45 protein-coding genes and 1 pseudogene are annotated in these 51,055 nt (G+C 42.5%); 39 read left to right on the forward strand and 7 right to left on the reverse strand.

The window, feature by feature from the left end; translation table 11 throughout:
- Nucleotides 1-994 (reverse strand): cation diffusion facilitator family transporter (locus QZ158_RS01235; RefSeq protein ID WP_293873518.1); only part of this gene is annotated, 994 nt, incomplete at its 3' end.
- A 198-nt stretch (nt 995-1,192) separates the two neighbouring features.
- Here QZ158_RS01235 and pcrA point away from each other — a divergent pair.
- The 3 genes from pcrA to QZ158_RS01250 all read left to right on the forward strand — a co-directional run bounded on the left by pcrA (nt 1,193) and on the right by QZ158_RS01250 (nt 8,296).
- Nucleotides 1,193-3,478 (forward strand): DNA helicase PcrA, encoded by a 2,286-nt coding sequence (gene pcrA, locus QZ158_RS01240; RefSeq protein ID WP_293873520.1) that lies wholly within the window; start codon nt 1,193-1,195, stop codon nt 3,476-3,478.
- 337 nt (nt 3,479-3,815) lie between these two features.
- Entirely contained in the window at nt 3,816-5,090 is a 1,275-nt protein-coding gene (locus QZ158_RS01245) for a DUF2130 domain-containing protein (RefSeq protein ID WP_023917750.1), read from the forward strand.
- An 11-nt stretch (nt 5,091-5,101) separates the two neighbouring features.
- Nucleotides 5,102-8,296 carry an SIR2 family protein gene (locus QZ158_RS01250; protein WP_293873526.1) on the forward strand — a complete coding sequence of 1,065 codons (3,195 nt, stop codon included), beginning with the start codon at nt 5,102-5,104 and terminating at the stop codon, nt 8,294-8,296.
- A gap of 192 nt (nt 8,297-8,488) precedes the next feature.
- Here the strand turns inward: QZ158_RS01250 and QZ158_RS01255 are convergent, their stop codons facing one another.
- Entirely contained in the window at nt 8,489-9,805 is a 1,317-nt protein-coding gene (locus tag QZ158_RS01255; protein ID WP_293873529.1) for an FAD-containing oxidoreductase, read from the reverse strand.
- A 577-nt stretch (nt 9,806-10,382) separates the two neighbouring features.
- Between QZ158_RS01255 and truB (QZ158_RS01260) the strand changes: the two are divergent.
- From truB (QZ158_RS01260) to QZ158_RS01330, 15 genes and pseudogenes are all read left to right on the forward strand, one after another.
- A pseudogene (gene truB, locus QZ158_RS01260) lies at nt 10,383-10,631 on the forward strand (tRNA pseudouridine(55) synthase TruB); the annotation flags it as partial.
- A 265-nt stretch (nt 10,632-10,896) separates the two neighbouring features.
- The gene (locus tag QZ158_RS01265) at nt 10,897-11,658 is read left to right on the forward strand and encodes a hypothetical protein (protein WP_293873532.1); all 762 of its coding nucleotides are present in this window, start codon (nt 10,897-10,899) and stop codon (nt 11,656-11,658) included.
- 165 nt (nt 11,659-11,823) lie between these two features.
- Nucleotides 11,824-12,720: a tRNA pseudouridine(55) synthase TruB gene (gene truB, locus QZ158_RS01270; protein WP_293873534.1), complete on the forward strand. Its 897-nt coding sequence runs from the start codon at nt 11,824-11,826 to the stop codon at nt 12,718-12,720.
- A gap of 4 nt (nt 12,721-12,724) precedes the next feature.
- Nucleotides 12,725-13,642 (forward strand): bifunctional riboflavin kinase/FAD synthetase, encoded by a 918-nt coding sequence (locus tag QZ158_RS01275; RefSeq protein WP_293873536.1) that lies wholly within the window; start codon nt 12,725-12,727, stop codon nt 13,640-13,642.
- A 126-nt stretch (nt 13,643-13,768) separates the two neighbouring features.
- Complete coding sequence (locus QZ158_RS01280; protein WP_272078750.1) at nt 13,769-14,170, forward strand: Spx/MgsR family RNA polymerase-binding regulatory protein; 402 nt, start codon at nt 13,769-13,771, stop codon at nt 14,168-14,170.
- A 1-nt stretch (nt 14,171) separates the two neighbouring features.
- The gene (locus QZ158_RS01285; RefSeq protein ID WP_293873543.1) at nt 14,172-14,450 is read left to right on the forward strand and encodes a UPF0223 family protein; all 279 of its coding nucleotides are present in this window, start codon (nt 14,172-14,174) and stop codon (nt 14,448-14,450) included.
- Nucleotides 14,440-15,213 carry an inositol monophosphatase family protein gene (locus QZ158_RS01290; RefSeq protein WP_293873546.1) on the forward strand — a complete coding sequence of 258 codons (774 nt, stop codon included), beginning with the start codon at nt 14,440-14,442 and terminating at the stop codon, nt 15,211-15,213. Before QZ158_RS01285 ends, QZ158_RS01290 begins: the two co-directional genes overlap by 11 nt.
- Nucleotides 15,210-16,514, forward strand: coding sequence for an RsmB/NOP family class I SAM-dependent RNA methyltransferase (locus QZ158_RS01295; RefSeq protein ID WP_293873549.1), 1,305 nt, complete (start codon nt 15,210-15,212; stop codon nt 16,512-16,514). Before QZ158_RS01290 ends, QZ158_RS01295 begins: the two co-directional genes overlap by 4 nt.
- A 130-nt stretch (nt 16,515-16,644) precedes the next feature.
- Complete coding sequence (locus QZ158_RS01300) at nt 16,645-17,511, forward strand: phosphate ABC transporter substrate-binding protein PstS family protein (RefSeq protein ID WP_293873552.1); 867 nt, start codon at nt 16,645-16,647, stop codon at nt 17,509-17,511.
- 17 nt (nt 17,512-17,528) lie between these two features.
- Nucleotides 17,529-18,440: a phosphate ABC transporter permease subunit PstC gene (pstC, locus tag QZ158_RS01305; protein ID WP_006596571.1), complete on the forward strand. Its 912-nt coding sequence runs from the start codon at nt 17,529-17,531 to the stop codon at nt 18,438-18,440.
- Nucleotides 18,430-19,314, forward strand: coding sequence for a phosphate ABC transporter permease PstA (gene pstA, locus QZ158_RS01310; protein WP_006596570.1), 885 nt, complete (start codon nt 18,430-18,432; stop codon nt 19,312-19,314). Before pstC ends, pstA begins: the two co-directional genes overlap by 11 nt.
- A gap of 11 nt (nt 19,315-19,325) precedes the next feature.
- Nucleotides 19,326-20,129 (forward strand): phosphate ABC transporter ATP-binding protein PstB, encoded by an 804-nt coding sequence (gene pstB / locus QZ158_RS01315; protein ID WP_048689960.1) that lies wholly within the window; start codon nt 19,326-19,328, stop codon nt 20,127-20,129.
- A 36-nt stretch (nt 20,130-20,165) separates the two neighbouring features.
- Entirely contained in the window at nt 20,166-20,924 is a 759-nt protein-coding gene (pstB, locus tag QZ158_RS01320) for a phosphate ABC transporter ATP-binding protein PstB (protein ID WP_048717263.1), read from the forward strand.
- 14 nt (nt 20,925-20,938) lie between these two features.
- Nucleotides 20,939-21,592 (forward strand): phosphate signaling complex protein PhoU, encoded by a 654-nt coding sequence (gene phoU / locus QZ158_RS01325; RefSeq protein WP_006596567.1) that lies wholly within the window; start codon nt 20,939-20,941, stop codon nt 21,590-21,592.
- A 131-nt stretch (nt 21,593-21,723) separates the two neighbouring features.
- Nucleotides 21,724-24,267: a M1 family metallopeptidase gene (locus QZ158_RS01330; RefSeq protein WP_293873648.1), complete on the forward strand. Its 2,544-nt coding sequence runs from the start codon at nt 21,724-21,726 to the stop codon at nt 24,265-24,267.
- 54 nt (nt 24,268-24,321) lie between these two features.
- Here the strand turns inward: QZ158_RS01330 and QZ158_RS01335 are convergent, their stop codons facing one another.
- Nucleotides 24,322-24,864 carry a biotin transporter BioY gene (locus QZ158_RS01335; RefSeq protein ID WP_293873573.1) on the reverse strand — a complete coding sequence of 181 codons (543 nt, stop codon included), beginning with the start codon at nt 24,862-24,864 and terminating at the stop codon, nt 24,322-24,324.
- A 209-nt stretch (nt 24,865-25,073) separates the two neighbouring features.
- On the opposite strand from QZ158_RS01335, the gene QZ158_RS01340 reads away from it, so the two are divergent.
- From QZ158_RS01340 to QZ158_RS01360, 5 genes are all read left to right on the forward strand, one after another.
- Nucleotides 25,074-25,670, forward strand: a complete 597-nt coding sequence (locus tag QZ158_RS01340; protein WP_293873576.1) for a hypothetical protein — start codon at nt 25,074-25,076, stop codon at nt 25,668-25,670.
- Between the two features lie 112 nt (nt 25,671-25,782).
- A complete protein-coding gene (locus QZ158_RS01345) occupies nt 25,783-26,457 on the forward strand; it encodes a response regulator transcription factor (protein WP_006596563.1) in 675 nt (224 codons plus the stop codon).
- Nucleotides 26,447-27,820: a HAMP domain-containing sensor histidine kinase gene (locus QZ158_RS01350; protein WP_293873582.1), complete on the forward strand. Its 1,374-nt coding sequence runs from the start codon at nt 26,447-26,449 to the stop codon at nt 27,818-27,820. Before QZ158_RS01345 ends, QZ158_RS01350 begins: the two co-directional genes overlap by 11 nt.
- 367 nt (nt 27,821-28,187) lie before the next feature.
- A complete protein-coding gene (locus QZ158_RS01355) occupies nt 28,188-28,574 on the forward strand; it encodes a VOC family protein (protein ID WP_293873585.1) in 387 nt (128 codons plus the stop codon).
- Nucleotides 28,575-28,782: 208 nt separating this feature from the next.
- Nucleotides 28,783-30,153, forward strand: a complete 1,371-nt coding sequence (locus tag QZ158_RS01360) for a polysaccharide deacetylase family protein (protein WP_293873588.1) — start codon at nt 28,783-28,785, stop codon at nt 30,151-30,153.
- A gap of 306 nt (nt 30,154-30,459) precedes the next feature.
- Here the strand turns inward: QZ158_RS01360 and QZ158_RS01365 are convergent, their stop codons facing one another.
- Nucleotides 30,460-31,548 carry a DEAD/DEAH box helicase gene (locus QZ158_RS01365; RefSeq protein WP_293873591.1) on the reverse strand — a complete coding sequence of 363 codons (1,089 nt, stop codon included), beginning with the start codon at nt 31,546-31,548 and terminating at the stop codon, nt 30,460-30,462.
- A gap of 1 nt (nt 31,549) precedes the next feature.
- Nucleotides 31,550-32,527, reverse strand: a complete 978-nt coding sequence (locus QZ158_RS01370) for a Gfo/Idh/MocA family oxidoreductase (protein ID WP_293873594.1) — start codon at nt 32,525-32,527, stop codon at nt 31,550-31,552.
- Between the two features lie 207 nt (nt 32,528-32,734).
- Here QZ158_RS01370 and udk point away from each other — a divergent pair, with 207 nt between their 5' ends.
- From udk to QZ158_RS01395, 5 genes are all read left to right on the forward strand, one after another.
- Nucleotides 32,735-33,370: a uridine kinase gene (udk, locus tag QZ158_RS01375; protein ID WP_048691384.1), complete on the forward strand. Its 636-nt coding sequence runs from the start codon at nt 32,735-32,737 to the stop codon at nt 33,368-33,370.
- 66 nt (nt 33,371-33,436) lie between these two features.
- Nucleotides 33,437-34,108, forward strand: coding sequence for a YoaK family protein (locus tag QZ158_RS01380; RefSeq protein WP_140813885.1), 672 nt, complete (start codon nt 33,437-33,439; stop codon nt 34,106-34,108).
- Nucleotides 34,109-34,258: 150 nt separating this feature from the next.
- A complete protein-coding gene (locus QZ158_RS01385; protein ID WP_006596554.1) occupies nt 34,259-34,756 on the forward strand; it encodes a GAF domain-containing protein in 498 nt (165 codons plus the stop codon).
- The gene (gene dnaX, locus QZ158_RS01390; RefSeq protein WP_293873606.1) at nt 34,756-36,432 is read left to right on the forward strand and encodes a DNA polymerase III subunit gamma/tau; all 1,677 of its coding nucleotides are present in this window, start codon (nt 34,756-34,758) and stop codon (nt 36,430-36,432) included. Before QZ158_RS01385 ends, dnaX begins: the two co-directional genes overlap by 1 nt.
- Nucleotides 36,433-36,470: 38 nt before the next feature.
- Nucleotides 36,471-36,683 carry a DUF3272 family protein gene (locus QZ158_RS01395; RefSeq protein WP_293873609.1) on the forward strand — a complete coding sequence of 71 codons (213 nt, stop codon included), beginning with the start codon at nt 36,471-36,473 and terminating at the stop codon, nt 36,681-36,683.
- Between the two features lie 40 nt (nt 36,684-36,723).
- On the opposite strand, the gene birA is transcribed toward QZ158_RS01395, so the two are convergent.
- Nucleotides 36,724-37,665 (reverse strand): bifunctional biotin--[acetyl-CoA-carboxylase] ligase/biotin operon repressor BirA, encoded by a 942-nt coding sequence (gene birA, locus QZ158_RS01400; protein ID WP_293873612.1) that lies wholly within the window; start codon nt 37,663-37,665, stop codon nt 36,724-36,726.
- Between the two features lie 29 nt (nt 37,666-37,694).
- Nucleotides 37,695-38,696 carry a LacI family DNA-binding transcriptional regulator gene (locus QZ158_RS01405; protein ID WP_293873615.1) on the reverse strand — a complete coding sequence of 334 codons (1,002 nt, stop codon included), beginning with the start codon at nt 38,694-38,696 and terminating at the stop codon, nt 37,695-37,697.
- 141 nt (nt 38,697-38,837) lie between these two features.
- Here QZ158_RS01405 and QZ158_RS01410 point away from each other — a divergent pair, with 141 nt between their 5' ends.
- The 11 genes from QZ158_RS01410 (at nt 38,838) to QZ158_RS01460 (ending at nt 50,431) form a co-directional block, all read left to right on the forward strand.
- Nucleotides 38,838-40,004: a galactokinase gene (locus QZ158_RS01410; protein ID WP_293873618.1), complete on the forward strand. Its 1,167-nt coding sequence runs from the start codon at nt 38,838-38,840 to the stop codon at nt 40,002-40,004.
- Between the two features lie 11 nt (nt 40,005-40,015).
- Complete coding sequence (locus QZ158_RS01415; protein WP_293873621.1) at nt 40,016-40,675, forward strand: HAD family phosphatase; 660 nt, start codon at nt 40,016-40,018, stop codon at nt 40,673-40,675.
- A complete protein-coding gene (gene galT / locus QZ158_RS01420; protein ID WP_293873624.1) occupies nt 40,672-42,144 on the forward strand; it encodes a UDP-glucose--hexose-1-phosphate uridylyltransferase in 1,473 nt (490 codons plus the stop codon). The genes QZ158_RS01415 and galT overlap by 4 nt, the downstream gene beginning before the upstream one ends.
- 64 nt (nt 42,145-42,208) lie before the next feature.
- Nucleotides 42,209-43,204, forward strand: a complete 996-nt coding sequence (galE, locus tag QZ158_RS01425) for a UDP-glucose 4-epimerase GalE (RefSeq protein WP_293873626.1) — start codon at nt 42,209-42,211, stop codon at nt 43,202-43,204.
- Between the two features lie 125 nt (nt 43,205-43,329).
- The gene (locus QZ158_RS01430; protein ID WP_293873629.1) at nt 43,330-44,622 is read left to right on the forward strand and encodes a PTS transporter subunit EIIC; all 1,293 of its coding nucleotides are present in this window, start codon (nt 43,330-43,332) and stop codon (nt 44,620-44,622) included.
- Nucleotides 44,609-45,469: an alpha/beta hydrolase gene (locus QZ158_RS01435; RefSeq protein WP_293873632.1), complete on the forward strand. Its 861-nt coding sequence runs from the start codon at nt 44,609-44,611 to the stop codon at nt 45,467-45,469. The genes QZ158_RS01430 and QZ158_RS01435 overlap by 14 nt, the downstream gene beginning before the upstream one ends.
- Nucleotides 45,470-45,579: 110 nt before the next feature.
- Nucleotides 45,580-46,728 carry a DUF4767 domain-containing protein gene (locus QZ158_RS01440; protein WP_293873635.1) on the forward strand — a complete coding sequence of 383 codons (1,149 nt, stop codon included), beginning with the start codon at nt 45,580-45,582 and terminating at the stop codon, nt 46,726-46,728.
- Between the two features lie 146 nt (nt 46,729-46,874).
- A complete protein-coding gene (locus QZ158_RS01445; RefSeq protein ID WP_293873638.1) occupies nt 46,875-47,324 on the forward strand; it encodes a MarR family transcriptional regulator in 450 nt (149 codons plus the stop codon).
- Between the two features lie 18 nt (nt 47,325-47,342).
- The gene (locus QZ158_RS01450; protein WP_293873641.1) at nt 47,343-48,197 is read left to right on the forward strand and encodes an SDR family oxidoreductase; all 855 of its coding nucleotides are present in this window, start codon (nt 47,343-47,345) and stop codon (nt 48,195-48,197) included.
- On the forward strand, nt 48,190-48,918 hold the full coding sequence (locus tag QZ158_RS01455; RefSeq protein WP_293873644.1) for an ABC transporter ATP-binding protein: 729 nt from the start codon (nt 48,190-48,192) through the stop codon (nt 48,916-48,918). Before QZ158_RS01450 ends, QZ158_RS01455 begins: the two co-directional genes overlap by 8 nt.
- Nucleotides 48,911-50,431: an ABC transporter permease/substrate-binding protein gene (locus QZ158_RS01460; RefSeq protein WP_293873646.1), complete on the forward strand. Its 1,521-nt coding sequence runs from the start codon at nt 48,911-48,913 to the stop codon at nt 50,429-50,431. Before QZ158_RS01455 ends, QZ158_RS01460 begins: the two co-directional genes overlap by 8 nt.
- Nucleotides 50,432-51,055: the final 624 nt, after the last annotated feature.

Below are 51,055 nucleotides of genomic sequence, written 5' to 3' on the forward strand. Positions count from 1 at the left end.
GGCCGAATTCATTAATGAGGGTGAAGTTGTCTGCAAGAAGGGTTTGGTATTCCTGTTGAGCCTGCAAGCGTTCCTCATAAGTCTTTAACTTGAGAAGGACATTGTCTAAAATCTCATCTTCAGGGATAGAACTCGGCTCCACATGGACATCGATATCAAAGACACCAAATTTTTCCTTGAGAAGGCGTTCGACTTCTTCGGTAATGGCATGGCTTTCATAAACAGAGAGGTCTGGATTCATTTCAATAACGACATCCAGGTAGATATTGCTTCCGTAGGTCCGTCCCCGTTGAGATTTGACCCGGCTAACCTTTGGTAATTCCAGAATCGCCGCCTTGTATTTATCCAGGAGACTTTCATCAAAACCGTCGGAGAGGCTGAAGGAGGATTCGATGAAAATATCGTAGGCGGTTTTTAGGATAAAGAAGGTGATGACAATGGCCACCAATTGGTCCACAATGGGGTAGTTGAGAGCGCTAGCCCCAATCGCAACCGAAGTTCCCAAGGAAGTAACCACGTCAGAGAGGTTGTCTTTGGTAGCTGCCTTGAGGGCCTTGGATTGGGCTTTCTTAGCTAAGGTGCGGTTATAGAGGTAGACCGCAAACATAACCAGGGCCGAGCCGACTCCGACGATAGCTCCTAAAGGATCGATGACAGTGGTTTCTCTACTGAGGATTTTCTGAACAGTATCTCGTAGGACATCAAAGCCCACATAAAACATGATGATGGACGTCACCAGACTAGCTAGATCTTCAATCTTCCAATGACCGAACCGGTGGTCGCGGTCAGCTGGCTGGCGGGCTAAGCGAATGCCAATGAGAAGGGCGACATTGCTGATAATATCGGATAAGTTATTAAAACCATCAGCGACCAAACTGGAGGAGTGAAGAAGATGGCCTGTTGCTAATTTGGCAGCGGAAAGAATCAGGTAGGCTACAATACTGATCAGGGCTCCACGTTCGGCTAGTTTTAAATTACTTTGTGATTGATTCACTTAGACCTCCTCCAGACTTCTATAGATTTCCTCCTAAGCGACAAACTTGGATCGTTGTTGATGAGGAAAAATTCGTTCTTCTTAAGGCTTTATTATAGCTTTTTTGAGTGCAAAATTCAAATGATGCCAACTGTTTCCAAAAGGAGAAAGGGCGAAAATGTGGTATAATAGAACGATTGAATGAATGAGGAGTATGAGATGAATCCTTTATTGAATGGTATGAATGATCGCCAGGCAGAGGCGGTCCAAACGACAGAAGGTCCCCTCTTGATCATGGCGGGAGCTGGTTCGGGTAAGACACGTGTCTTGACCCACCGCATCGCTTACTTGATCGATGAAAAAATGGTCAATCCTTGGAATATTTTGGCCATTACCTTTACCAATAAAGCCGCTCGGGAGATGAAGGAGCGGGCTTATCAGTTGAATCCAGCCACCCAAGATTGCTTGATTGCCACCTTCCACTCCATGTGTGTGCGCATCCTTCGCCGAGATGCGGATCACATTGGCTACAATCGTAACTTCACGATTGTCGATCCAGGTGAGCAACGGACCTTGATGAAGCGGATCTTGAAGTCCTTGAACTTGGATCCTAAGAAATGGAACGAACGGACCATCTTGGGAACTATTTCCAATGCTAAAAATGACCTGATTGATGAAGTGGCCTATGCTGCCCAGGCTGGAGATATGTATACCCAGATCGTCGCCAAGTGCTATGAGGCTTACCAAAAGGAACTCCGACAGTCTGAAGCGGTGGACTTTGATGACTTGATCATGCTGACTCTTCGTCTTTTTGACCAGCATCCAGATGTGCTGACCTATTACCAGCAGAAGTTCCAATACATCCATGTGGATGAGTACCAAGATACCAACCATGCTCAATACCAATTGGTCAAACTCTTGGCTTCTCGCTTTAAAAATATCTGTGTCGTTGGGGATGCGGACCAGTCTATTTATGGTTGGCGGGGAGCGGATATGCAGAATATCCTGGACTTTGAGAAGGATTATCCTGATGCCAAGGTCGTTTTGTTGGAGGAAAATTATCGTTCTACTAAAACCATCCTGCAAGCAGCCAATGATGTCATTAAAAACAATAAAAATCGTCGTCCTAAGAATCTTTGGACCCAAAATGCTGACGGGGAAGAGATTGTCTATTACCGGGCCAATGACGAGCAGGATGAAGCGGTCTTTGTTGCTAAGACCATTGAGGAGCTCAGTCGCGAAGCTGGCTACAAACACCGTGATTTTGCCGTTCTCTACCGGACCAATGCCCAGTCCCGGACCATTGAAGAAGCGCTGCTCAAGTCTAACATTCCCTACACCATGGTAGGGGGCACCAAGTTCTACAGCCGGAAGGAAATTCGGGATGTCATTGCTTATCTGAACTTGATTGCTAACCTCAGTGACAATATCAGTTTTGAGCGCATTATCAATGAACCCAAGCGGGGAATTGGGCCAGGTACAGTGGATAAAATTCGTGAGTTTGCCCAAATGCAAGAGTCTTCACTTCTAGATGCTTCAGCCAATATCATGCTCTCAGACATTAAAGGAAAGGCTGCCCAAGCCATTTGGGACTTTGCCAATCTCATTCTTGATTTGAGAGAAAGATTGGACCAGCTGACCATTACAGAGTTGGTCGAAGAAGTCCTTGACAAGACAGGCTATATGACAGCCCTAACCAATCAGGGGAATTTAGAAAGTCAGGCCCGCATCGAGAATATCCAAGAGTTCCTGTCTGTTACTAAGAATTTTGATGAAAATGGAGAGACCGTCGAAGACGAATCAGGTGTGGAAACCTTGAGTCGTTTCTTGAACGACTTGGCCTTGATTGCTGATACAGATGATGGGGCGCAGGAGACTTCAGAAGTGACCCTGATGACTCTTCATGCAGCCAAAGGATTGGAGTTTCCAGTCGTCTTCTTGATTGGAATGGAAGAAAATGTCTTTCCTCTTAGTCGTGCGGCTGAGGATCCAGATGAGTTGGAAGAAGAACGTCGTCTGGCTTATGTGGGGATCACGCGGGCAGAGAAGGTTCTCTTCTTGACCAATGCCAATTCACGTTTGCTCTTTGGACGGACCAGCTACAACCGTCCAACACGTTTTATCAATGAAATTAGCTCGGATTTATTGACCTATCAAGGATTAGCCCGTCCAGTCAACACTAGCTTTAAGGCTTCTTATAGCAATGGAGGCGGAACAACCTTTGGAAAAGGCATGAGCCTGTCACAAGCCCTTCAAGAGCGCAAGAGACAAGCAGCTCCAAGTGCCCTCACGTCATCAAGCCTCCCCTTTGGCAATAGCAACCGTTCTAGCGCCAAAGAAAGTGTCGCTTGGGCCATTGGTGATATTGCCATTCACAAGAAGTGGGGCGAAGGAACTGTCCTAGAGGTCTCTGGTAGTGGCAATACCCAAGAGCTCAAGATCAACTTCCCAGAAGTGGGGCTCAAGAAACTCTTGGCCAGTGTCGCGCCGATTGAGAAGAAATAAACTAAAGCCAGTAAGCCTAGCTTGCTGGTTTTGTCCTTTTATCAACTTCCCTTAGGTGAGGGCGGACGGTAGCGACTCCCTTTGGGATTCCATACCTTAGATTTGAGCCTTCCGTCTTAAATCTACCGAGCAGGAGAAACAAATCTGTTTCTCCTGCTTTTCTCACAGCGGGAAGTTTTGATGGTCATCGTTCTGCTTTCTCAAATTCTTTCATTTACTCTATTCATTGCCATAAACTTGATTGTGGAGGGAAATAGTAGGAGCAAGCCTCGTTTGCTGGTTTTGATTTTACAGGTGGCATGATATAATATACTAAGAATAGAGAAAGAGGCATGCTATGAACGAAATCAAGTGCCCCAACTGTGGGGAAGTCTTTACAGTCAACGAAAGTCAATACAGCGAACTTTTGTCACAGGTACGGACAGCTGAGTTTGACAAGGAAATTCATGAGCGGATTCGGCAAGAGTTGGCTTTAGCTGAGCAAAAGGCCCTTAATGAACAGCAAGAGAAGTTAGCAAAGAAGGACCAAGAAATTGCCCAGTTACAGAACCAGATTCAACAGTTTGATACCGAAAAAGAATTGGCCAAAAAAGAGGTGGAGCAAACAGCTAGCCAAAGCCTGCTAGAGAAAGAAAAAGAAGTGCAAGCACTGGAGAATCAGTTGGCTACCTTGCGCTTGGAGCATGAGAATCAGCTCCAAAAAACACTGTCTGATCTAGAGAAAGAAAGAGATCAGGTCAAAAATCAGCTTCTTTTACAAGAAAAAGAAAACGAGCTTTCTCTGACTTCTGTTAAACAAAACTATGAGGCCCAGTTAAAAGCAGCAAATGAGCAAGTTGAATTCTATAAGAACTTCAAGGCCCAACAGTCGACCAAGGCAATCGGAGAAAGTTTAGAGCAGTATGCGGAAAGTGAATTCAACAAGGTTCGCAGTTTTGCCTTCCCAAATGCCTATTTTGAAAAGGACAACAAGGTCTCTGCGCGTGGTTCTAAAGGCGACTTTATCTTCCGCGAATGCGATGAAAATGGGGTAGAGATTATCTCCATTATGTTCGAGATGAAGAATGAAGCCGACGGGACCGAAAAGAAACACAAAAATGCAGACTTCTACAAAGAATTGGACAAGGATCGTCGGGAAAAGAACTGTGAATATGCGGTTTTAGTGACCATGCTTGAAGCAGATAACGACTACTTTAACACAGGGATTGTCGATGTTAGCCACGAGTATGAGAAGATGTATGTGGTGCGCCCTCAGTTCTTTATCCAAATCATTGGGCTCCTGCGCAATGCGGCCCTCAATTCCCTTAAATACAAGCAGGAATTGGCGCTTGTCCGTGAACAAAATATCGATATCACTCACTTTGAAGAAGACCTGGATGCTTTCAAGGTAGCCTTTGCTAAGAATTACAATTCAGCCTCCGTCAACTTCGGTAAGGCCATCGATGAAATCGACAAAGCCATCAAGCGGATGGAAGAAGTCAAGAAATTCTTGACCACATCAGAAAATCAACTCCGCCTCGCTAATAATAAGTTGGATGATGTATCAGTCAAAAAATTGACCCGCAAAAATCCAACCATGAAAGCTAAATTTGATGCCTTGAAGGGGGAATGAGGAAATAAGTTATGGAAGATGATTTTAATTATGAAAATTTGATAGATGATGTAACCGAGGCTATAAAAAACTTTAACTTAGTAATTTTTATTGGCGCAGGAGTTTCAATTGCTCAAGGTTATCCTAATTGGAACAATTATATTGAACATCTTATTAAGTATTGGCAAGGACAAGTTTTATCGGTAAGTGGTGAAAAAAGACTTGGAAGAGAACATCACGTAGTTTTTGATTTAATTAGCAAATCTAGTATTAGTAATAAACGTAAAGTGGATCTAGTAAACTATGAATTAAAAAAAGTTTTTGGTGAAGATTTTGAAAAGCGACGACTAGATTTTGAAAAAAGATATTTTAAAAATCTATTACCATATTCAATAGTTAATCAAACAGTAGAATCTTTAGCAAGTTTGAATGCAGTATTTATTACTTCTAACTACGACTATGAAATTGAAAATCATATTAAACGTATAAAGAATTCTGTAGTTACTATTAATGATCTCAATGAATTTACTAAGAACAAAAATGGGAAGCTACAATTTGGTGATGTTCTACATATCCATGGAACACCAGATTGTAATGTAAAGTATTTTGTCAGTTCATCCGCAGATTATTCAAAAACCTATTTAAAAAATAGGGATAATTTTGAAAATCTAGTAACATGGTTTAAAGAGACAAAACCTACAGTTTTATTTATCGGAGCAGGTCTTGAAGAAGATGAAATTTTATCTTTACTTTGTAAAGATAGTAAAAACTATGCCTTGATGAAGTCAGAGAACACAGGTAATCAGAGAGCTGATGAACATTATAGAGGTGTTGTTGAGGGATTTTTTAGCTCAGAAAATCATACTCAGATTATTTGGTACGGAGATGAATTTGAGAAATTACCACTTTTTGTAAAAAAATTAGTTGCTGATATTAATGAAAAATTGGGCACACATGATTTTTATAAACAGTGGAACAATCTTTTGAATCCTTCTATAAATCAAGAAGAATATAATAAAAATTTAGATAGTATTTCTAATGATTTTAAATATCTAAGCTCAGTTTTAGATAAAGTTATTGAAAATGATAATAATCAACTAGATCAGCTAATGTTAAATGCTCTTCTTCGGGGTGAAACTCTAACAGTAATTAAAAAAGGTTTTGTCCTTGCATTTTGGAAGTTTATTGTTAAGAATATTGAAAAGTTAAGTGATAATGACTGGGAAGTGCTTTATAAAATAATTTATGAAGGCTCTCAAAATTACTTTATAGATGATGTATTTTTTGTCTATAATTATGCGATAGATAATAATATTTCTAGTTTTACAAATAATAATAAGCTTAATGAACTGAGAGAAATTATATCCAAAGATGGATATATCGTTAATTCTAACTTTAATAAAGATAAAACTCTTTTGGGTTACTGGCTAGTAAGTACTTTTGAACATCAAAATCGTGATTTATATTTAGAGGAAGATAGTGAAGTAGAAGTTAACTTAAATTACGAATGTGTTAACAAATTAATATCCATACTAAATGATTCAGAATTTTTAAGTTATAATTACTACTCTATAGAGTATCAATTAAAAGAGAATGATGTTGTTAAATTTCTTTATGAGCTTCTAAAGTCCAAAAAATTATTTATTGAAGAGGAAGAGTTTTTAGAAAGTGATTCTGAAGACTTATTAAGTACTAAATTAATTCAAAAATTGCTTGTTCAATTGGATAATGAAACTAATTTGGATTTTGATTTTATCAAGAGGTTAATTGATAAAATTGATTTTTCTGATATTCACTTTGGAGAGGAATTAAACATTTTTATCAGAAAACACCGAAGTATTATTAGAGAAAATAATATTAAAATACCAGAAAAACCTTATCGAAATTGGATATATTCAATAGAAGGAGGTTTTGTTTCACAGTTTTCCATTTTAACTCAAGAAAATCTTGTAGAGTATGATGAATCTAGACTTTTAGAGATATTAGTCAACGCAGAAAAGAAACAAAGAGGTTCTTCATTTTTGGAAGAAAAGACGATAAATGAAACGGAAAATTTCTTGAGTACTGTATTAAAAGAATCAAACGAAATATCTAAAAAGGTTTCTGATTTATTAAAAAATCATATAGATGACTTATATCCAAAATATAAGAGACTATATGTAAAAATTATCTGTTCTTCAGAAATAGAGGATGATTTAAGAAATGTTATTAGAGAAAAATATTTAGGAGAATTAAATAAAGGAAGTTTTGATGAGAGTGATAGAAGTTTTTTTGAGTATTACTTAACTCAAAAAGATGACGAAAAATCAATTTTTGAAAGGCTACTTAGTATTAATGTGAATGAACTTTCAACACCAAAAGGTGATAATAAACAATTAGATATACTTCATTTTATAAATAGTGAAATGGGATCATTTTTTCAATGTTTAATATCATTATTTATAAATCATTCAAGTTATAGAGATGTAATTATTCAAATAATAAATTCAGTAAAAGATACCGATTATAGGGAGTTTGCTCAAGGAATTTTATTAAATGAATACGATCCAAACGGAATCAATGTAACTTACAACACCTTTTTAGGATTTGTGTATTATCATTCTACAATTACTATCGAAGCTGCAAAAGTTTTCACAAATGTAGTAAAGGATATACTAAACAAAAAAATTGAGGACAATCAAATTCTTGATAAAGTTTATCTAGTTGCTTTAGAGAGGGTAGATCCATCTATTGATTCATTTTCTTTATCAAAGAATAACTATAGTCAAATGATAAACATCATTTTTACAAATGATTATGAATTTAGATATTCGAAAAAATGGTTGCGAGAATTATTCAAATTTGACTCAAGTGCAAACTATCTGGTGACAATTTTTTATTTATTATATAATGAAAATCTTAAAAAAAATAGATTTGCTTTATTTATAGAGGAATTAAGTGATTATGTGACAACTTATAATCAGAAAATATCCTTACGAGGAATGAATTATAAATTAAATCATGAAGAACTTAACAATTTTGATTTGTTGAAAAAAATGTTTCTAAAATTAATGGAGACTGATAAAATAGAGAATGATATTTTCTATCTAGATGGTATCAAAAATATACTCCCATTATTATCTTTAGATGAAAGACGGAGTGTATTACAACATATTCAAAAACAGAAAAATTGTCCTCCTCCAGAAATTGAGAAATTACAAAGAATTATCGATAATTTAAATTTGTAAAAATAAAGAAATTAAGAGACTTCAAGAGATATCTGTAGATTTTTAAACTAAATTGCCTAACAGATTGTGCTCAAGTTTAAGGTATGGAATCTCTAAGGAATTCTCTACCGTCCATTTTTACCCAAGGAAAGTCTCGAATGAAAACCTCATGAAACTAAAAAAAGCTGGAATTTTCCAGCTTTTTTATGTTAGTTAAATCGCAAAGAGATCGTTTAGGTTTTCTGCCATGGTTGGGTGGGTAAAGATTTGTTTTGCGATGTAAGTATAAGGGATCTTGTTGTCCATGGCCATGGTGATCAGGTTGATAAGTTCGCCTGCAGCTTCTCCAAAGAGAGTTGCTCCAAGGATTTCTTTGGTTTCTGGGTTGACCACGGCTTTGAAGGCACCTCGAAGATCTGCATTAACATGTCCACGAGGCATGGCAGCAACTGGCAATTCTTTAACAGCAACTGGAAGCCCTTTGTCACGTGCTTCTTGCTCAGTCAAGCCGACTTGGGCAAGTGGAGGAGCAATAAAGAGTGTTGTCGCATAATTGTTACGAGTTTCGAGATTGTAGCTACCATCGCCTGTAAGGTAGTTGAAGACAATGCGGAAGTCATCGAGTGACATGTAAGTAAACTGAGGGCCACCATTGACATCCCCAACCGCAAAGACACCAGAGACGCTGGTTTCCAAATGACGGTTAACTTGGATCGCTCCACGATCAGTGACTTGGATGTCTGTGTTTTCAAGACCAAGTCCAGCTGTGTTTGGCTTACGACCTGTTGCGTAGAGAAGGATATCAAACTCGAAGTTTCCCTTATCCGTTACAACGGTTAAGCTATGGTCACCATCTTTGATTTCTTGGGTATGAACGCCTTGTAAGAATTGAATACCATCTTCTTCCAGGTAGCCTTTTGCAAGAGCTGCGATGCTTGGCTCGATCCGTGGCAAGAATGCTTCAGAGGCATCCAGTACCGTTACTTGGCTGCCCAAGGTATTGTAGAGGTGGGCAAATTCCAATCCGATTGGTCCACCACCAAGGACACCCAGGCGTTTAGGTAGGTTTTCCAAACGTTGAATACCGGTTGAATCCACTGCAAACTTGCTTTCAGCCAGTCCAGGGATTGGAAGGATAGTTGGCACTGCACCAGTATTAATAATAATGGTTTCAGCTGTCAATTCTTCCTTTTCCTCACCAGCTTGAATTTCGATGACCTTGTTGGACACAAAGCCGGCCGTCGCATCGATGATGTCTACACCTGTTCCAGCAATCGTTGCGTAGTTCTTGCCATTGAGACGAGTGGTGACTGCATTCTTCTCATTCATGGCTTGCTCAAAATCCAAGCCTTTTTCTGCGGCAACAATCAAGGTCTTGGTTGGAATACAAGCGATATTGATACAAGTACCACCGTACATAGACTTGCTCTTTTCAATCAGAGCAACTTTTTTTCCTTGGCTTGATAATTTCGCTGCAAGTGTTTTACCAGCTTTACCAAATCCAATAACAATAACATCATACATTAACATATATTACACCTTCTTTCGTTTTCTATTGTATCAAACCCATTTTAAAAAGTCTGAAATCTGCTACGGTTTTTTTTGGAAGCTCATGGGAAGTGGGAAAGAGGGACAAGAAGTCTCGTTTTTTGCTGTAAAAAATTAAAAAAAGAGCCAAAAGAACGCAAGGCCAGCAAAGCAAAGCGGTTCAAGTAAGGCTCGGGTAGGTTGGGGCGAAAGCCCCTTAGACCTACCATGATTATATCATATCGATCAAAGAAATGAAATATTTACCAAAAGCCATTACCCGGTTACGGTCCGGAAAGAAGCGATTTGAAGATTTAAGTATAGAAACAGTAAGTAAGGTTCAAATTGGCTAGATAAAAAAATAAAAAGGTTGTTTATACAGCCTTTTCTATTTTCTGTTATAACGGCAATCGAATGACTACGTTTTTATTCGTTTGAGCATTATCTGACAGTACCTAAAATATAGTAAAATCAACTATCCGCACTTAATTGGTGACTGATAGAATGTATTTAATTTTCATGGTATAATAAAGGGTCGGTGACTAGGGTGGTCACACATGAGTTAGAAAGAGCAAATCAGATGGACGGAATTATTAATGTAAAAAAAGAAGCAGGCATGACTTCGCATGATGTGGTCTTTAAACTGCGAAAAATCCTAGGTACCAAGAAGATTGGCCATGGGGGAACGCTAGATCCTGATGTGGTGGGAGTGCTTCCGATTGCAGTTGGAAAAGCGATCCAGATGGTCGAATTTATGCAAGATGAAGGCAAAATCTATGAAGGAGAAACCACTTTGAGCTTTTCTACCACGACGGGGGATGCAAGTGGGGTTTAAAAGGAGACTTTCAATCTGCCATGGAAAATATGTCCAAATATAATTTGAAAAAAATGGGGGCAGATTAAGAGATTATACATTTTTAATATCAAGCTTTGAGCTATTAAAAGTTTCCATTTTACCGATTGGGAGTGTTGTTCGAGTGAGAGAAGGTGTGGAGCCTGTCATGATTGTTAATCATTGTCCAGATACTAAAAAGCAGAGGCAAAAATGAAACTAGGACCATTTGGATTGGGCTTATCAATAGGGGGGGTAAAACATGGAAATACAATTAAAATTACGTGGAAACTCAGAAGGATTTATCCTTGAGTCAAAATTACCTGATGATGAACATTGGACTGAAAGAATTGAAATCGTTCAAGAAGAGGCAGGTTATCGTCTATATGCAAAAGATGTAGAAATTCTTGTCTTGAAAGTATCAGAATATATTTCTAAAAGAAAAAGAATAGTCGCAAGAGGGTTAAATAAGGATTTGATTTATTTTGAAGAAGAAAGATTTGAACATTTATGGGAACAAGCATACTGGCATGGAGTTTTTCAATTCAATTTAAATAACTATGAAATGACGTGTGTAGGTTCAGGTAGTAAAGGAGATATTTCACCTGTCACAAAAGATGGCATTCCGATTGCCGTTTATGCTGCAAGTAATATTGCAATTGCTGGAAAGAGAAACTTTTCTCTCTATACTGAAAATATTGACGAAATTGACAATTTACTGATGTTTTACGTAATTGATTATATTAGGGGATATGACTTTTTAGATATTGATTCTTTATCTGCAAGATATCGTTTCTTTTATCAATTCAATGATCGCTCAGCTATAACGAAGGAACATTTAGATATGCTTCCAGAGGCTAGAAGACCTTCTAAGTTAGAGGCGTTTATCGTCTATTTTTTATCAGCCTTCCTTGTTGTAGGTGTAAGCTTGGTATCATTACGCCCTTTGTTCACATTTTTATTAGGATTACTAATACATTATATTTATACTATCTTAAAAAATTGGAGAGACAGAGGTGAATAGTAGGGTATTTACCTATTGATTAATTATTGATACTGCATTAAAAGAAATATTAAAAAGGTGCCAATAGCCTAATTAAAGGCATGAGAGGATGGTTTAAATGATACTGGAACGAATGAAAAAAATTTTATTAACCACATGATGAGAAAGGAAATCAGAAAGCAACACATGAACGGTATTATCAACTTAAAGAAAGAAGCAGGGATGACCTCGCATGATGTGGTCTTTAAACTGCGAAAAATCTTAGGTACCAAGAAGATTGGCCATGGAGGGACGCTGGATCCTGATGTGGTGGGAGTGCTTCCGATTGCAGTTGGCAAGGCGACTCGGATGGTGGAATTTATGCAAGATGAAGGCAAGGTCTATGAGGGAGAAATCACTCTGGGATTTTCTACCACAACGGAGGATGCCAGTGGGGAAGTCGTAGAGCGGACCCCAGTGGAAGCCCCTTTAGATGCAACAGAGGTGGACCGCATGATTGCCCAGATGGTGGGAGAAATGGAGCAGATACCGCCTATGTACTCAGCAGTCAAGGTCAACGGACGTAAGCTCTATGAATATGCGCGGACAGGAGAAGAAGTGGAACGTCCTGTCCGACAGGTGACCATCTATAGTTTTGAAAGAACCAGTCCCATTTGCTACGAGGATAAACTTGCGCGTTTTAACTTCCGAGTAAAATGTAGCAAGGGAACCTATATCCGGACCTTATCGGTTGACTTGGGAGAGAAGCTTGGTTATGCAGCCCATATGTCTCATCTGACCCGAACCAGTGCTGCCGGTTTGTCACTGGATGATGCCCTGACCTTAGAAGAAGTAGCTGAAAAAGTAGGGCAAGGAGATTTGAGCTTCCTTCATCCACTTGAGATTGGAACCGGGGATCTGGAAAAAGTAGAGCTGACTGTTGAAGAAGTTGGCGAAGTCCAAGTGGGACGCTTTATTCCGGTTGAGAGCGAAGCCAGAGAGTTAGCTGCGTTTTACCAAGGGAAATTGGTAGCCATTATGGAAAAAAGGGAAGAACTTTACAAACCTCGCAAGGTTTTTCTGACAGAAAGTGTGTTACAATAAATTTATGAACATTTGTTATGTAACTAGTGAAAAAGAAATAAAAGCTCAAGCAGATACCGTTCTTGTCTTGGGCTATTTTGACGGTCTCCATCGAGGGCATCAGGAGCTCTTTCGGACAGCTCGTACCATTGCCGATGAGCAAGGACTTCGAGTAGCTGTTTTAACCTTTCCAGAATCTCCAAAGTTGGCTTTTGCCCGTTACCAACCAGAATTACTCCTCCACCTCCAAAATCCGGAGGAGCGCTTTAAACGGATGGAAGAATTGGGAGTTGATGATCTTTATCTCATTGATTTTACCAGTGATTTTGCGGCTCACACGGCCCAAGAATTCGTTGCGACTTACCTAACTGCACTTCGGGCGCGTGTCTTAGTGGCAGGCTTTGATTATAGCTTTGGTAGCGACAAGAAAGTAGCTAGTGATTTGGGAACCTATTTTAAGGGTCAAGTCATCGTCGTTCCACCTGTCCTAGACCAGGGCGAAAAAATCAGCTCAACTCGTATTCGGCAGGCGATTGCATCAGGCCAGGTCAAAGAAGCAGCTGATCTTTTAGGCTATCCCTTATCCAGCCGTGGCATCGTAGTCCATGGGGATGCACGGGGTCGTACCATTGGTTTTCCAACAGCCAATCTGGCGCCGATCGATCGCACCCATCTCCCTCAGGATGGTGTTTATGTCGTCGAAGTAGAAGTGCTAGGGAGACGTCACCGTGGGATGGCTTCTGTAGGGAAAAACTCGACCTTTGATGGGACGGAACTTCGCTTTGAAGCCAATATCTTTGATTTTTCAAAAGATATTTATGGACATACGATTCGAATTTTTTGGTTAGACAAGATTCGAGAAATGGTCAAATTTGACCGTGTAGAAGCACTCGTCGAACAACTGCGTCAGGATGAGATCATGGCTCGTCAATGGACCAGATAATATTTGTTAGAAATTCTCCCTTAAGGGGAGAATTTTCTTTGTCTAAATTAAAAAATCACTATGCAAGCACGGAATAATTTTGTATAATAGAGTCAGCTAAGTGTGTCCAAAAAAGAAGAGAAGAACATGATTACATTATTTTTGTCTCCGAGTTGTACATCCTGTCGGAAGGCCCGGGCTTGGTTAGAAAAACATGAGGTTCCTTTTAAGGAACACAATATTATGACGAGTCCTTTAACAAATGAGGAGTTGCGTAATATTTTAGCTCTAACTGAGAACGGTACAGACGATATTATTTCAACTCGTTCTAAGATTTTTCAGAAGCTAAATGTTGATGTAGAGGATTTATCGATTTCTGCTTTGATCAAGTTGATTGAGGAAAATCCTAGTCTTTTGCGTCGCCCAATTATTCTAGATAAAAAACGGATGCAAATTGGTTTTAATGAGGATGAAATCCGTGCATTTCTCCCTCGAGGATATCGTAAGGAAGAGTTAAGATCTGCTACACTAAGAGCGGAGATCCATTAATATGAATAAGAATTATAGTTACCCACTCGATTTATCGTGGAGCACTGAAGAGCTTGCTTCGGTGCTTTCTTTTTTTAATCAGGTTGAACAAGCCTATGAACAAAAGGCAGATGCCCGCATCTACCTAGAAGCCTATAAGGCCTTTAAGAAAGTTGTCTCAAGTATTGGCGAAGAAAAGCGTCTGGGCAAAGAATTTGAAGAAGTCAGCGGCTATTCACTTTATCGTGCAACCAAAGTTGCGAAAGAAAAAGGGGAAGGATGGTTTTCGATTGATCAATAAATTAGAATTTGCTAAGACCATTGTCAAAGAAGCAGGAAGCTATCTTAGAGAGCACCTGCATGACCAGTTAGCAATTACAGTCAAAACAAATCCGACGGATTTGGTGACTCAAATGGACCAAGAAGTGCAAGCAACCCTGGTTGGCAAGATTTTAGAAGCCTATCCAGAAGACCACATTTTTGCGGAAGAGGATGACCTTCGTGCACCTATTCGTTCCGGTAAGGTCTGGGTGATTGATCCCATTGATGGGACCAATAATTTTGTGACCCAAAAAGAAGACTTTGCTGTTATGGTTGCTTATTTTGAAGAAGGGATTGGCCAGTTTGGCTTGATTTATGATGTCATGCGGGATCATCTCTTTTTTGGTGGAATGGATTTTGGAGTCTTTTGCAATGAGCAAGAACTGAAACCCTTTCAAAATCGTCCCCTTAGCGATTTATTAGTGGCTTCCAATGTTGGCATGCTCAAGTCCAACGCTTGGGGCATGGCGGATCTGGGGGCAGAATGCTTAGGAATTCGGGTCTATGGGAGTGCAGGTATCAGCTTTGCCAAGATTTTATCCGGTGGTATTTTAGGCTACTTCAGCTATATCTGGCCATGGGACTATGCAGCAGCAGCCATCATGGGCGAGTGCCTAGGTTACTCTGTTTTGACTCTAGAAGGGAAAGAGCCTAACTATGAGACTTTGGAGCCCATCATGATGATCCCAACTTGTAAACTAGATGAGATTCAACCCTTTTTGAAGAAAGGAACACACGCATGACCTTTCCTCAAGGATTTAAAGAAAAGTATCATCAACTACTTGGAGAGGAGGCTGAGGCCTTCTTTCAAACCTTTGACGAGCCGGCCGTATCTGCCTATCGGACTAATCCATTAAAGGCGGAGCAAATCAGAGGTGATGAGCCTATTCCAGGCATGCCTTGGAGTTACTATGGCAAAGTTTCTGGGAAATCGATTGCCCATGTCACTGGAGTGGTCTATTCGCAAGAACCGGCTGCCCAAATGGTAGCCCAAGTAGCCCATCCCAGTCCAGATATGAAGGTCTTAGATCTTGCGGCAGCACCGGGTGGCAAGACGACCCACTTGCTCTCTTATTTAGACAATCAAGGACTCCTCGTTTCCAATGAAATCCACAAGGGCCGCTCCAAGATTCTGGTCGAGAATGTCGAACGTTTTGGAGCCCGCAATGTCGTGGTGACCAATGAATCAGCCGATCGTTTGGCTAAGGTTTTCCCAGCCTATTTTGATTTGATTGTTTTGGACGCACCATGCTCTGGTGAAGGAATGTTTCGAAAGCAGCCAGATGCTATGGACTATTGGCATCCTGATTATCCAGCCCAATGTGCTGGTCTCCAGAGAGAAATCTTAACAGATGCCCTCAAGATGCTGGCACCAGGGGGGCAGCTGGTTTATTCGACTTGTACCTGGGCACCAGAAGAGAACGAAGAAATTGTCTCTTGGCTCTTAGACGAATATGAGTTGGAATTGCTACCGATTGAAAAAATCAATGGCATGGTAGAAGGGATTGGACATCCTGAAACAGCTAGGATGTATCCTCATCGTTTCAAAGGGGAAGGGCAATTTGTTGCTAAATTCCATTATCAGGGAGGGCCTGAAGTCAAGAAGATCAAGGAAGGCCGTTCCAATCTAACGGCTGAGCAGAAAAAGTTGTGGCAAGCTTTTGCTCAGGATTGCCTGTCCATTGACCTAGAAGGCCTCTACCAATGTTTTGGAGATCAGCTTTATCTCTTGCCGGTTGGACTTCCTGATTTGAAAAAGGTCAAGATTGCTCGCAATGGCTTGCACCTTGGAACCTTCAAGAAAAATCGCTTTGAACCTAGCTTTGCCTTAGGCCTAGCTCTGAAGCCAGATCAAGTGAAGAAAGCGGTCAGCTTATCGGATCAAGACTTCATCAAGTACGTAGCTGGGGAGACCATTCAACTGGAGCAGGACTATACCAATGGATGGTATCAAGTCTTAGCTGGAGGCAATGGTTTAGGCTTTGCTAAAGTGACGGGACGGACTTTGAAAAATTTCTTTCCAAAAGGCTTGAGATTTAGATAAATTATTAGGAAATGCGGTCTTTCTATGTTATAGTGGAAATAGAGTGATTCTTGCTAGAATACTAGAAGATGACCAAGTGTTTAGAGATAAAATTTAAACGATATTTGATTATGATTCAAGGAGACTTACATTGAATAAATGCAAAAAGCTAGTCCTTGGGCTAGCAACAGTAGCACTTGCAGTTTCTCTATCTGCCTGTGCATCTTGGATTGACCGTGGAGAAGCGATTACAGCTGTTGGATCGACAGCTCTACAACCGTTAGTTGAAGGGGTAGTAGATCGTTATATAGAAGAACATCCCGGTAAGATTGTCAATGTCCAAGGGGGTGGATCTGGTACAGGTCTTTCTCAGGTCCAATCAGGAGCTGTCGACATTGGAAATAGTGACCTCTTTGCGGAAGAAAAAGATGGCATCGATGCTTCTAGCTTGGTAGACCATCAAGTAGCAGTAGCGGGAACAGCCATTATTGCCAATAAGAATATTTCTGTAGACGATTTGACAACCGAACAATTGCGTAAGATTTTTACTGGTGAATATACCAACTGGAAGCAATTGGGTGGTGAAGACTTGGAAATTACTATCGTGAACCGGGCAGTAGGATCTGGTAGCCGTGCTGTGTTTGATGCCATCATCATGAATGGGAAAGATCCAAAACAGGCTCAGGAGCAAGATTCAAATGGGATGGTGAAGAACATTGTTTCCCAGACTCCAGGTGCCATTTCTTACCTGGCCTTTACCTACGTGGATGATAGTGTTAAAACTATGAAGTTAAATGGCTATGAACCAACTAAGGAAAATGTGGTGAACAATAACTGGCCAATCTGGTCTTACGAACATATGTATACCAAGGGAGAGCCAAGTAAATTGGCTAAGAAATTCTTGGACTACATGATGACAGATGAGGTCCAGCAGGAAATCGTTGGTAAGATGGGCTATATCCCAATCAATGATATGAAAGTCAGCCGTGATCTTGACGGTAATATTACGAAGAAATAAGAAGAATTAGGTAAAACATGAACGAAGTAGCAAAAAAAATGCTCGCAAAGTCCAATAATTCTCGGTTGGAAAAATTTGGTAAAACCATTACTTTCTGCTGTATGAGTTTGATTGTCTTTGTCGTAGCTTTGATTTTGATTTTTGTAGCCCAAAAGGGATTATCGACCTTCTTTGTCAACAAGGTCAATGTCTTTAGTTTCCTTTTCGGATCCACATGGAATCCATCAGGGAAAGAATTTGGGGCTTTGCCAATGATCTTGGGTTCCTTCATTGTAACCCTTTTGTCTGCCTTGGTGGCGACACCTTTTGCCATTGGTGCGGCAGTCTTTATGACAGAAGTTTCTCCAAAGGGAGCTCGCCTCTTACAACCAGCTATTGAATTGTTGGTAGGGATTCCTTCTGTTGTATACGGATTTATTGGTTTGCAAGTGGTAGTTCCATTTGTTCGTTCCATCTTTGGTGGGACAGGGTTTGGGATTTTGTCAGGGGTCTTTGTCCTCTTTGTCATGATTCTTCCAACAGTGACCTTTATGACAACTGACAGCTTACGGGCAGTGCCTCGTCACTATCGGGAAGCGAGTATGGCTATGGGAGCGACTCGTTGGCAAACGATTTGGCATGTCACCTTAAAGGCGGCTCGCTCAGGTATTTTTACGGCAGTTGTCTTTGGAATGGCGCGTGCCTTCGGTGAAGCCTTGGCTATTCAGATGGTAGTCGGAAACTCAGCGGTTGTTCCAACATCTTTAACGACTCCAGCTTCCACCTTAACCTCTATTTTGACCATGGGTATCGGAAATACGGTTATGGGAACAGTTAACAACAACGTTCTCTGGTCACTTGCCTTGGTGCTCTTGCTGATGAGTTTGGCATTCAACAGCGTTATCAAATTGATCACGAAAGAAAGAGGTAAGAAGAACTATGCACGCTAAAAAAATAGATAAGATAGCGACAGGGGTTCTCTACGCAATTGCTGGAATTATTGTCACTATTCTTGCTTCTTTGATTCTTTATATCCTGGTTAGAGGGTTGCCGCATGTGTCTTGGACCTTCTTGACCAGCAAATCCTCTTCTTACCAAGCAGGTGGAGGAATTGGGATTCAGCTCTATAATTCCTTCTTCCTCTTAGTCATTACCTTGATTATTTCCTTCCCACTTTCATTAGGGGCAGGGATCTACTTGTCAGAGTATGCCAAGAAGGGCCCATTGACCAATTTGGTTCGGACCTGTATTGAGATCTTGTCTTCTCTCCCATCGGTCGTAGTTGGTCTCTTTGGTTATTTGGTCTTTGTAGTGCAGTTCCAATATGGCTTCTCGATTATTTCTGGAGCCTTGGCCTTGACGGTCTTTAACCTGCCACAGATGACACGAAACATTGAAGATAGTTTGCAGAATGTCCACCATACACAGAGAGAAGCTGGGCTTGCGCTTGGAATCTCTCGTTGGGAAACCGTGATTCACGTGGTGGTACCTGAAGCCTTGCCAAGTATTATTACGGGTGTCGTACTAGCTTCTGGGCGGATCTTTGGGGAAGCAGCGGCCTTGATTTATACTGCTGGTCAGTCTGCCCCAGCCTTGGATTGGAGCAACTGGAACCTCTTTAGTGTCACCAGTCCGATATCTATTTTCCGTCAAGCAGAAACACTAGCGGTCCACATTTGGAAGGTCAATAGTGAAGGAACCATTCCAGATGCGATTGAAGTATCTGCTGGATCGGCTGCAGTCTTGTTGATCTTCATTTTGATTTTCAACTTCGGAGCGCGTAAGCTTGGTACTTACCTCCATAAGAAATTAACCTCAGCATAAAAGGAGAAGAAATGTCAAAGTACAATTGGGATGAGAAACATATCATTACTTTTCCTGAAGAAAAAGTGGTCCTTTCGACCAAAGACTTGCATGTCTACTATGGTTCAAATGAATCTATCAAAGGGGTGGATATGCAATTTGAGAAGAATAAAATCACAGCTTTGATCGGTCCTTCTGGATCTGGGAAATCCACTTATCTTAGAAGTTTAAACCGGATGAACGATACCATTGATATTGCGCGAGTGACTGGTGAGATTTGGTACGAAGGGATCGATGTCAACCGACCAGATATCAATGTCTATGAAATGAGAAAGCATATCGGAATGGTCTTTCAACGACCAAATCCCTTTGCCAAGTCTATCTACCGCAATATCACCTTCCCCCACGAGCGGGCAGGTGTCAAAGACAAGAAGGTCTTGGACGAAATCGTCGAAAAATCTTTGAAGCAAGCAGCCCTCTGGGATCAGGTCAAGGATGACTTGCACAAGTCTGCTTTGACGCTTTCAGGTGGTCAACAGCAACGCCTTTGTATTGCCCGTGCCATCTCCGTTAAACCAGAGATTTTGCTCATGGATGAGCCAGCTTCAGCCTTGGATCCTATCGCTACTGCTCAGTTGGAAGAAACCATGCTAGAGTTGAAGAAGGACTATACTATTATCATCGTGACCCACAGCATGCAACAGGCAGCTCGTGCTAGCGATTATACAGGATTCTTCTATCTAGGCGATTTGATCGAGTATGATAAAACAGCCAACATTTTCCAAAATGCAAAACTGCAATCAACCAATGATTATGTATCTGGTCACTTTGGATAGGATTTGGCAACATTGAAATAACATAAGGATGAAAACATGACAGAACCAATTTTGCAAGTCAAGGACTTGTCGGTTTATTACAATAAGAAAAAGGCACTGAATAGTGTGTCACTGGATTTCACCCCTAAAGAAATCACGGCTTTAATCGGCCCGTCTGGATCTGGGAAGTCTACCTTGCTCAAAGCCATCAACCGGATGGGAGATTTGAACCATGAGGTGACAACAACAGGAACAGTCATTTACAATGGTCATAATATCTATAGTCCACGGACGGATACGGTGGAGCTTCGTAAGGAAATCGGGATGGTCTTCCAACAGCCCAACCCCTTCCCTATGTCTATCTATGACAATGTCACATACGGACTCATGATTAATGGGGTCAAGGACAAGCAAGTCTTGGATGAAGCAGTTGAAACCTCTTTGAAAAATGCTTCTATTTGGGATGAGGTCAAGGATCGTCTCCATGATTCAGCGATTGGGCTTTCAGGGGGGCAGCAACAACGGGTTTGTGTGGCGCGTGTATTGGCAACCAGTCCTAAGATTATCCTCTTGGATGAGCCAACCTCAGCCTTAGACCCGATTTCTGCTGGAAAGATTGAAGAAACGCTTTATGGGTTGAAGGACCGTTATACCATGCTCTTGGTGACGCGCTCTATGCAACAAGCCAGTCGGATCTCGGATAGGACGGCCTTTTTCTTGGATGGGGACCTCATCGAGTATGATGACACCTCAAAAATCTTCTTGAACCCTGCTCGTAAGGAAACAGAAGATTATGTATCAGGGAAGTTTGGATAAGAAAGGGAAAGTAAATGTTACGTGTACAATTTGAAGAAGATTTAGAAAAGCTTCATAACCAGTTTTATGCCATGGGAAATGAAGTCTTGACCCAGATCAACCGCACGGTTCGAGCTTTTGTCACTCATGATCGTGATCTGGCACGTCAGGTGATTGAAGATGATGCAGAGATTAATGAATATGAAGTGAAGTTGGAGCGCAAATCCTTTGAGATGATTGCCCTTCAACAACCGGTTTCTCAGGATCTTCGGATGGTGATGACAGTCTTAAAAGCTGTATCTGACGTCGAGCGGATGGGAGACCATGCGGTATCTATCGCTCGAGCAACCATCCGTATGAAGGGAGAACTCCGTAGTAAGGTTGTAGAAGAAGAAATCAGCAAAATGGGTCGAGAAGTCAAAGACTTTGTTGAAGCAACCTTGGAGCTCTACTTAAAAGGGGATGTTGAAACGGCCTATGAAGTAGCGACTCGCGATGAAAAAATTAATGAGTACTATGATCGTATTCAAGAGTTGGCAACGGAAGAAATCAAGCATAATCCTGACTTGATTATCACTGGGCGTGACTACTTCCAAGTCATCAACTACTTGGAGCGTATTGGTGATTACGCTAAAAATATCTGTGAGTGGGTTGTCTACTTCGAAACTGGAAAGATTGTGGAATTATAAGAAAAGAAAGTCTGAGGTCATGAACTTAGACTTTTGTTTTTTTGTAGATCTGGTTTTGCCCCCTCTTACCTTACAGTTAGTAGGATTTATGATAGAATATAAGGTGAGAAAAAATGAAGAAGGAGTTACTCATGCAAGCAGTTGCACATTTTATTGATACATTTGTACCTGAGCACTACGATCTATTCTTAGATTTGAACCGCTCTAGTAAAACTTTCTCAGGGAAAGTGACCATTAGCGGAAAAGCAAAAGAGATTCGCATCTCTCTTCACCAAAAGGATCTGACCATCGAAACAGTAGAAGTAGCAGGTCAAAACCGTCCATTTACGGTGGATGATGACAATGAAGCAGTCTATGTCGAATTAGAAGGGACAGGTCAAGTAACGATTACCTTGACCTATTCAGGTAAGATCACAGACAATATGACAGGAATTTATCCTTCTTACTACAAAGTAGATGGTGTGAAGAAGGAAGTGATCTCTACTCAGTTTGAAAGCCATTTTGCGCGTGAAGCCTTCCCAAGTGTGGATGAGCCAGAAGCCAAAGCGACCTTTGATTTGGCTGTGAAGTTTGACCAAGAAGAAGGAGAAATCGTTCTTTCTAACATGCCTGAAATCGATGTGGAAAACCGCAAAGAAACAGGTATTTGGAAGTTTGATACGACTCCACGTATGTCTTCTTATCTCTTGGCCTTTGCGGCTGGAGACCTCCAAGGGGTGACAGCTAAGACCAAGAATGGAACCCTAGTCGGTGTCTACTCTACCAAAGCTCACCCATTAGAAAACTTGGACTTCTCATTGGATATTGCCGTTCGTGCTATTGAATTCTACGAAGACTACTATGGCGTGAAGTATCCAATCCCTCAATCCCTTCATATCGCCCTCCCTGACTTCTCTTCAGGAGCGATGGAAAACTGGGGCTTGGTGACCTATCGTGAAGTCTATCTCCTTGTAGATGAAAACTCGACAGCTCAAAGCCGTCAAACAGTAGCCTTGGTGGTGGCTCACGAGTTGGCTCACCAATGGTTCGGAAACCTCGTGACCATGAAATGGTGGGATGACCTCTGGTTGAATGAAAGCTTCGCCAATATGATGGAATATGTCAGCTTGGATGCCATCGAACCAAGCTGGAATATCTTTGAAGACTTCCAAACAACTGGTGTGCCTGCTGCCTTGAAACGCGATGCTACAGATGGCGTTCAATCCGTCCATGTGGAAGTGAAACACCCTGACGAGATTAACACCCTCTTTGACCCAGCAATCGTTTACGCTAAGGGTAGCCGTCTCATGCATATGCTTCGCCGTTGGTTAGGCGATGACGCCTTCCGTAAAGGGTTGAAGATTTACTTTGAAAAACACCAATACGGAAATACCATCGGTCGTGACCTTTGGGATGCTCTTGGGCAAGCTTCAGGTCGTGATGTTGCAGCCTTTATGGATTCTTGGTTGGAGCAACCAGGATACCCTGTTGTCTCAGCTTCTGTTGAGAACGATACCTTGATCATCCGTCAAGAGCAGTTCTTCATCGGAGAAAGAGAAGAAAAAGGTCGCAAGTGGGTTGTTCCTTTAAATAGCAACTGGACGGGTATTCCAGATACTTTGGAAACTGAAGTCTTAGAAATTCCAAACTACAGTGCCTTGAAAGCAGCTAACAGCGGAGCTCTTCGCTTCAATACAGAAAATACAGCTCACTATATCAGTGACTACCGTGGGGAATTGTTAGAAGACATCCTTGCTGAACTTGCTAACTTGGATAGCACTTCAAAACTACAAGTGGTTCAAGAACGCCGTCTCTTAGCAGAAAGTGGTCAAATTTCTTATGCAAGCCTCTTGCCAGTAATTGAACACTTGACAGAAGAAAGTTCCTACTTGGTTGTTTCTGCTGTTTCGAGCGTCTTGAGCGGAATCAGTCTCTTTGTGGATGAAGGAACTGAAATAGAAGTAGCCTTCCATGAGTTGTTGAAACGCTTGAACCGTTACAACTTCGAACGCTTGGGACTGGAAGCTAAGCCTGGTGAAGCAGAAGAAGACGAAAAAGTTCGTCAGCTAATGATTGCTAATATGATCAAGGCCAATGATGAAGCTGCACAAGCACAAGCGAGCGCTATCTTTGAAGCGCACGCTGATGATTTGGAAAAACTCCCAGCTGCCATTCGCTTGCAAATCTTGGTCAACCAAATCAAGCACCAGGAAACCAAGGCGCTTAGCCAACAATACCTGGATACCTATGTGAAGACAGTTGATGGGAACTTTAAACGCCAGTTGGCGGCTGCACTTTCTTATACCAAGGATGAGGAAACTTTGGAAGCTCTATTGAAAGAGTGGAAGAACAAGGATGTGGTGAAACCTCAGGACTTGGCTATGAGCTGGTACTTCAATTTCTTGCACCATGACTTTACCCAAGGAAGAACCTGGACTTGGGCGCGTGAAAACTGGGATTGGATCAAGAAAGCACTCGGTGGTGATATGAGCTTTGATAAGTTTGTCATCTACCCAGCTAACTGTTTCAAGACCCGTGAACGGTTGAATGAATACAAGGCCTTCTTTGAGCCTCAGTTGGATGATATGGCGATCAGTCGTAATATCAAGATGGGAATCAAAGAAATCGCGGCTCGTATCGATCTCATCGAGCGGGAGAAAGCAGCGGTTGAAACAGCCCTTCTAGCAACGAAATAAAGAAAAAAGCTCCTAGAGAGGAACCTGCAGGTTTGTAGGCCTCTCTAAGAGTTTTTATTTTGCTTTTTTGAAATATGGGTGATGTTTGAGATTGCGATAGAGAATAACTGCGAAAACCGTTGTCAAAGTCATCTTAATCAAATCTGGTAATACAAAAGGTAGGACGACCAGTTTTACGGTGAGATCCAAACTCTTGTGGGTTATGAGCATAAAACCTAAGGCCCCCCCAATAAAGAGAACGACTTCCCCTAAGGCGTTAGCAAGGAAGATGCGAACGGGTTGTCCTTTTTGGCCAGCAAAGATAGAAGTCACCAAAGCTCGAAGAGGGAAGAATAGAAGGAATCCGGCAGTGGGACCATAGAAGGAGCTGATGCCTCCGTGACCACCTGAAAAGACGGGAAGGCCAATGGCACCTAAGAGGAGGTAAATGAGAACAGAAAGAGTGGCTTCTGTAGGACGATAGATGCTAGCAATCAAGCCGATTGCTAAAGTCTGAAGCGTAATTGGAATGGGACCAAGGGGGATTTGAAATGGAGATAGGACAGCAATCAGTGCTGCTCCAAGGGCAATTAATGTCATTGATTCTATTTTTTTCAAAACAGTAAACCTCTCTTTGTTTTTATGGTAACTATTCTACAAAAAAGAAGGTAAGCCTGTCAAGTACTCTATTCAGCTGTGACAATTGTCTCCATCCTCATTTTAGGAAAGTTTAAGAAAAAATTTAGTCACGATTAAGGAAGAATCGGTAAACTATCCCTATCTAAACAAAGGCCTTGTTTAAATTAATAATTTAAGGAATTGAAAGAATGCAAGCTTCGAATGAACAAAAGCAAGAAAGAACTGAAAAAATGATTGTCGTTAAGAAAAGTCCTAAGTGGTGGGCAACTGCCGCAGCAACAGGAGGACTGATCGTTGGGATGACTGGTGGATTTGGCTTGGGAATGTTGGCGACAGCCAATACGACTCCCCAACGCCAACAAGCAGCAGTAGCTACACAAAATAGTAACCAGCCTGCCCAAAATTCTCAAGGACAAAATGGCCATGGGAATCATCAAGAACAAAATGGACCTTCTAACTCACAAGGTTTTGATGGACAAAATGGCGGACCAGGACAAGGACAAATGAATGGCCAACCACCACAAGGAGAGGGACCACAAGGTGGTCAAGGACAAGATGGCTTTGGTGGTGGACCAGGCGGTATGCCCCCGCAAGATGGCCAAAACAGTGGACCAGGACAAGGGAATAGGAATGGCCAACCACCACAAGATGGTGGGCCTCAAGGTCAACAAGATAACCAACAAAATGGGAAATCGAATAAAAAGTCCTCTAAGAAGTCCAATTCAAAAAAATCGTCAAGTAATACAAACAATTCATCAAAGGATGAGACAGGGACAGCAGGCTAAGAAAAAAGTTGAAATCGCTATCTGAATGCTACTGAATGAAGCCTGGTCATGTTATAATAGAGTAGAAAATACTCGTCATCCCTGTATGGAAGAATGAGAAGGAGAAGTACACATGATTAAGATTCTATTAGTCGAAGACGACCTCGGTTTGTCTAATTCAGTATTTGATTTTTTAGATGACTTTGCAGATGTCATGCAAGTCTTTGATGGAGACGAAGGTCTTTATGAGGCTGAAAGTGGCATCTATGACCTCATTTTGCTAGACCTCATGCTCCCTGAAAAAGATGGTTTCCAAGTTTTGAAAGAATTGAGAGATAAGGGTGTCTCCACTCCAGTATTGATTATGACAGCCAAAGAGAGCTTGGACGATAAGGGCCATGGGTTTGAGTTGGGAGCAGATGACTATCTGACCAAGCCATTCTACCTAGAAGAACTCAAGATGCGAATCCAAGCATTGTTGAAGCGCTCTGGTAAGGTCAATGAAAATACCCTATCTTATGGAAATGTAACCGTTAATCTCTCGACAAACTCTACGCTTGTTGAAGGGAAAGAAGTAGAGCTATTAGGGAAAGAATTTGACCTTTTAGTTTATTTCCTTCAAAATCAAAATGTTATCCTGCCAAAAACACAAATCTTTGATCGACTTTGGGGATTTGATAGCGATACGACTATTTCGGTTGTCGAAGTGTATGTTTCTAAGATTCGTAAGAAGTTAAAAGGAACAGACTTTGCAAAAAATCTCCAAACATTGCGTAGCGTGGGGTATATTCTGAAAGATGCTCAATAAAATTAAAAAAACTGTCAATGCGGATGACTTTTCTTATTTCATCCGCTATTTCGGACTCTTTACCTTGATTTTCTCAACCATGACTTTGATTATTATTCAAGTGATGCGTTCCAGTCTTTATACAACGGTTGACGAGAATTTAAAAATGCTCAGTAAAGATCGCTATTCTATTATTAGCTTGGCCAATCGTACAGGAAATGGGATGGGAAGAGACGAACCAGATGATGACCGACCAGAAGATGATGAGCCTGGTCCTGAGGATGGCCCTAGACCATCGGTCACTTCTAATAGTACAGCCATCCTCTTGAATGATAATTTTGAAAATGTAACGACGGACAATGGTTTCCTAGATCTAAAAACAGTGACCTTTAGTCGCAGCTATTTAAACAAGATCAAGCAGATTCAAATTACCAACCACTATAAGCAGAAGGAAAGCTATCGCGCTTATTTGGTGGATATTGATCCCGATGATTATATTGATGGGGTGAAATATGCCGTGATTATGACCAATATCAGCCAGTTGGAGCAGACCAGTGAAAAACACGAGAGCCAAATCGCCTTGGTCATGATTTGCTTCTGGGGCATTTCCCTCTTTGCAAGTATCTTCCTGGCTAAAATGAGTGTGAAACCTCTCTTAGAGAGCATGAACCGGCAGAAGGCTTTTGTCGAAAATGCTTCTCATGAATTGCGGACACCTTTAGCCGTTTTGCAAAATCGTTTGGAAACCCTGTTCCGAAAGCCAGAGGCAACAATTATGGAATCCAGTGAGAATATCGCCTCCTCTTTGGATGAGGTTCGCAATATGCGCTTACTGACGACCAATCTCTTAAACTTAGCCCGTCGAGATGATGGGATTAAACCTGAGTTTTGTGAAATCCCTCCTTCTTTTTTCGACCAAACCTTTGCCAATTATGAAATCATTGCTGAGGAAAATGATAAAATCTTCGAGTATGAGAATCATGTCGAAAGGAGTCTGGTGTCTGACAAGGTCCTACTGAAACAGCTGATGACCATTTTGTATGACAATGCCCTCAAATACACAGAGGAAGAAGGAAAGATACGGTTTGTCGCCCAATTCAAGGATCGCTATCTCTATCTTCGGGTAGAGGATAATGGACCAGGGATTGCAGACGAAGATAAAAAGCGGATATTTGATCGATTCTACCGAGTGGATAAGGCGCGTACGCGTCAAAAGGGTGGTTTTGGTTTAGGACTGTCCTTAGCCAAGCAAATCGTAGAAGCCTTTAATGGCACCATTACTGTTCGAGATAACAAGCCGAAAGGTGCTATTTTCGAGGTCAAACTAGCAACCAAGTCAGATAGTAAAAAGAAATCAACTTCTAAATCAACGAAAAACAAGTAGGACTGAGGAGTATTTATCTTAAAATATAGACAAACTTATTTTATATAAACTAAGTAAGGTGATTTTAAAAAGCAAGAAGCAGTCCTTATTATTAGAGTCATCCAAGCAGGTACTAAAACTTTCCGCCGTGAGAAAAGTACTTGAAACAGTTATGTTTCAAGTACAGGGGAGTTTTGAAACCTTAGGTTCAAAACTAAGTCATGGAACTTCGTAGAAGTTCGCTGACGTCCCTTCTCACCTAAGGAAAGTTTTTGAGAATCCTGTGTCTTCTTCTAAGCTGAGGAATCTTCAGCTTTTTCATCTATTTCAAATAATCGCTATTTTTGCCTGACTAGTGTATAATAGTAAAAAAAGAAAGAGGTGTCGTATGGCTTCAAAAATGTTACACACTTGTTTGCGAGTGGAGAATTTAGAAAAATCAATTGCCTTTTATGCAGATGCGTTTGGCTTTAAGGAATTGCGTCGCAAAGATTTTCCTGAATACAAATTTACGATTGTTTATCTTGGTTTAGAAGGGGATGACTATGAGTTGGAATTAACTTACAACTATGATCATGGTCCTTACGTCATTGGAGATGGCTTTGCCCATGTTGCCTTGAGTGCGCCAGACCTTGAAGCCCTTCATGCGGAGCATAAGGAAAAGGGTTACCAAGTAACAGATCCTAAAGGCTTGCCAGGAACGCTTCCAAACTATTACTTTATTATGGACCCAGATGGCTACAAAGTAGAAGTGATTCGTGAAAAATCCTCATAATCAGCATCATATAACTTGTGATAAAGAGCAGGTGTTACCACATCTGTTCTTTTTTATGCTTGAAAGTTTCCGGTTCAAAGTGACAGGAGATAGGACTGAGCTACTTTAATTTCCATATAATATATTGGGTTTTATTTTCTAGATTCTAGAGTTTTCTACTGTTTTTTTGTGATAAAATTGCTATAATAAGAGTATGAAGAAATCCTACTTGAAAATACTTATTCTCATCCTCCTCAACCTCCTTTTCATCGGGGGAATTTATCTTGTTTATCAGAAGATTGAGGAAGCACGCGCTATCAAAAATTATAATCAACAGTTTTCCAAAGCAATCCAGGAAGAAGAAGCAGTTGAAAAAGACAAAGATACCATTCTTCAAAAAGGAATGGTCGGTCAATCTTATGTTGCTGCCTACTACCCGAAAAATAACGAAGAACCTATCGCAGTGGTCAAAGAGAGAATTTTGGCTGACGTTGGCTCTCTTCCCCAAGAAGAGAAGAAGAATCAGCAAGCCAAAGAGCTATTGTTCTATCATACCGAACGCTCAGAGGACCCATTTGTCGGGGTTCATCCTTATCAGGTGAAGAAGACCAAGTACAAATGGAAAAACGGCAAGTTCATCAAAGATGGGATCGACAAACTACCTCTCCTTTATCTAACGGATGAGGGGACGGTCTTCCAATTCTCCCAATTGTTTACGGATGCTGATCTAGCCAAAGAAACCCTCTTAACAGAGTTGCGCTCTCAGCTGGTCTTCCTACAGTTAGGGGAAGATCGAATTGAAGAGCTGATGCAAGCTGTCTCAGCAAGTGATATGGCAAGCTGGCAGTTCACCTACAATCAAGGTGTTCTTTCTATCACCCTTCCAGTTACTATTGAGGGCATGGAAACCTTCGATATGCCCCTTTCGAAGCTCTATGATGTGATTGATTCTGCTCGCCTGAATTCTGGAGATCTTGAAGCTTATGAGGCCTACCAAACCCAACGTCACGCTAAGATGGTTGCCTTGACTTTTGATGATGGTCCAGATCCATCGACGACTCCCCAAGCCCTGGATATCCTCAACAAGTACCATGTTAAAGCAACTTTCTTTATGCTTGGGAAGAATGTCTCTGCCTATCCAGAAGTGGCTAAACGGGTCCGTCAGGAAGGACATGAAATCGGGATCCATACTTGGAACCACCCTGTCTTAACTAAGTTGCCTTTGGAGTCAGTCCAAAAAGAAATCATGGATACCAAAGAAGTGATTCAAAAGGTGACTGGAGTGCAAACGAAGATTACGCGTCCTCCGTATGGTTCGATTAATAGTGCCATTCAATATGCAGTGGATCAAGCCTTTATCATGTGGGATGTGGACACCTTGGATTGGAAGAGTCATAACACCGAAGAGATCTTAGCAGAGGTGAAAAAACAAGTCAAACCAGGATCAATTATCCTGATGCATGATATTCACCAAACTTCGATCAATGCTCTCCCAGCTGTGATTGAATACCTCCAATCGCAAGGCTACACTATTGTCACGGTTGATGAACTCTTAAACCACCAAGTGGAAAGTCATCGCCTCTATTACAATCGGAATTAAAAAATCGTTCGTAGAATTACGAACGATTTTTAATGTAGACAAACTATTGTTTTACATAAAACAGCTAGATGATATTCAAAAAATGACTTATAATTATTGTCATTTAAGAATATGAATAACTTTCCGCTGTGAGAAAAGTGCCTGAAACACTATTGATTCAGGCACTCGGGAGTTTTGAAACTTTAGGTTCAAAACTACGTCATGGAACTTCTACGAAGTTCGCTGACGTCCGTACTCACCTAAGAAAAGTTTTTAAAATTACTTTATCTTCAATCTGAATCGTTCGTAATGCAACGAACGATTTTCTTATTCTTCTCCTATATAGAGTTGAGCTCCCTTAAGAATTAAAGGACGAACAGAGGTTAATTTTTTCAAACTTTTTAATTCTTCTGGATGACTAACCAAGGTGATGACATAGCCTTCTTTGCCCATGCGTCCGGTACGCCCAGATCGGTGGATGTAAGTTTCGGCATCTCTTGGGACTTCATAGTTGACGACACATTCTAAAGAGTCGATATCAATCCCTCGCGCCACCAAATCTGTTGCCAGAAGGAGTGTCAACTGATGGTCTTTAAAGCGTTCCAGAATGACTTTACGGAACTTGACGTTGACGTCACTAGCAAGTGAGACAGCGCTGACTTCTCGGTACTGGAGCTTTTCTTCAGCGCTACCCAGGTCGGACAAGCTATTGAAGAAAACGAGACCACGAAATTCTTCCACATTGGAGAGTTTTCTGAGGAGTTCGACCTTTTCACGCTTGTCCACTTCCATATAGAAGTGCTGGATATTGTCCAAGCTTTGCCCTTCTACTTGAATGGTCAGGGTATTGGGCTCGATTTGCTCTGGATCAAACTTGGTCGTTGCACTCATATAGATAAATTGATGATCTCGTGGCGCGTAGTGGCAAATCTTGTCGACAAAGTGATACTGAGAGTCGCTGAAAAGTTGGTCAAATTCATCCAGGATGATGGTATCGACATTCATCATCTTGATTTTCTTGAGCTTGATCAATTCAAAAATACGGCCTGGAGTTCCGATGAGAATTTCGGGTCCTTTTTTGAGGCGTTCGATTTGCCGTTTTTGACTAGAGCCAGAAAGGAAAAGTTGTGCACTGAGTCCAAGAGGCTCTGCCCATTGTTTAGTGACATCAAAGATTTGTCCAGCCAACTCGGTATTGGGGGAGAGAATTAGCAATTGTTGTGCTTTTTTAGGTTTTAGCTTGAGAAGACTAGGGAAGAGATAGGCCAGTGTCTTTCCGGTACCTGTCGGGCTGACCCCAAGCACATTCTCTCCTTGGGTGATCGGCTCAAAGAGGCGTTCTTGGATTTCAGTGAGTTGCTCAAAGCCGAGGGTTTTGAGTTGCTCTTTCCAGAGCGGTGGGAATACTAGTGTCATATTAGTTTTCGTCCTTAAAGTGTATTCCAGCATCTTGGCGCATAGCATAGAGGGCTTGATGGACCATCTGTCCAGTTTGGAGCCAAGTCTGGTAAAGTATCTGGTCGCCCTCTGTCATCATACTAGCAAAGGCCTGGGCTTCTTCTAGCATGTTATGAGGGGCGGGAGTGATTGAAAGCTGGTAGCTGTTTCCAGAATGGTCTTGAAAAACAGCCTCGTTAACGGCTTCAATGCCACTCAGAAAGAGGGTACCGTCTCTTGTGTAGATTTCAGCAGGAAGATTGCTGGTCACATCCTTTCCGGCTTGAATGCCGATGACAAAGTCAGAATAAACCAAGCTACCATGTCCGTTCAAATCGATTGAATTAGGTAATTGTCGCGCCTGATAGGTTACTGATTCAGGTTGACCGAAGAGGCCGATAGCAAAGTAGAGGGGATAGACACCCAGATCCATAAGGGCTCCGCCTGCAAACTGGTCAGAGAAAATATTGGGAGTAGACCCTTTTAAGAACTCAGGCATCTTAGAAGAGTATTTGGCATAGGTCATGTGGCCACCCAAGATGGTTTTGTCTTTGAGAAAGTCTTGGATGGTCGCAAAGGCTTTTTCATGATAGTTGCGAGCTGCTTCAAAGAGATAGACCTGGTGCTCCTTGGCCAATTTGACCAACTCTTCCCATTCCTTGGGAGTGGTGACGGCTGGTTTTTCAAGGATGACATGTTTCTTAGCTAAGAGGGCTAATTTTGCCTGGGGATAGTGGAGTGAATTGGGACTAGCAATGTAGATGACATCCAGGTCACTATCTAAAAAGGTAATCAGATCATCATAGAGGGCCACTTGTCCACAGGGTTGGGCGAAGCTACGAGCTTTCTCCAAGGTCCGTGAATAGACTGCCCTTAACTCATAGTGGCCTGTTTCTTTAGTTGCGGCCAGGAAGGAATGGGAGATAGCACTAGTGCCGATGATACCAAGTTTCAGCATGGCAGCTCCTTTCAATCAGGTATTTACTGATTTCATTATATCATGTTTCACCCTAAAAAGATGGAATGGGCCTTTCGAACTGGGACGGAAGGGGAAAGGAGCTCCTTCTTTGATTTTGGATGAAAGCCATAGAAAAATGGTTCAAGTCGTGGTCAAGTGACCGCTTTTGTGATAGAATAAATAGGATTATAGAAAATGGAGAAGAAGATGCGAAACAGACCAATTATTATCGGTGTAACAGGCGGTTCTGGTGGGGGAAAAACTAGTGTTTCTCGGGCAATTTTGTCCCACTTCCCGGATGAGAAGATTGCCATGATTGAGCACGATTCTTATTACAAGGATCAAAGCCATTTAACCTTTGAAGAGCGGATTCAGACCAACTATGACCATCCTTTTGCCTTTGATACAGACCTCATGATCGAGCAAATCAATGAGTTGTTGGCTGGACGTCCGGTTGATATTCCAACATATGACTATGCAGCGCATACGCGTAGTGCCAAGACCTATCGCCAGGAGCCTCAGGATGTCTTTATCGTTGAGGGGATTTTGGTCTTGGAGGACAAGCGTCTTCGTGACTTGATGGATATCAAGATTTTCGTTGATACTGATGATGATGTGCGGATCATTCGCCGGATCAAGCGAGATATGGAAGAGCGCGGTCGGAGTTTGGACAGCGTCATCGAGCAGTACTTGGGAGTGGTGAAGCCGATGTACCATCAGTTCATCGAGCCAACCAAGCGGTATGCGGATGTCATCATTCCAGAAGGCGTGACCAATACTGTAGCTATTGATTTGATTACGACCAAGATTGAGAAGATTTTGAGCGAATCACGTGAAGGATAAGATAACAAGTGAGAGAGGTTAGGAAGTAGTGTCCCAGCCTTTTTTCCATGACAAATAGGGAGAAATATGAAAAAGTTAAGAAGAGAGTTTCACTCCAGAAGTAAGGCCTTTGCCTGCCTGCTGACTATGTGTGCAGGCTTTTCAGATGCCTACACCTTTATCGAAAGAGGAGGGACCTTGGCGGCTGGCCAAACGGGAAACGTGGTCTTTCTATCCGTTGGGTTAATTGGCCATGAAATATCTGATGTGGAGGTCAAACTAGCCACCATGTTAGCCTTTATGATCGGGATTTTTTTGATGACCGTCTTTCAGCGCTTCTTTAGTCATTCGGTTTGGCGGCTTAGTACCTTGGTGCCCTTGGTCCTGACGACCTTGGTGGCTGGCTTTCTGCCAAAAGAAGTGCCCAATGTTCTGATCGTGCCTTTCTTTGGACTGAGCTTGGGGATTGTAGCCATTTCCTTTGGAGAAGTCGATGGCTATGCTTACAACCATTCCTTTATGACAGGGAATCTCAAGAAGACCATGGTCGCTTACGGGAATTTTGTGCGGGATCGCAAGATGGAGTTTTTCTGGGAATCCCTCTTTATGACCTCCTTGATTGGGAGTTTTGTCGGAGGGGCTATTCTTTCGACCTTCCTCATCCAATATTATGGACTTCGGACAATTTGGTTTGTTTCCCTTGTTCTGACCATCTTTCTGACATATCGGGCGATCCAATATGTTCGGAGAGACGCTTAAATGAATTTTTACAAAGTCAAGGACCTTGCTCCCTGGCTTTTTTATTGAGAACATTTGCTTGATACTTCTGATGGCAAGTTGGGTTGTTATCAAAGGTTGCTCCGTTGTAAATACTTAATTTTCTAGCCAAAGTTTGGTATAATAAAGGTTATGAATATACAGGAAAAAGAATCACGTTACCAACTCTTACTAGCCCAGTTAGAAGCTCTTTTAGAGGGTGAAAGCAATGCCTTGGCCAATTTATCCAATGCCAGTGCTTTGCTCAATCAAGCCCTACCACATTCGGTCTTTGCAGGTTTTTATCTTTATGATCAAAAAGAGCTGATTTTAGGCCCCTTTCAAGGTCAGGTTTCCTGTGTCCACATTGCCTTAGGAAAAGGCGTCTGTGGAGAAGCAGCAGAGAAAAGAGAGACGCTGGTAATTGAGGATGTGACCCAGCATGCCAATTATATCTCTTGTGACAGTCGCGCCATGAGTGAGATTGTGGTTCCCATGGTCTTGAAAGACCAGTTGCTGGGAGTGTTGGATCTAGATTCGGACCGAGTGGGAGATTATGATGATCTAGATCGCCTTTATTTGGAACGTTTTGTAGCTATCTTGCTTGAAAAAACAAATTGGAATTTTAGGATGTTTGGAGTAGTAGACTAATGTATCAAGCCCTCTATCGTAAATACCGTAGCCAGACCTTTGGCCAACTTGTAGGGCAGGAGGTTATTGCGACGACCCTTCGACAAGCTGTCGAGCAGGGGAAAATTAGCCATGCCTATCTCTTTTCTGGACCTCGTGGGACGGGGAAGACCAGTGTGGCAAAAATCTTTGCCAAGGCCATGAACTGCCCCAATCAAAAAGAGGGAGAGCCTTGTAACGAATGTTATATCTGTGAAGCCATTACCAATGGCAGTTTAGAGGATGTCATTGAGATTGACGCTGCCTCTAATAATGGGGTGGATGAGATCCGCGATATCCGTGATAAATCGACCTATGCGCCTAGCTTGGCTCCTCATAAGGTCTATATCATTGACGAGGTCCACATGCTCTCGACGGGAGCCTTTAACGCACTTCTCAAGACCTTGGAAGAACCGACAGAAAATGTTGTCTTTATTTTAGCAACAACGGAATTGCATAAGATTCCAGCAACCATCCTTTCACGGGTTCAACGCTTTGAGTTCAAATCAATCAAGACGCCAGCCATTCAAGACCACCTAGAAGCTGTTTTGGATAAAGAAGGCATTGATTACGAAGAAGAAGCTGTAGCCATTATTGCCCGTCGGGCAGAAGGTGGGATGCGGGATGCCTTGTCCATCTTGGATCAGGCACTCAGCCTGACAGCTGGTGCCCAATTGACCACTGAGACGGCAGAAGAAATCACAGGCTCCATCAGTCAAGAAGCTTTAGACCTCTATGTTGCAGCCTTGGCAGCACAAGATGCAACAGCTGCCTTGGACCAGTTAAACCTCATCTTTGATAATGGGAAAAACATGGCCCGCTTTGTGACAGATCTCTTGCAGTATTTACGGGATCTCCTGATCGTTCAGACAGGTGGGGAAAATCTCCATGTCAGTGAACGATTTAACCAGAACCTAGCCATTCCGCAAGCCACCCTCTTTGCTTGGATTGATCTTGCGACAAGGAGCTTAGCAGATATCAAAAACAGCCTACAGCCTAAGATCTATACAGAGATGATGACCATTCGCTTGGCAGAATACAAGGGTGAAAGTTCTTCAGCTAGTCAAGTGGCTCTTCCAGCAGATTTCTTTGCACAAATGGACCAACTCAAAAGAGAAGTGGAGTTACTGAAAAGTCAATTAGCTCAAGTAGGGAGCGGGGCTCCTATAGCTAAGTCAGCTCCAGCCCGTCCTCAAAAGTCCAGCAAGGGCTATCGGGTAGACCGCAATAAGGTTCAAGCCATCTTACAAGAAGCGGTTGAAAATCCAGATTTGGCTCGTAACAATCTCATCCGCCTGCAAAATGCCTGGGGGGAAATCATTGAAAGCCTAGCAGGGGCGGATAAGGCCTTGCTGGTTGGTTCTCAACCGGTTGCGGCCAATGAACGCCATGCAATCCTAGCTTTTGAGTCTGCCTTTAATGCCGAACAGACCATGAAGCGAGATAACCTCAATACCATGTTTGGCAATATTTTAAGCAATGCAGCCGGATTCTCACCTGAAATTTTGGCCATTTCCATGGAGGAGTGGACCCAGGTCCGGGCGGAATTCTCGAAGAAAGCGCGTGGTCACAAGGATGAAGTCGAGGTGGCAGAAGAGTCTGTCATTCCGGAAGGTTTTGATTTTCTCTCTGAGAAAATTACGATTCAAGAAGACTAGCCTATGCTTTTTTCAGAAAATCGTGGTAGAATAACAATATGAATAAACGTCAATTTTGGACTATGGCTATCTTTACAGCCTTTGAGACCTATTTTTTCAATGATGCAGTGATGAGAGAAAGCTATCTGGCAGCTATCTTCTGGACTCTCTTGATCCTGAGAAATTTGCAAGTCAGCTATATCTTAGGGAAATTGGTCGAAAGTATCGATCAACAGCTCAATCAGAAAAAACGAGATAAGTATAAAAAATAAGCACCCGACGGTGCTTATTTTTTTGAGCTGTTGGTCTGTTTTACAGGTCCCACTGTTTGAGGGAAATTTCGCCACTGTTGAGCCAGCGTTCTTGGCCGTCCTCCAGTTGGACTAGTAGTTGTCCACTATCTGAGATATCCTTGGCCAGACCTTGGTAGCTGGTTTTATTTTGTTCGAAGCGGACTTCCTTACCTAGGACCAGTGAACGTTGCTTGTAGAGGTAGATAAGCTCCTCTTCTGGAGTGGTGAAAAATTCCTTCCAAATCTCAACAATCAGTTCATTGCGGCTAATGGGAGGCTGAGAGCCAAAGAGAGATCCTGCCTTTTCCTTCAGTTCCTTTGGAAAATCAGTTATGGAAAAATTGAGCCCCACACCAATAATGACATCTGTGATGAGGCCTGTTTCGATAGAGCTGATGGCTTCAGTCAGAATGCCTCCAACTTTTTTCCCCTTGTAGTAGATGTCATTGACCCACTTGATATCGACATCCAGTAAGGCTAGATATTTTAGAGCCTTATAGATAGCAGCTGCGACCATGAGGGTATAGGCAGGTGCTTGATCGAAAGGGAGGTTGGGCTTGAGGTGGAGAGACATGTAGATTCCCCCTTGAGAAGGACAGAAGTAGTCGCGCCCAAAACGCCCCTTACCAGCTGTTTGAAAAGGAGCTAGATACAGAGTAGCAGATTGGCCACCCGCTTCCATGGAATTCTTAGCATCTAACTGGGTGGATTGGCACTGGGGATTATAGGAGACTGTCAATGGACAAAGGTCTTCGATGACTTGGGGGATTAGGAGGTCTCCAGAAAGGATCTTGTAGCCTCGATTTTTAACAGACTCAATCTCGATGCCTTCTTTTTCTAGACGCTGGATGGCCTTCCAGATAGAGGTGCGAGACAGGCCCATTTCCTGGGCTAGTTGCTCGCCGTTGACATAATCCTGGGCTTGGGCCAAAGTTTGGTATAAAATTTCGTGTGTTTTCATAGTTTCTTATTTTCGAAAAGGATGGAAGATCATCCATTCTTGGTACTTTCTCTTAAGGTGAGTTTGGTTCCTAGCATGGTGAGGGTCGGTATTTCTCTCGGAGCTAGGACTTGTTTATTGAGGACGTCCATAGCGGTGCGTCCCATTTCTTCTGTAAAAACAGTGATGGTCGAGAGGGGAGGAAAGACTTGCTTGGCTAAACTGGTATCATTAAAGGAGATGAGTTGGATGTCATCAGGGACCTTGATGCCGGCTTCTTGAAAGGCGCGGAGAGCCCCAATGGCCAAACTATCACTGGCAGCAAAATAGGCATCTGGTAAGGGTGAGCCAGACTGAAGCTTAGCGGAAATGAGGTCATAGCCTGATTGAGCTGTAAAACTACCTGTGAGGATGAGTTCAGGGTGATAAATGTTTCTTTCGATACAGTGGTTACGATAAGCTCTGCGCCGAGGATCGGGAATACTTTCCAGTAGGTCAGTCGTTTTTTCCTCACCGGTTAGAAGACCGATCGTTGTACACCCTTGTTTTCGTAAATAGTGAAGAGCAGTCTGTACAGCATTTTCAAATTCAGTCGTGACACAAGGATGTCCTTGGTTAAGAGTGTTACTATCGACAAAAACCAGAGGCTTGGCTAGCTTTTCTAGCTCGACAATCTGAATTCTACTAAACTTTCCAATACAAATGACCCCAACAACTTCCTCCCCCAATCGAAAGGGAATATCATTGAAATAGCGTAGGATGCCATAATCGAGATCCTGTGCTCTTTTTTCAATGCCTAAACGGATGTTGTAGTAGTAAAGGTCGTCCAGCTCTCCCTCTTCACTTTTCCATTGGATGATGACAATTTGTTGTTTTTCTTTCTTAAAGTTCCCACTTTTCTGATGTCTGGTGTAGCCTAGTTCGTCAGCAACGGTCAAAATTCTGTGGCGGGTTTCCTCCGTTACAGAAAGACTAGTATCTTGATTCAGCACACGTGAAACAGTGGCGATGGATACGTTAGCGAGACTGGCAATATCCTTTAATGTAGCCATAAGTTTTCTCCTTCTGTCTTCTAGTATATCATAGCTTTGGCCTGGTTAGTGTATTTTACTAAAATTTTAGTAAATTAATTGATTTGCTTGATGAAAAGGGTTACACTAAAGATAAATAACTATATAAGTGAGGTAATCTCAATGAATACTCAAGAACTTCGGAACGCTTTTCAAACAGTCTTTGGAGCAGAAGCGGATCATACTTTTTTCTCACCAGGTCGGATCAATCTGATTGGTGAGCACACAGACTATAACGGGGGTCATGTCTTCCCTGCAGCTATCACCCTTGGTACCTACGGAGCAGCTCGCAAACGCGAGGATAAGCTTCTTCGTTTCTTCTCTGCTAACTTTGAAGACAAGGGCATCATTGAAGTTCCTCTTGAAAACCTTCAGTTTGAAGAGGAGCACAACTGGACCAACTATCCAAAAGGCGTTCTTCATTTCTTGCAAGAAGCTGGTCACACCATTGATGTGGGGATGGATGTCTATGTCTACGGGAATATTCCAAATGGATCTGGTCTCTCTTCTTCAGCCTCACTAGAGATGCTGACGGGAGTCATTGCAGAAAGGATCTACGGTTTGACAGTGGATCGGGTGGACTTGGTTAAAATTGGAAAACAAACAGAAAACCACTTTATCGGGGTCAACTCTGGCATCATGGACCAGTTCGCGATCGGCATGGGAGCTGACCAACGGGCCATTTATCTGGATACCAACACCTTGGAATATGATTTGGTGCCCCTTGATTTGAAAGACAATGTCGTCGTGATTATGAATACCAACAAACGTCGAGAATTGATTGATTCAAAATACAATGAACGCCGTGCGGAATGTGAAACAGCTGTCTCAGAATTGCAAGGCAAACTAGACATCCAAACCTTGGGTGAATTGGATGTCTGGGATTTTGATACCTATAGCTACTTGATCAAGGATGAAAATCGCATCAAACGAGCTCGCCATGCTGTCCTCGAAAACCAACGGACACTCCAAGCTCGTAAGGCTCTGGAAGAAGGAAATTTGGAAGCTTTTGGCCGTTTCATGAATGCTTCCCACGTATCCTTAGAACACGATTATGAGGTAACTGGACTTGAATTGGACACCTTGGTGCATACAGCTTGGGAACAAGAAGGTGTCTTGGGCGCTCGTATGACAGGAGCAGGCTTTGGTGGTTGTGCCATTGCCCTTGTAAATAAAGATAAAGTTGAAGCATTTGAAGAAGCTGTCGGCAACCGTTATGAAGAAGTCGTTGGCTATACTCCAAGCTTTTATATTGCTGAAGTAGCAGGGGGCAGTCACGTTTTAGATTAGGAGAGAGGTAAATGGAAGCTGTAATATTTGATTTAGATGGCTTATTAGCTGATACGGAAATCATTTCTCTAAAAGTTTATCAAGAATTGCTTGGAGATTTTGGAATTCCTTTCACAGAAGAAACCTACTCTAGAGACTACAGTGGACATAGGGAAGAGGAGAATGTTCAACGATTTTTGGATACCTATGATTTACCCTGGAACTTTGACCAAACCTTGGATAGAGTTTATGAGCTGGAAGCTCAAATCTTAGCTCAAGGTGTCAATTTAAAAAAAGGTGCTAAGAATTTGCTTAGTTTTTTGAAAAGAGAAGGTATTCCAATCGCCCTAGCAACTTCAAGTATTGAATCTCGGGCTAGAATAATCTTGGATAGCAATGGGATACTGTCCTTATTTGACCATCTAGTTTTTGCAAAAGATGTCCAGCGAAGTAAACCTTACCCAGATATATTTTTAAAGGCTTGTAGTGATTTGAATGCTTTGCCAGAGAATTGCTTAGTACTAGAGGATAGTGAAGCAGGGATTGAAGCAGCCTATAGAGCTGGGATTCCAGTTATTTGTGTTCCAGATTTAAAAGTACCAGCACAGTCTTTCTTAACTAAAGCAGAACAAGTTTTCCAGGATTTAGATTGTGTCAGAGACTATTTAAAAAGTAAGAAGGAGAATCAATGAATCAGGGAATTTTGGATGCATTTGTCACAGCCGTCATTAAGGCCAGTGACTACGAAGAGATGGATCGTATTTATCTAAAAAATCGCGTCATGAGTCGCGTTGGAGAAGAGGGGCTAGATGGACCAGCTCAAAAAGAGGACTTGATTGCGCTCAAAGATCAGCTGGTGGAGATTGCGGTTGCGAATAATATGATTCAAGATAGCATGACCGCGAAGGACAGCTTGGGTGCAGAGTTGATGGATTGGATCACACCTAGCCCTAGTCAGGTCAACCATCGTTTCTGGGAGACCTACCGTCAGTCTAAAGAAGATGCGATTGCGGATTTCTATGCTCTCTCTAAGCTCAATGATTACATCAAGGTCAAAGCGATTGCGCAGAATATAGCTTTTGAAGCAGAGACTCCCTATGGCTCTCTTGAAATCACCATCAATCTGTCAAAACCTGAAAAAGATCCTAAAGACATTGCAGCGGCCAAGCTTGCCAAAGCCAGTCACTATCCAGCCTGCCAATTGTGCGTTGAAAATGAAGGCTATCAAGGTCGCCTAGACCATCCAGCTCGGGCCAATCATCGGATTATTCGCTTTGACATGGACGGTCATGATTGGGGTTTCCAGTATTCCCCTTATGCCTACTTCAATGAACACTGCATTTTCCTCGATAGCCAGCATGTTCCCATGGCCATTAGTCGCAAGACCTTTGAGCGACTCTTGACCATTGTCGAGACTTTTCCAGGCTATTTTGCAGGGTCCAATGCAGACCTGCCCATTGTAGGGGGATCCATCCTGACTCATGATCATTATCAAGGCGGACGCCACACCTTCCCTATGGAGCTAGCTCCTGTGGAGGAAAGCTTTAGCGTTGAGGGCTTTGAGGCTGTATCGGTAGGAATTGTCAACTGGCCCATGTCGGTTCTCCGCTTGCAATCGGACGACAAGGCGCAATTGATTGCCCTGGCAGACCATATCCTAACAGCCTGGCGAGGCTACTCTGATCCAGCCGTTCAAGTTTTAGCGGTATCCGACGGTCAGCCCCACCATACCATTACCCCCATTGCACGGATTCGTGATGGGCATTATGAACTGGACTTGGTGCTCCGTGACAACCAAACCTCACCAGAGCATCCAGATGGTATCTATCACCCGCATGCAGATGTGCAACACATAAAAAAAGAAAATATCGGCCTGATCGAAGTCATGGGGCTAGCGATTTTGCCACCTCGTCTTAAGGAAGAACTCAAGCAGGTCCAAGACTATCTACTTGGACGTGAGAGCACGGTAGCGACCTACCACCAGACTTGGGCAGATGATTTGAAAGCCACTCACCCATCCCTCACAGATGAAGCAGGGGCAGAAGCCCTTGTCCGTAAATCAGTCGGTCAAATCTTTGCGCGGGTGCTGGAAGATGCTGGTGTCTACAAGCGAACAGCAGAAGGCCAGACAGCCTTTAGACGCTTTGTTGCGACACTTTAAGTGTGGAGAAGAGGCAGAAATTTGGTACAATAAGAGAGAAGACAATGAAGCGAAAGGAAAATAAATGGCAATACTCGTACTCGGAGGAGCTGGCTATATCGGTTCCCACATGGTGGACCGTTTGGTCAATGAAGGACAGGAAAAAGTCGTCGTGGTCGATAGTCTGGTCACGGGCCACCGTGCAGCGGTGCATCCAGATGCCGTCTTTTACCAAGGAGACCTGGCGGATCAAGACTTTATGCGCACTGTGTTTAAGGAACATGACGATATCGATGCGGTCATCCACTTTGCGGCCTACTCACTGGTTGCTGAATCCATGGCAGATCCATTGAAATATTTTGACAACAATACAGCAGGCATGGTCAAGCTCTTGGAAGTCATGCATGAATGTGGGGTGCACTACATCGTCTTTTCTTCAACTGCTGCCACCTACGGCATTCCAGAAGAAATTCCGATTCTTGAAACCACTCCGCAAAAACCGATTAATCCTTATGGCGAAAGCAAGCTCATGATGGAAACCATCATGCGTTGGGCTGATCAAGCCTACGGCATCAAGTATGTGCCCCTTCGTTACTTTAATGTAGCAGGTGCTAAGCCTGACGGATCTATTGGGGAAGACCATGGACCAGAGACCCATCTCTTACCGATCGTCTTACAAGTGGCCCAAGGAAAACGCGAAAAGATCGCTATTTTTGGGGATGACTACCAGACACCAGATGGCACTAATGTTCGGGACTATGTCCATCCATTTGACTTGGCAGATGCCCATCTTTTAGCGGTGGAGTATCTCCGCAAGGGGAATGAATCGACCGCCTTTAATCTGGGCTCGTCGACCGGATTCTCTAATCTTCAAATCGTTGAAGTAGCCCGCAAGGTGACGGGACATCCGATCCCTCTTGAGATCGCAGATCGTAGACCAGGAGATCCAGATACCCTGATCGCATCCTCTGAGAAGGCTCGTGCCATCCTTGGCTGGCAACCAAAATTTGACAATATCGAAACCATCATCCAAACCGCCTGGGCTTGGCATTCCAGCCACCCAGATGGCTACAATGATTGATAAGAAGAAAACTCAAGTCAGTTGGCTTGAGTTTTTGTGTGAGGGAATATGCTATAATGAAGAAAACAGAAGGGTGTGCACGAGTAATGGCACCTAACGGGTCAACAAGGATAGTAGGAGCGACAATGATAAAATATTTGGTGCAAAAATTTCTCTGGTTTCGAGAGCGTGGATTTGTACAAATCACCCAGAAGACCTTGGTATCTCTCTTTCCATTTTTACTTTTCTCAGCAATTGTTCGCGTGATTTCCCAGTCCTTCTTTTCAGATAGAGGCTATATAAATATGCTCTTTTCTGTTTCGGACTGGTTCCCAGGGTTTCAGGTCACGGGTCAAGTCTTGTCCAATCTTTCTAATTTTACAAGCGGTTTGGCTGGACCTTTAGCAACCTATTTTGCAGGAAAATATACAGCTGGACATTATGGGAGAAGTACAGGGACGGCTGGTGTGACAGCTCTTATGGTTAGTTTTCTTGTTAGCTCACAGGGATTATTGATGGGGCCTCTTCGGGATGGGCAACTATCTCACATCAATCTACCTGCGACGACCAATATTTTCCTGGCGATTTTTTTAGGTTACCTAATTGGCCAGATTTTTCGTCTGTCCAAAGCCAGTGACGACCAAATCGTCAATAAAGACTTTATTTATCAACCCAAGACTGTACGTCCGATTTTCTTGTCTCTGCTCTTAGGAGTCAGTTTAAATGGCCTCTTAGTCCTGGGCAATCAGTACCGTGTCTTTCAGACCATCGGTCAGTTTTTCAGTTCACTGACCGTGACCAGTCATCACCTCCTATCCACTTTTGTCATGGGACTCTTGAATGGCTTATCGGGTTGGGTAGGAAACAGTCAGGTTTTTGCCTTGAACTCGATAGCGGATGATAGTTTTGCCTTGGAAAATCTGACTTATGCCGTCACCAATCATACGACGACTGGCATTCCTTATCTCTACACCTTGACCAATTTGTACCGCAGTTATGGTATGGTGGCAGGAGTTGGTGCAGTCCTGGCACTTTTGGTTGCGATCTTACTGGTTTCACGAAGTCAAAAGGACAAGAAAGTTAGTTTCCTTAGTATCTTTCCAAGCCTCTTTAACAATGGCGCTCCTTTTATGGTAGGAATCCCGGTCCTCCTCAACCTGCTATATGTGATTCCCTTCTTATTGATCCCCTTGGTCAATATGGGAATTGCAGCTCTGGCTTTGTGCTTCAAACTGATGCCAGCAGCTGTCTATCCAGTGCCAGATGGGACACCAGGCATCCTTTATGCTTTTATTGGGACGGGAGGAAGCCTGAGAGCTTTAGCTGTGAGTCTCCTCTGCTTTGCCCTAGACGTGGCCCTTTATATTCCCTTTGTCCGTATGGGCAACAAAGTTCGGAAAGATTTGCTAGAAGAAGGAGGAAGCCATGAAAATCTCTAAAAAAACAGCGCTGGTCTTCACCTTGGTCTGCCTTTTCTTGATTGGCTTGGCTGTGCCTTCTTATAGCTGGACTCGAAAAAATGTCCAGAAAATCGAAAAGTTCTATAATTCAAAACTATCGCCAATTATCATGATCCCGGGAAGCTCTGCGACAGAGAACCGCTTTGATGGCTTGGTGACTAAGCTCAATCAAGACCGGCAAGGAACCAAACACAGCCTGCTCAAGGTCAAGGTCTGGAATGATGGTACCATTACTTATAATGGAAGTATTGATGCCAAAGACAATGAACCGATTATCGTCATTGGTTTTGAAAACAACAAGGATGGTTACAGCAATATTAAAAAGCAAGCTAAGATGGTCAACCAAGCATTTGAAGCCCTACAATCGAAATACAACTTTAACAACTTTAAGGGACTGGCCCACTCCAATGGAGGCTTGATTTATACAGCCTTTATTGAAAATTATCTAGGGGATTATGACGTGGATCTCAAGACCCTCATGACCATTGGGACCCCTTATAACTTTACCGAGACCAACATCAAGAATAAATCAGAGATGTTGGCGGACTTTATTAAGAACAGAGAAGCTATCCCGACAACCCTTCATATGTATTCGGTAGCTGGTACCATTACCTATGACTCGGATGAGTTGGTTCCGGATGCTAGTGTATCGGCTGGTAAGTATATCTATCAAAATCAAGCAGCAAGTTATACAGAGATCACGGTGACAGGAGAGGATGCGCAACACTCAGACCTTCCGACCAATGATGAAGTGGTCGCCTTGATCAAGCAACACATTGAAAGTCAGGATCATCAAAATCGGCAGGAGCAGAAAAATCCGAATTAAATCATATATACTAAGAAGGTTTTACACAAATTATTAGGTGTAGCCTTCTTTTATGGTATAATATAAAGAGAAAAGTACAGCTATCAGGGATGATACAAAAGGAGAAACTTATGAAACGAAAAGAGAAATTAGGAGCATTCATTCTTCTACTAGCAGGACTTATTACGGTTGGTTGTAGCAAACGGACTCCCCGACATTCTAGTCAGTTGAATAACAGCTCGGAAACATCGTCGATATCATCTTCCGGTAAAAAAGTTACTAAAAAAGAGGTGAAAAAGGATTACAAGAAGTTGTACCAGCCCATATTTGAGGATTATCAAAAGATTTTGACCTCGCCAAAGGATACAGCAAGTATCGCAAGTCTCTATCAAAGTTTACAAGCAACTGAGCGTCCAATCAATAGTTGGGCAGTTGAGAATGCGGTCAACCAAGCAGATGAAATGCGCTATGCCTTTGCGGATTTGAATAATGATGGGATAGAGGAACTGCTGATTGCAGACCTAAATGTGAGTGGCAAATATTTCTTAACCGGTCTTTACTATTTGCAAGCTGGGAAACCAGTCCTTTTAGCAGAAGGGTTCGTGGCAGGTCATGGTGGAGCAAGAAATGCTGCGCTTGTCTATAAAGGAGGAGAAGTTCTAGAGCTTAGCTGGTCCTCGGGAACGGGGCAAGGTTATGGGACTCTTTATCAGCTTAATGCTAAGCAAGTGCAAGCGACTATACTCCAAGAAAAAGAGATTCAAATACAAGCAAATGATATTGCTGCTGATTTTGGAAAAAATGCATCGGATCAAATTGACTTAAGAGGCCTCGATTGGCAGGAATTTGAAGTTCCAAGTCGTTCAACTAAATCAGAAACACAATTGAAAGCTCCTTGGAACGCTAACAAATCAGCGAAACTGGAAGCTTTTATAAAGGACTGGGGGGGAAGACTAGGACAACCCAATTATCAAAAGGGAATCGCAGGAGGAGACGTTGGGGCTGACCACCTCTATACACTTAGGGATGATGGACCAAGTGAGAAAATGAATGCCGAGTATACGGATACAGGTCTAGGAAATGCTCAATATCGAATTGTAGAACGCTACAGTAATTGGGATAAATTTCCAGATGTTCATAGTTATTTTTTCGCTATCACCAATACGGGAGAACCGATCGTCTTTCATTCAGATACAACTAATGGAGGACAAATGTATCTTAAACCGACAGAAAATGCTGAACTCCAGGCAGAGTTCAAACGCTTAGTGGAAGAAGAGTAATTTTTATTATCCAGAGTTTGGTCTTGGCCAAACTCTTTTTTTTAAAAAAAAAAAAAATAATATTTCGATATCGAAATAGTTGACAGATGTAATACAGAGTGTTACAATAGTTCAAAAAGTTCGATATAGAAGAATAAGGAGTTGAAATGAACAAGGGGTTAGGGGGCTATCAAGCTCTACAGATTCGTTTGTTAAACGGGCGTATCTTTCAAAAACTCTTGAGCAAGGAACCAGATGCTCAATACAGAAGTGAACAGGGAAAAATTTTAACGATTTTGTGGAAGCAAGAGTTGGGGTGCGCTACTGCGACCGATATCGCTCTTGCAACGGGTCTAGCCAATAATACATTGACCAGTATGGTTAAGAAATTGGAAGAACAAGGCTTGGTCACGATTCAACCTTGTACCCAGGATAAAAGGAAAAAATATATCTCTTTGACAGACCTCGGTTGGGCACAAAAAGAGATTGGAGACCGTGTCAGAAACGAACTTGGAGAGATTTTTTATCAAGGATTTTCTGATCAAGAAATCCAGGAATTTGAAGCTTATCAAGAGCGTATTATCTCAAATCTAAAAGCTAAAGAGAATGACATCTAGGGAAAGGAAGTAACAGTTATGATTGGAATAACAGGTGTAACAGGGAAATTAGGTTCCTATGTGGCTGATCTTGTTGATAAAAAAGGAATCGCTTCAGTCCATCTAGCAAAAAGCCCAGAGCGTGCAAAAGTTTACGCGTCTGCGGAAATCCGTAAAATAGTGTATGCTAATACTCCAGAGGTGGTTGAGGCCTTGAAGGGTATCGATATCTTGTTCATGGTATCTGCTCGGGAAAATCCAGAGCGTGTCAAGGAGCACAAGGAGTTTTTAGATGCTGCAAAACTAGCAGGGGTGCAGCATATTGTTTATACCTCTTTTTATGGGGCAGATGAGAAGGCAACGTTCACTTTGTCTCGAGATCATGCCCAGACGGAAGCCTATATCAAGGAGTTAGGGTTCACCTACACTTTTTTGAGAGATAATTTTTACTTGGACTTCTTGATTGATATTGCGCTTGAAAATGGAGAAATTCGTGGTCCAGCAGGAAGTGGTCTTGTGTCAGCTGTTGCCCGTAAGGACACATCTAGGGTTGCAGCAGAGATTCTTTTAAATCCTAAGGAGTGGGAAAATCAAACCTTGAATCTGACAGGGCCAGAGGATCTTTCCATGGAAGAAATCGTAGCGCTCCTCTCAAAAGAGAGCGGTAAGACCATCACGTATGTAGATGAATCAGTAGAAGAAGCCTATAAGTCACGGAAAAAATGGCCAGCACAAAACTGGGAGTACGATGCCTGGGTCAGTACTTATACAGCGATTAAAGCTGGCGAACAGGCTGGGGTTTCAACAGATGTCGAAAAAGTCCTAGGGCATCCAGCAAGTAGTCTATTGGATATTCTTAGAGATAGAAAATTTATTGAGGAAGAACATGATTGAATACAAACATGTAGCCTTGCGCTACACGGATAAAAATATTTTAAAAGATGTCAATCTCCGAATTGAAAATGGAGAATTTATGGTACTAGTGGGTCCTTCAGGATCTGGAAAGACCACCATGCTCAAGATGGTCAACCGTCTCTTGGAGCCGACAGATGGAAATATCTATATGGATGGGAAACGGATCAAGGACTATGATGAACGGGAGTTACGTCTCAGTACCGGCTATGTCCTTCAAGCCATTGCCCTATTTCCTAACTTGACAGTTGCTGAAAATATTGCTCTCATTCCTGAGATGAAGGGCTGGAGCAAGGAGAAAATTGCCTCTAAAACCGAAGAACTCTTGAACAAGGTTGGCCTGCCTGCTGCAGACTATGCCCATCGTTTACCAAGCGAGTTATCGGGTGGGGAGCAACAGCGGATTGGCATTGTGCGGGCCATCATTGGGGAACCAAAAATCTTGCTGATGGATGAGCCCTTTTCAGCTTTGGATGCCATTTCCCGTAAGCAGTTGCAGGCTCTGACTAAAAAATTGCACAAAGAGTTTGGTATGACCACCATCTTTGTGACGCATGACACAGACGAGGCCTTAAAATTAGGCGACCGGATTGCAGTACTGCAAGAAGGAGAGATTGTGCAGGTGGCGGATTCTAAAACCATCCTAGCCCAGCCAGCCAACGACTTTGTCGCAGATTTATTTGGAGGTGCTCACCATGTCTAAACTACTTGCAACCTTTCAAGAACGCTTTGGGGACTGGCTCACTGCACTGGGTCAACATTTGCAACTGTCATTACTGACCTTGCTCCTTGCTGTTTTTCTGGCTGTCCCACTAGCTGTTTATTTAAGTACACGTAAGAGAGCCAGCAACTGGGTTTTACAGGTAGCTGGGATCTTCCAGACCATTCCTTCCATGGCTCTTCTCGGCCTCTTCATTCCCATTATGGGCATTGGGACGCTTCCGGCCTTGACAGCTCTCGTCATCTACGCCATTTTCCCCATCCTTCAAAATACCATCACAGGTTTGCAAGGGATTGAACCAAGTCTAGAAGAAGCAGGGGTAGCCTTTGGGATGACCAAGTGGGAACGACTCAAGAAGTTCGAGATTCCCTTGGCTATGCCTGTTATCATGTCTGGAATTCGGACAGCAGCTGTGATGATTATCGGGACGGCTACTCTAGCTGCCTTGATTGGAGCTGGGGGACTCGGTTCCTTTATCCTTCTAGGGATTGACCGCAATAATGCCAGTCTGATTTTGATCGGTGCCCTATCTTCTGCCTTCTTGGCCATCGCCTTTAACCTTCTTCTCAAATGGATGGAAAAGGCCAAATTGCGGACCATCTTTGCGGCCTTTGCTGTCATGGTCCTTGGATTAGGAGCTTCTTATACGCCAAGTCTTCTTCCAAAACCAGAAAAAGAAAACCTGGTCATTGCTGGGAAGTTAGGACCAGAACCCGAAATTCTAGCTAACATGTACAAGATCTTGATCGAGGAAAATACGGATATGACAGTGACCGTCAAGCCGAATTTTGGTAAGACCACCTTCCTCTATGAAGCCCTGAAAAAAGGAGATATCGCAATTTATCCAGAGTTTACAGGGACCGTGACCGAAAGTCTCCTCAAGCCGGCGCCACAAGTCGGTCATGATCCAGGAGCAGTCTATCAAGCTGCCCGAGATGGGATCAAGCAACAAGACGACCTAGCCTTGCTCAAACCCATGGCTTATCAGAATACCTATGCTGTCGCAGTGCCTAGGAAGATTGCCCAGGAGTATGGCCTTAAGACCATTTCAGATTTGAAAAAGGTGGAAGGGCAACTCAAGGCAGGCTTTACTTTGGAGTTTAACGACCGAGAAGACGGAAACAAGGGCCTGCAGAAGGTCTATGGTCTTAATCTACAAGTCTCCACCATGGAACCAGCCCTTCGCTACCAAGCTATCCAGTCTGGCGATATCCAGATAACAGATGCCTACTCAACAGATGCCGAGCTGGCTCGCTATGACCTGGTGGTCCTTGAAGATGACAAGCAACTCTTCCCACCTTATCAAGGGGCGCCCCTCATGAAAGAAGCCCTTCTTAAGAAACACCCTGAATTAGAAGGCATTCTGAATAAGTTGGCTGGTAAAATCACAGAGAAACAGATGAGTCAGATGAACTACCAAGTCGGAGTAGAAGGCAAGTCAGCTAATCAAGTAGCACGTGACTTTCTGGTGAAAGAAGGGTTTATCAAAAAATAATCCGAATTTTAAATTGAAATAAGTCACTTTATTTAAGTTGTTTCAGATTGAAGATAAAATACTCAAAATAACTTTCCTTAGGTGAGTGTGGACGTCAGCGAACTTCGAAGAAGTTCCATGGCTAATTATTGAGCCTAAGGTCTCAATAATTCCGAGTGCTAGAAACACTATTGTTTCTAGCACTTTTCTCACAGAGGAAAGTTTCTGAAGATGGTCGAATAAATCTAATAAATAATATTATTTCATCTTTAAAGAAGTTATTAGATTTATATAAAAGAACAGTTTGTCTACAGTCTCAACAAATATCAGAAATGGTGTTTGTTTTTTATAGCAGTTATCTCCAATTGATTTTCTGAAGTCTTCAGGGATGTTTGATCTATTTTTTAATTCCCGAACGTTTTTAGGAAAATTTCAGAAAAATCTTGACTTCTATGAAAATAGGCGTATGATTGGTTGTGAACTGTTGAACAATCTTTTTCAAGAGAATCCCTGATGTCGACTAAGGGATCTGTGAAAGGAGAAGCAGTTCAAATCAAAAATCTATAGAGCGTTGCGTCCGAAAGTCTAAACAGACACGGCTCTTTAAAAACAAAAGGAGAAGATTATGAAAACAGAACCGATTCA

The organism is Streptococcus sp. A12 (assembly GCF_905372335.1).
GTDB lineage: Bacteria > Bacillota > Bacilli > Lactobacillales > Streptococcaceae > Streptococcus.

Excerpts from the sequence above, each read along its gene's own strand:
- pcrA (WP_293873520.1), top strand. The coding sequence starts at position 1,193 with ATGAATCCTTTATTGAATGGTATGAATGATCGCCAGGCAGAGGCGGTC.
- QZ158_RS01245 (WP_023917750.1), top strand. The coding sequence starts at position 3,816 with ATGAACGAAATCAAGTGCCCCAACTGTGGGGAAGTCTTTACAGTCAAC.
- QZ158_RS01250 (WP_293873526.1), top strand. The coding sequence starts at position 5,102 with ATGGAAGATGATTTTAATTATGAAAATTTGATAGATGATGTAACCGAG.
- QZ158_RS01255 (WP_293873529.1), bottom strand. The coding sequence starts at position 9,805 with ATGTTAATGTATGATGTTATTGTTATTGGATTTGGTAAAGCTGGTAAA.
- QZ158_RS01265 (WP_293873532.1), top strand. The coding sequence starts at position 10,897 with ATGGAAATACAATTAAAATTACGTGGAAACTCAGAAGGATTTATCCTT.
- truB (WP_293873534.1), top strand. The coding sequence starts at position 11,824 with ATGAACGGTATTATCAACTTAAAGAAAGAAGCAGGGATGACCTCGCAT.
- QZ158_RS01275 (WP_293873536.1), top strand. The coding sequence starts at position 12,725 with ATGAACATTTGTTATGTAACTAGTGAAAAAGAAATAAAAGCTCAAGCA.
- QZ158_RS01280 (WP_272078750.1), top strand. The coding sequence starts at position 13,769 with ATGATTACATTATTTTTGTCTCCGAGTTGTACATCCTGTCGGAAGGCC.
- QZ158_RS01285 (WP_293873543.1), top strand. The coding sequence starts at position 14,172 with ATGAATAAGAATTATAGTTACCCACTCGATTTATCGTGGAGCACTGAA.
- QZ158_RS01295 (WP_293873549.1), top strand. The coding sequence starts at position 15,210 with ATGACCTTTCCTCAAGGATTTAAAGAAAAGTATCATCAACTACTTGGA.
- pstC (WP_006596571.1), top strand. The coding sequence starts at position 17,529 with ATGAACGAAGTAGCAAAAAAAATGCTCGCAAAGTCCAATAATTCTCGG.
- pstA (WP_006596570.1), top strand. The coding sequence starts at position 18,430 with ATGCACGCTAAAAAAATAGATAAGATAGCGACAGGGGTTCTCTACGCA.
- pstB (WP_048689960.1), top strand. The coding sequence starts at position 19,326 with ATGTCAAAGTACAATTGGGATGAGAAACATATCATTACTTTTCCTGAA.
- pstB (WP_048717263.1), top strand. The coding sequence starts at position 20,166 with ATGACAGAACCAATTTTGCAAGTCAAGGACTTGTCGGTTTATTACAAT.
- phoU (WP_006596567.1), top strand. The coding sequence starts at position 20,939 with ATGTTACGTGTACAATTTGAAGAAGATTTAGAAAAGCTTCATAACCAG.
- QZ158_RS01330 (WP_293873648.1), top strand. The coding sequence starts at position 21,724 with ATGCAAGCAGTTGCACATTTTATTGATACATTTGTACCTGAGCACTAC.
- QZ158_RS01340 (WP_293873576.1), top strand. The coding sequence starts at position 25,074 with ATGCAAGCTTCGAATGAACAAAAGCAAGAAAGAACTGAAAAAATGATT.
- QZ158_RS01345 (WP_006596563.1), top strand. The coding sequence starts at position 25,783 with ATGATTAAGATTCTATTAGTCGAAGACGACCTCGGTTTGTCTAATTCA.
- QZ158_RS01350 (WP_293873582.1), top strand. The coding sequence starts at position 26,447 with ATGCTCAATAAAATTAAAAAAACTGTCAATGCGGATGACTTTTCTTAT.
- QZ158_RS01355 (WP_293873585.1), top strand. The coding sequence starts at position 28,188 with ATGGCTTCAAAAATGTTACACACTTGTTTGCGAGTGGAGAATTTAGAA.
- QZ158_RS01365 (WP_293873591.1), bottom strand. The coding sequence starts at position 31,548 with ATGACACTAGTATTCCCACCGCTCTGGAAAGAGCAACTCAAAACCCTC.
- QZ158_RS01370 (WP_293873594.1), bottom strand. The coding sequence starts at position 32,527 with ATGCTGAAACTTGGTATCATCGGCACTAGTGCTATCTCCCATTCCTTC.
- udk (WP_048691384.1), top strand. The coding sequence starts at position 32,735 with ATGCGAAACAGACCAATTATTATCGGTGTAACAGGCGGTTCTGGTGGG.
- QZ158_RS01380 (WP_140813885.1), top strand. The coding sequence starts at position 33,437 with ATGAAAAAGTTAAGAAGAGAGTTTCACTCCAGAAGTAAGGCCTTTGCC.
- QZ158_RS01385 (WP_006596554.1), top strand. The coding sequence starts at position 34,259 with ATGAATATACAGGAAAAAGAATCACGTTACCAACTCTTACTAGCCCAG.
- dnaX (WP_293873606.1), top strand. The coding sequence starts at position 34,756 with ATGTATCAAGCCCTCTATCGTAAATACCGTAGCCAGACCTTTGGCCAA.
- QZ158_RS01395 (WP_293873609.1), top strand. The coding sequence starts at position 36,471 with ATGAATAAACGTCAATTTTGGACTATGGCTATCTTTACAGCCTTTGAG.
- birA (WP_293873612.1), bottom strand. The coding sequence starts at position 37,665 with ATGAAAACACACGAAATTTTATACCAAACTTTGGCCCAAGCCCAGGAT.
- QZ158_RS01405 (WP_293873615.1), bottom strand. The coding sequence starts at position 38,696 with ATGGCTACATTAAAGGATATTGCCAGTCTCGCTAACGTATCCATCGCC.
- QZ158_RS01410 (WP_293873618.1), top strand. The coding sequence starts at position 38,838 with ATGAATACTCAAGAACTTCGGAACGCTTTTCAAACAGTCTTTGGAGCA.
- QZ158_RS01415 (WP_293873621.1), top strand. The coding sequence starts at position 40,016 with ATGGAAGCTGTAATATTTGATTTAGATGGCTTATTAGCTGATACGGAA.
- galT (WP_293873624.1), top strand. The coding sequence starts at position 40,672 with ATGAATCAGGGAATTTTGGATGCATTTGTCACAGCCGTCATTAAGGCC.
- galE (WP_293873626.1), top strand. The coding sequence starts at position 42,209 with ATGGCAATACTCGTACTCGGAGGAGCTGGCTATATCGGTTCCCACATG.
- QZ158_RS01430 (WP_293873629.1), top strand. The coding sequence starts at position 43,330 with ATGATAAAATATTTGGTGCAAAAATTTCTCTGGTTTCGAGAGCGTGGA.
- QZ158_RS01435 (WP_293873632.1), top strand. The coding sequence starts at position 44,609 with ATGAAAATCTCTAAAAAAACAGCGCTGGTCTTCACCTTGGTCTGCCTT.
- QZ158_RS01440 (WP_293873635.1), top strand. The coding sequence starts at position 45,580 with ATGAAACGAAAAGAGAAATTAGGAGCATTCATTCTTCTACTAGCAGGA.
- QZ158_RS01445 (WP_293873638.1), top strand. The coding sequence starts at position 46,875 with ATGAACAAGGGGTTAGGGGGCTATCAAGCTCTACAGATTCGTTTGTTA.
- QZ158_RS01450 (WP_293873641.1), top strand. The coding sequence starts at position 47,343 with ATGATTGGAATAACAGGTGTAACAGGGAAATTAGGTTCCTATGTGGCT.
- QZ158_RS01455 (WP_293873644.1), top strand. The coding sequence starts at position 48,190 with ATGATTGAATACAAACATGTAGCCTTGCGCTACACGGATAAAAATATT.
- QZ158_RS01460 (WP_293873646.1), top strand. The coding sequence starts at position 48,911 with ATGTCTAAACTACTTGCAACCTTTCAAGAACGCTTTGGGGACTGGCTC.